This window comes from Paraburkholderia sp. C35 (assembly GCF_003121405.1).
Lineage (GTDB): Bacteria > Pseudomonadota > Gammaproteobacteria > Burkholderiales > Burkholderiaceae > Paraburkholderia.
In genome coordinates this window covers 1-57,671 of sequence record NZ_QBUY01000046.1, presented here as the reverse complement: position 1 = coordinate 57,671, position 57,671 = coordinate 1, and the positions used below count along the sequence as shown (strand labels likewise).

General features: G+C 57.8%; 51 protein-coding genes and 5 riboswitches (1 of these 56 running past the window's edge). Of the genes, 32 read left to right on the top strand and 19 right to left on the bottom strand.

The window, feature by feature from the left end; translation table 11 throughout:
* From DK391_RS24690 to DK391_RS24660, 7 genes are all read left to right on the top strand, one after another.
* Positions 1-205, top strand: the 3' end of a protein-coding gene (locus DK391_RS24690) for a nickel-dependent hydrogenase large subunit (RefSeq protein ID WP_204117432.1). Its footprint begins 1,295 nt before the window's first position; the window shows 205 of its 1,500 coding nt (coding positions 1,296-1,500); its start codon lies beyond the left edge, outside the window; its stop codon occupies positions 203-205.
* A 14-nt stretch (positions 206-219) separates the two neighbouring features.
* Positions 220-1,083 carry an NADH-quinone oxidoreductase subunit NuoB gene (nuoB, locus tag DK391_RS24685; protein WP_109480624.1) on the top strand — a complete coding sequence of 288 codons (864 nt, stop codon included), beginning with the start codon at positions 220-222 and terminating at the stop codon, positions 1,081-1,083.
* The gene (locus DK391_RS24680) at positions 1,073-3,064 is read left to right on the top strand and encodes a proton-conducting transporter membrane subunit (RefSeq protein WP_109480623.1); all 1,992 of its coding nucleotides are present in this window, start codon (positions 1,073-1,075) and stop codon (positions 3,062-3,064) included. The genes nuoB and DK391_RS24680 overlap by 11 nt, the downstream gene beginning before the upstream one ends.
* A 145-nt stretch (positions 3,065-3,209) precedes the next feature.
* Positions 3,210-3,277: riboswitch (Fluoride riboswitch) on the top strand.
* 77 nt (positions 3,278-3,354) lie between these two features.
* Positions 3,355-4,665, top strand: coding sequence for a voltage-gated chloride channel family protein (locus DK391_RS24675; protein ID WP_109480622.1), 1,311 nt, complete (start codon positions 3,355-3,357; stop codon positions 4,663-4,665).
* A gap of 29 nt (positions 4,666-4,694) precedes the next feature.
* A complete protein-coding gene (locus DK391_RS24670) occupies positions 4,695-5,039 on the top strand; it encodes a DUF190 domain-containing protein (protein WP_109480621.1) in 345 nt (114 codons plus the stop codon).
* 78 nt (positions 5,040-5,117) lie between these two features.
* Entirely contained in the window at positions 5,118-5,501 is a 384-nt protein-coding gene (locus tag DK391_RS24665; RefSeq protein WP_109480620.1) for a hypothetical protein, read from the top strand.
* A gap of 49 nt (positions 5,502-5,550) precedes the next feature.
* The gene (locus DK391_RS24660) at positions 5,551-6,744 is read left to right on the top strand and encodes an MFS transporter (protein WP_204117431.1); all 1,194 of its coding nucleotides are present in this window, start codon (positions 5,551-5,553) and stop codon (positions 6,742-6,744) included.
* Between the two features lie 79 nt (positions 6,745-6,823).
* Here DK391_RS24660 and DK391_RS24655 read toward each other — a convergent pair whose 3' ends face one another.
* Positions 6,824-8,179: a hemolysin family protein gene (locus DK391_RS24655; protein ID WP_109480618.1), complete on the bottom strand. Its 1,356-nt coding sequence runs from the start codon at positions 8,177-8,179 to the stop codon at positions 6,824-6,826.
* A gap of 76 nt (positions 8,180-8,255) precedes the next feature.
* Positions 8,256-9,242 carry a hypothetical protein gene (locus DK391_RS24650; RefSeq protein WP_162600904.1) on the bottom strand — a complete coding sequence of 329 codons (987 nt, stop codon included), beginning with the start codon at positions 9,240-9,242 and terminating at the stop codon, positions 8,256-8,258.
* Between the two features lie 165 nt (positions 9,243-9,407).
* A riboswitch (Fluoride riboswitch) is annotated at positions 9,408-9,471 on the bottom strand.
* A gap of 711 nt (positions 9,472-10,182) precedes the next feature.
* Positions 10,183-10,244: riboswitch (Fluoride riboswitch) on the top strand.
* Between the two features lie 318 nt (positions 10,245-10,562).
* On the opposite strand from DK391_RS24650, the gene DK391_RS24640 reads away from it, so the two are divergent.
* The 5 genes from DK391_RS24640 (at position 10,563) to DK391_RS24620 (ending at position 15,679) form a co-directional block, all read left to right on the top strand.
* A complete protein-coding gene (locus tag DK391_RS24640) occupies positions 10,563-10,889 on the top strand; it encodes a hypothetical protein (protein WP_109480615.1) in 327 nt (108 codons plus the stop codon).
* Between the two features lie 9 nt (positions 10,890-10,898).
* Entirely contained in the window at positions 10,899-12,437 is a 1,539-nt protein-coding gene (locus DK391_RS24635) for a DNA mismatch repair protein MutS (RefSeq protein WP_204117430.1), read from the top strand.
* A complete protein-coding gene (locus DK391_RS24630; protein ID WP_109480613.1) occupies positions 12,434-13,993 on the top strand; it encodes a DNA mismatch repair protein MutS in 1,560 nt (519 codons plus the stop codon). Before DK391_RS24635 ends, DK391_RS24630 begins: the two co-directional genes overlap by 4 nt.
* Before the next feature lie 96 nt (positions 13,994-14,089).
* The gene (gene cfa, locus DK391_RS24625) at positions 14,090-15,286 is read left to right on the top strand and encodes a cyclopropane fatty acyl phospholipid synthase (RefSeq protein WP_109480633.1); all 1,197 of its coding nucleotides are present in this window, start codon (positions 14,090-14,092) and stop codon (positions 15,284-15,286) included.
* A 51-nt stretch (positions 15,287-15,337) separates the two neighbouring features.
* Positions 15,338-15,679, top strand: coding sequence for a hypothetical protein (locus DK391_RS24620; protein ID WP_109480612.1), 342 nt, complete (start codon positions 15,338-15,340; stop codon positions 15,677-15,679).
* A gap of 64 nt (positions 15,680-15,743) precedes the next feature.
* On the opposite strand, the gene crcB is transcribed toward DK391_RS24620, so the two are convergent.
* Positions 15,744-16,136: a fluoride efflux transporter CrcB gene (gene crcB / locus DK391_RS24615; RefSeq protein ID WP_109480611.1), complete on the bottom strand. Its 393-nt coding sequence runs from the start codon at positions 16,134-16,136 to the stop codon at positions 15,744-15,746.
* A gap of 71 nt (positions 16,137-16,207) precedes the next feature.
* Positions 16,208-16,272, bottom strand: a riboswitch (Fluoride riboswitch).
* A gap of 167 nt (positions 16,273-16,439) precedes the next feature.
* Positions 16,440-16,504, top strand: a riboswitch (Fluoride riboswitch).
* A 274-nt stretch (positions 16,505-16,778) separates the two neighbouring features.
* On the opposite strand from crcB, the gene DK391_RS24610 reads away from it, so the two are divergent.
* The 3 genes from DK391_RS24610 to DK391_RS24600 are packed head-to-tail and all read left to right on the top strand — an operon-like array spanning position 16,779 to position 19,202.
* A complete protein-coding gene (locus DK391_RS24610) occupies positions 16,779-17,123 on the top strand; it encodes a hypothetical protein (RefSeq protein WP_109480610.1) in 345 nt (114 codons plus the stop codon).
* The gene (locus DK391_RS24605) at positions 17,107-18,432 is read left to right on the top strand and encodes a hypothetical protein (RefSeq protein WP_109480609.1); all 1,326 of its coding nucleotides are present in this window, start codon (positions 17,107-17,109) and stop codon (positions 18,430-18,432) included. Before DK391_RS24610 ends, DK391_RS24605 begins: the two co-directional genes overlap by 17 nt.
* Positions 18,432-19,202, top strand: coding sequence for an EAL domain-containing protein (locus DK391_RS24600; protein WP_109480608.1), 771 nt, complete (start codon positions 18,432-18,434; stop codon positions 19,200-19,202). The genes DK391_RS24605 and DK391_RS24600 overlap by 1 nt, the downstream gene beginning before the upstream one ends.
* Before the next feature lie 1,181 nt (positions 19,203-20,383).
* Here DK391_RS24600 and DK391_RS24595 read toward each other — a convergent pair.
* Both DK391_RS24595 and DK391_RS24590 read right to left on the bottom strand, forming a co-directional pair.
* Positions 20,384-20,656, bottom strand: a complete 273-nt coding sequence (locus tag DK391_RS24595; RefSeq protein WP_109480607.1) for a hypothetical protein — start codon at positions 20,654-20,656, stop codon at positions 20,384-20,386.
* A gap of 14 nt (positions 20,657-20,670) precedes the next feature.
* Complete coding sequence (locus tag DK391_RS24590) at positions 20,671-21,348, bottom strand: MgtC/SapB family protein (protein ID WP_109480606.1); 678 nt, start codon at positions 21,346-21,348, stop codon at positions 20,671-20,673.
* Between the two features lie 121 nt (positions 21,349-21,469).
* Here DK391_RS24590 and DK391_RS24585 point away from each other — a divergent pair, with 121 nt between their 5' ends.
* Positions 21,470-21,850 (top strand): NUDIX hydrolase, encoded by a 381-nt coding sequence (locus DK391_RS24585; RefSeq protein ID WP_109480605.1) that lies wholly within the window; start codon positions 21,470-21,472, stop codon positions 21,848-21,850.
* Between the two features lie 39 nt (positions 21,851-21,889).
* Here the strand turns inward: DK391_RS24585 and phoU are convergent, their stop codons facing one another.
* The gene (phoU, locus tag DK391_RS24580; RefSeq protein ID WP_109480604.1) at positions 21,890-22,597 is read right to left on the bottom strand and encodes a phosphate signaling complex protein PhoU; all 708 of its coding nucleotides are present in this window, start codon (positions 22,595-22,597) and stop codon (positions 21,890-21,892) included.
* Between the two features lie 288 nt (positions 22,598-22,885).
* Between phoU and DK391_RS24575 the strand changes: the two genes are divergently transcribed.
* On the top strand, positions 22,886-23,098 hold the full coding sequence (locus tag DK391_RS24575) for a hypothetical protein (RefSeq protein ID WP_109480603.1): 213 nt from the start codon (positions 22,886-22,888) through the stop codon (positions 23,096-23,098).
* Between the two features lie 76 nt (positions 23,099-23,174).
* On the opposite strand, the gene DK391_RS24570 is transcribed toward DK391_RS24575, so the two are convergent.
* The gene (locus DK391_RS24570; protein ID WP_162600902.1) at positions 23,175-23,558 is read right to left on the bottom strand and encodes a hypothetical protein; all 384 of its coding nucleotides are present in this window, start codon (positions 23,556-23,558) and stop codon (positions 23,175-23,177) included.
* A gap of 865 nt (positions 23,559-24,423) precedes the next feature.
* On the opposite strand from DK391_RS24570, the gene DK391_RS24565 reads away from it, so the two are divergent.
* Positions 24,424-25,818, top strand: a complete 1,395-nt coding sequence (locus tag DK391_RS24565; protein WP_109480601.1) for a sigma-54 dependent transcriptional regulator — start codon at positions 24,424-24,426, stop codon at positions 25,816-25,818.
* A 124-nt stretch (positions 25,819-25,942) separates the two neighbouring features.
* A complete protein-coding gene (locus DK391_RS24560) occupies positions 25,943-27,433 on the top strand; it encodes a diguanylate cyclase (RefSeq protein ID WP_239482937.1) in 1,491 nt (496 codons plus the stop codon).
* 409 nt (positions 27,434-27,842) lie between these two features.
* Here DK391_RS24560 and DK391_RS24555 read toward each other — a convergent pair whose 3' ends face one another.
* From DK391_RS24555 to DK391_RS24530, 6 genes are all read right to left on the bottom strand, one after another.
* The gene (locus DK391_RS24555) at positions 27,843-28,343 is read right to left on the bottom strand and encodes a lipocalin-like domain-containing protein (RefSeq protein ID WP_162600901.1); all 501 of its coding nucleotides are present in this window, start codon (positions 28,341-28,343) and stop codon (positions 27,843-27,845) included.
* A 1,165-nt stretch (positions 28,344-29,508) separates the two neighbouring features.
* Positions 29,509-30,030 (bottom strand): hypothetical protein, encoded by a 522-nt coding sequence (locus tag DK391_RS24550; RefSeq protein WP_109480598.1) that lies wholly within the window; start codon positions 30,028-30,030, stop codon positions 29,509-29,511.
* Between the two features lie 98 nt (positions 30,031-30,128).
* Positions 30,129-30,626 (bottom strand): hypothetical protein, encoded by a 498-nt coding sequence (locus DK391_RS24545; RefSeq protein ID WP_109480597.1) that lies wholly within the window; start codon positions 30,624-30,626, stop codon positions 30,129-30,131.
* Positions 30,619-32,943 (bottom strand): hypothetical protein, encoded by a 2,325-nt coding sequence (locus tag DK391_RS24540; protein WP_109480596.1) that lies wholly within the window; start codon positions 32,941-32,943, stop codon positions 30,619-30,621. Before DK391_RS24540 ends, DK391_RS24545 begins: the two co-directional genes overlap by 8 nt.
* Positions 32,940-34,478, bottom strand: a complete 1,539-nt coding sequence (locus tag DK391_RS24535) for a site-specific integrase (RefSeq protein ID WP_239482936.1) — start codon at positions 34,476-34,478, stop codon at positions 32,940-32,942. The genes DK391_RS24540 and DK391_RS24535 overlap by 4 nt, the downstream gene beginning before the upstream one ends.
* 1 nt (position 34,479) lies before the next feature.
* Positions 34,480-35,703 carry a site-specific integrase gene (locus DK391_RS24530; protein WP_109480594.1) on the bottom strand — a complete coding sequence of 408 codons (1,224 nt, stop codon included), beginning with the start codon at positions 35,701-35,703 and terminating at the stop codon, positions 34,480-34,482.
* A gap of 357 nt (positions 35,704-36,060) precedes the next feature.
* Here DK391_RS24530 and DK391_RS24525 point away from each other — a divergent pair, with 357 nt between their 5' ends.
* The 12 genes from DK391_RS24525 (at position 36,061) to DK391_RS24470 (ending at position 48,605) form a co-directional block, all read left to right on the top strand.
* Complete coding sequence (locus DK391_RS24525; protein ID WP_162600900.1) at positions 36,061-37,098, top strand: type IV toxin-antitoxin system AbiEi family antitoxin; 1,038 nt, start codon at positions 36,061-36,063, stop codon at positions 37,096-37,098.
* Positions 37,076-37,966 (top strand): nucleotidyl transferase AbiEii/AbiGii toxin family protein, encoded by an 891-nt coding sequence (locus DK391_RS24520; protein ID WP_109480592.1) that lies wholly within the window; start codon positions 37,076-37,078, stop codon positions 37,964-37,966. The genes DK391_RS24525 and DK391_RS24520 overlap by 23 nt, the downstream gene beginning before the upstream one ends.
* 364 nt (positions 37,967-38,330) lie before the next feature.
* Positions 38,331-38,765, top strand: coding sequence for a hypothetical protein (locus tag DK391_RS24515; protein ID WP_109480591.1), 435 nt, complete (start codon positions 38,331-38,333; stop codon positions 38,763-38,765).
* Between the two features lie 653 nt (positions 38,766-39,418).
* A complete protein-coding gene (locus DK391_RS24510) occupies positions 39,419-39,730 on the top strand; it encodes an ArsR family transcriptional regulator (protein WP_109480590.1) in 312 nt (103 codons plus the stop codon).
* Positions 39,727-40,734, top strand: coding sequence for a 3-oxoacyl-[acyl-carrier-protein] synthase III C-terminal domain-containing protein (locus DK391_RS24505; protein ID WP_109480589.1), 1,008 nt, complete (start codon positions 39,727-39,729; stop codon positions 40,732-40,734). Before DK391_RS24510 ends, DK391_RS24505 begins: the two co-directional genes overlap by 4 nt.
* Position 40,735: 1 nt before the next feature.
* On the top strand, positions 40,736-41,746 hold the full coding sequence (locus tag DK391_RS24500) for an NAD-dependent epimerase/dehydratase family protein (RefSeq protein ID WP_109480588.1): 1,011 nt from the start codon (positions 40,736-40,738) through the stop codon (positions 41,744-41,746).
* Entirely contained in the window at positions 41,743-42,591 is an 849-nt protein-coding gene (locus DK391_RS24495) for an MBL fold metallo-hydrolase (protein WP_109480587.1), read from the top strand. Before DK391_RS24500 ends, DK391_RS24495 begins: the two co-directional genes overlap by 4 nt.
* Positions 42,578-43,945: a F390 synthetase-related protein gene (locus DK391_RS24490; protein WP_109480586.1), complete on the top strand. Its 1,368-nt coding sequence runs from the start codon at positions 42,578-42,580 to the stop codon at positions 43,943-43,945. Before DK391_RS24495 ends, DK391_RS24490 begins: the two co-directional genes overlap by 14 nt.
* Positions 43,935-45,095 (top strand): ATP-grasp domain-containing protein, encoded by a 1,161-nt coding sequence (locus DK391_RS24485; protein WP_109480585.1) that lies wholly within the window; start codon positions 43,935-43,937, stop codon positions 45,093-45,095. The genes DK391_RS24490 and DK391_RS24485 overlap by 11 nt, the downstream gene beginning before the upstream one ends.
* Entirely contained in the window at positions 45,092-46,207 is a 1,116-nt protein-coding gene (locus DK391_RS24480) for a hypothetical protein (RefSeq protein ID WP_109480584.1), read from the top strand. The genes DK391_RS24485 and DK391_RS24480 overlap by 4 nt, the downstream gene beginning before the upstream one ends.
* On the top strand, positions 46,204-47,229 hold the full coding sequence (locus DK391_RS24475) for an aromatic ring-hydroxylating dioxygenase subunit alpha (RefSeq protein ID WP_109480583.1): 1,026 nt from the start codon (positions 46,204-46,206) through the stop codon (positions 47,227-47,229). Before DK391_RS24480 ends, DK391_RS24475 begins: the two co-directional genes overlap by 4 nt.
* A gap of 218 nt (positions 47,230-47,447) precedes the next feature.
* Positions 47,448-48,605, top strand: coding sequence for a lysozyme inhibitor LprI family protein (locus DK391_RS24470; protein WP_162600899.1), 1,158 nt, complete (start codon positions 47,448-47,450; stop codon positions 48,603-48,605).
* Between the two features lie 254 nt (positions 48,606-48,859).
* Here DK391_RS24470 and DK391_RS24465 read toward each other — a convergent pair whose 3' ends face one another.
* The 6 genes from DK391_RS24465 to DK391_RS24435 all read right to left on the bottom strand — a co-directional run bounded on the left by DK391_RS24465 (position 48,860) and on the right by DK391_RS24435 (position 56,214).
* Positions 48,860-49,453, bottom strand: a complete 594-nt coding sequence (locus tag DK391_RS24465) for a hypothetical protein (protein ID WP_109480581.1) — start codon at positions 49,451-49,453, stop codon at positions 48,860-48,862.
* Positions 49,454-50,637: 1,184 nt separating this feature from the next.
* Entirely contained in the window at positions 50,638-51,252 is a 615-nt protein-coding gene (locus tag DK391_RS44420) for a hypothetical protein (RefSeq protein WP_162600898.1), read from the bottom strand.
* Positions 51,253-54,031: 2,779 nt separating this feature from the next.
* Positions 54,032-54,478 (bottom strand): hypothetical protein, encoded by a 447-nt coding sequence (locus tag DK391_RS24445; protein WP_162600897.1) that lies wholly within the window; start codon positions 54,476-54,478, stop codon positions 54,032-54,034.
* A gap of 167 nt (positions 54,479-54,645) precedes the next feature.
* Positions 54,646-54,816, bottom strand: coding sequence for a hypothetical protein (locus DK391_RS44415; RefSeq protein ID WP_162600896.1), 171 nt, complete (start codon positions 54,814-54,816; stop codon positions 54,646-54,648).
* A gap of 320 nt (positions 54,817-55,136) precedes the next feature.
* A complete protein-coding gene (locus DK391_RS24440; RefSeq protein WP_109480576.1) occupies positions 55,137-55,412 on the bottom strand; it encodes a hypothetical protein in 276 nt (91 codons plus the stop codon).
* A gap of 574 nt (positions 55,413-55,986) precedes the next feature.
* Entirely contained in the window at positions 55,987-56,214 is a 228-nt protein-coding gene (locus DK391_RS24435) for a hemagglutinin repeat-containing protein (protein ID WP_162600895.1), read from the bottom strand.
* 1,264 nt (positions 56,215-57,478) lie between these two features.
* Here DK391_RS24435 and DK391_RS44960 point away from each other — a divergent pair.
* Positions 57,479-57,671: hypothetical protein (locus DK391_RS44960; RefSeq protein ID WP_204117429.1), on the top strand; the 193-nt coding region annotated here is incomplete at its 3' end.

The following is a 57,671-nucleotide window of genomic DNA, read 5'->3' as shown; positions in this document are numbered from 1 at the left end:
CCTCGGCTGGTCCGAGTCGCCTCGCGGGACCGTGCTCTACGCGTTGCACTTCGATGTCAATGGCCGTATAGCGAGAGCAAAGATCAAGTCAGCGTCTTTCTCGAACTGGAACGCTTTCCAGTTCACGGTCAACGACAGCAACATGATGGACTATGCGATCAACGAGGCAAGTTTCGGTCTGACGATCGCCGGTTGCGCCCGCTAGATGAGGACACGCATATGTCGCTCTGGACGTGGTTTGGACTGCATGCCGGGAACGCCAGCACCAGCTGGCCGCTCAAGGGTGACGAGCACGGTCAGGAAGGTGTGCTCGGCATGCCGCGGTACGATCCGGCGCGGTGCGAACCGGGCTGTGACGCGTGTGCGGCTGCATGCATGACGCACGCAATATCATTCACGAACGTCGCAATCCGGGACAGGCAACAGGCGACGGTTGACGAGGGGCGTTCTGTCGAATCGACAGGTCATACCGTTCCCGACGTTGACTGGGGGCGTTGCATCGTCTGCCAACGTTGCACGGAGGTCTGTCCGTCGGGCGCGTTCATTCCCTCCCATGACTGGGCAGTAGGTGTCTCGCACCGCGAGGATCTTCACTGGGCCGCGTCAAAGCCCCTGAGCGCTACGCCGCGCACGGGAAGCGACAGTGATCGTCGCGCGTTTCACCGCAGTCTGCATGTCCGCCACGTGGATGCAGGGTCATGCAATGGCTGCGAATCGGAACTTCAGGCGCTGAACAATCCGTTTTACAACCTGCACCGTCTGGGCATTTGCTTCACGGCATCGCCCCGTTTTGCCGATGTCCTGCTTGTCACCGGATCCGTCACGCACGCAATGAAGGGGCCTCTACTGGAGGCATGGCAGGCGATGCCCCAGCCCAAGTGGGTGATCGCGACGGGCACGTGTGCCGTATCGGGAGGCATTTCGGGTGGCAACTACGCATGTGAAAACGGGCTCGCGGACGTGATCCCCGTTGACATCTATCTGCCGGGATGCCCCCCCAACCCGGCTGCCATCATGCATGCATTGCTGATGGTGCTGAACCGTGCACAACAGCAGATGAGAGGAGGGCACCTTGAGCGCTGATCTCATCGGGGTCATGGCTGGACTTTGGCTCATCGCCGCGCTGGTCTCGCTGTTCACACGGCAGCATCGCTTCTCGCGCGTGGTTATCGCGCTGGGGTGCCTCTCGGGCGTACTCGCGTGTCTGCTTGCGCTACCCGAAGCCATGGAGGGCCAAAGTCTCGATATCGCGCTGGCATCTCAGGACGTGAACTTCGTGCTGGCACCAGCCGCACTGTGGCTGCTTGGCTTCGGTCTCGTCCCCGCCGGAATCGCATGCTGGCTCGGCACGCCGATTGGCCGTCGCAGCGGTGTGTGGAGTGCAGGCGCTGCCTTCAGCCTGCTTGGCGCACTCGGTGTGTTCGGATTGCAGGACTGCATGTCGATGCTGGTCGCGTGGGAGGTCATGAGCCTGGGCGGCGCATTGCTGCTGGCTGGCGAGCATATCGATGATAACGACGGCAAACCGGTGCTCTTCATGCTGGCGCTGCTCGAAGTCGGAGCAGTCGCTGTGCTGTTTGCGCTTTTGCTTCTGGCGCATGTGGCAGGTTCAACGGCGTTTGAAAACCTGGAGAGGGCTTCCGTCAGGGTGACAGGCCCTTTGGCATGGACGGCCGGTCTCGCATTGCTGATTGGTTTCGGCGCCAAGCTCGGACTGATGCCGTTTTACGAGTGGTTTCCCCGGGCGTATGGCGCGGGCAGCGGCGCGACGGGCGCGATCTTTTCGGGTGTGGTGCTCAACGCTGCATACTTTGCGTTGAGCCGCAGTTGGAACAGCTGGCTGGGAATGGGCACCGACGGCGGCATCGCTTTCGGCCTTGGGGTCGTGGCGATCGCACTAGGCGTAGTCAGCGCAATCCTCGCGATCCTGTTTGCGTTTCAACAGGACGACTGGCGCGCCTTGCTTAGCTACTCATCCGCAGAGAATGCGTCGGTCGCAGTCGCGATGCTCGGCGTCACCACACTCTTTAGAAGTGACCAGCTCAACCAGCTGGCGGGTCTCGCCTGGACGGTCGCGTTACTCCATCTGGCAGGGCATTCACTCTCCAAAGGGGCGCTCTTTCTGACAGCCGACGGGATTCACGCGTCGGCGGAGACCTACGACATCGTGCCGCGCGGCTGGATCAAACGCGCGGGGTTCCTGTTTGGGCTCGGTGCCGTGTTTGCCGGGATGAGCCTTGCGTCGATACCTCCCCAAGCCGGATTCGTCAGCGAATGGTATGTCTTCCAGACGGTATTTCAGGGTTTCCACCTTTCCGCCTTCATTGGTCGTCTCGCCCTGGTCCTGGCGGGCGCAGGGCTGGCGTTGGCGGCAGCCGTATCGCTTGCAACATTCGTGAAACTCATCGGGTTGGGATTGCTTGGCACGGGCGACATCGACTACGAACGGCCCGTGCCGCGGCGCTATAGCGTCGCTGTCGGTGTGCTTGGATTGTGCGTTCTGGCCGTGGCCGTCGGGGCGCCACTATGGCTGAACGCATTGGCGACTGGCGCACAGGCTATCTTCAATGCGAACAGCCCCCAGGCGATGGTCGCCGGCTGGCTGCTCGTTCCGCTGACGGACAAGTTCGCGTTCATCTCGCCGTCGAAGCTCATCATCGTGATGCCGCTCCTGTCGCTGCTGCCGCTCGCACTGTTGTGGGCGGTTGCGCGCCGCTTCCCGGTGCGGCGTACTTCGGTCTGGTACGGCGGGATGAAGGGGGGCCGCGACGCAGTCACCACCCCCCTCACGTTTTCCAACGCGATGCGCACGTTCTACAGTTTCATCTATCAACCCACGATGAGCACAGAGCGAGAACATGAGTTGCGCGAATACTTCATCAGGCGACTCATCTTTTCTCACGACGTCACGGACTTGTTCGACCGACATCTGTTTGAACCTGTTGCGCATGGGGTCGGGTGGTGTGCCGGGAAGCTGCGTGCGTTGCAATCCGGCAACCTGAACTTCTACCTCGCACTGATAGGCGGGTTACTCATCGCGATTCTTGCGTTGACCTTGTACTAGCACTCGGATGGGTGACGGCCACTCTTCAAAAGCCTCAAACGGTGGATCGCCTTGATGCGTCACGTCGTTCAGCGTAGGTGCGGTTTGCCGTTCGGACGCTGTGGATGGCAGACTTGTTGCGCTGCAGAAAGTTTCTCCGGTACAATTCCCCGCCGGAGATGGCATTCCTCCGAACAACCGCCGGGTCAACCGGCTGATGATGCCTACGAGTTCCTGGGTGCGGGAGGTCGTAGGCCGTCTGTAGTGGTGTCCTGCCACCCAGGTTTGATGTTCTATCAAATCTGGAAATCATGAAGCGTCTTCAATCTATTGAGCAGGTTGCCATGGTGCCCTATCTGGGGCGCTGGCTGCTGCTTTCCTGTGTGCTCGGTGCACTCGCAGGGTCCGCGTCGGCCATCTTTCTCTTTTCTCTTGATCTCGCAACCGATACCCGAACGGGCCACCCCTGGTTGCTTTGGCTCCTGCCTGTAGCCGGACTTCTGACCGGTTGGTTGTACAACCGCGTCGGCAAGCCGGTTGAAGGTGGCAATAATCTGCTGATCGATGAAATCCACGATCCGCAGAAGATCGTGCCAAAGCGCATGGCACCGCTTGTTCTCGTTGCGACGGTGGTCACCCATCTTTTCGGGGGATCGGCGGGGCGGGAGGGCACAGCCGTGCAGATGGGCGGTGCGCTTGCCGACCGCGTCACCCATGTCTTCGGACTCGATAAGGATGAACGTCGGATCCTCCTGATGGGCGGAATCGCGGCGGGCTTCTCTTCCGTGTTCGGTACGCCATTGGCGGGGGCAATCTTTGGTCTGGAAGTGCTCGCAATTGGTCGACTGCGGTATGACGCGCTGCTTGCGTGTCTTGCATCGTCTGTCGTTGCGGACGAAGTGTGCAGGTTCTGGGGTATCCACCATACCGTCTATGCAATTCCCGTCTTTCCGCCAGTAACCGCGCTGGGTCTCGGGTCGGCAGTGCTCGCGGGTATTGCGTTTGGCATTGTCGGAATGCTGTTTGCCGATTCCACGCACGCGTTGTCGGCATTGGTCAAACGCAAGATAGCCTGGGCTCCGTTGCGGCCGTTTGTCGGCGGTGCAGTCGTGGCGGTTGCGGCGACGCTGTTCGATACGCCGCAGTTTCTGGGCCTCGGCATTCCGACCATTGAAGCTGCGTTCCGCGGCGATCTGCCCGTCTATGACTTTGCCGGCAAATTCGCCTTTACCGTCGTTACCCTGGCGTCGGGCTTCAAGGGCGGCGAGGTGACGCCGCTCTTCTATATCGGCGCTACGCTGGGCAATGCGTTGGGACACGTGCTCGCACTGCCTGTCCCGGTTCTGGCGGGTCTCGGATTCGTGGCCGTTTTCGCGGGTGCCGCCAACACGCCGATTGCTTCGACGATCATGGCGATGGAGCTCTTCGGCACGCATATCGGGGTGTATGCAGCCGTGGCCTGTGTTGTGGCTTATCTGTTTTCAGGTCACACAGGCATCTACCGCGCGCAGCGCGTGGGTCACTCAAAGCATCTCATTCTGCCTGAAGGGATACGGCTCGCCGATATTCCGGCGTTTCGTCGCGCTCGACGCAAGAGCGATATCGGCGTTGCGCAGTCGTAACCCATCATTCCATTCCTCAAATTCTTATCATGAGCAATCTGATCTCCTTGCGCCTTTACTTTCACCATTCGGCTAAAGGCAGTCCTACACGGTTCTGGCATCGTGTTTCGCGGCCCAGTATGGCGCGGCATCTGCTGACGCACGCGAAGCTGGCGGGCATTGAGCAGGCCTTGTTGCATCGCGTGCAGGCGGGCTTCATTCGCGGCGACCGCATTCATCACGAACACGTTGAGCACGTGCACCATCGATTTCCCCACTGTATCGAGCTGATCGACCTTGAGTCGAAGGTGCGTGACTTCTGGCATCGACACAGTGCGGAACTGAAGGACGTTCACGCGGTATTCATGCCTTGCGAAAAGGCAATGCACGCCTGAACGAAAGCCCATAAAAAAAGCATAAAGACACGGCCGTCGGCACCCGTAGTTGTGGTGTCGACGAGCGAGGAGACAACGATGACGAAGCATGAGTCGACCGGGTCACGCCGGGAAGCGACAATCAAGCACCGGTCGCTCAGGCTGCGTGGACAGACGAAGCTGATGTCGATATCCGTTCTTGTTGCCAGCGCGCTCGCATGGATCCTCTCGTGCACAGGGATCCTGAATCAGTCTCCCAGGTCCTCCGTCGCCTTTGCAACGTTTGGCGCCTTCACGACGCTGCTGATTGCTCGCTGGATCAGGCGTGACGCAGCCGTTGCAATTGAGTTTGCCCGCACCCACAGCTATCTCGGATACGACGACGGTGAGCTTCCCAAGATCATATCGATAGCGCGTGATTGCCCGAGAGCATGGCAGGTGTTGCTGCACGTTGAACTGCACGCCGATCTGCTGTGCGCCTGACCGCCGACTATCGTGGCGGGTTCAGGCGGCACCATCACCGGAGACCACTATGATTCAGGAACGGAATGCTCCACGTGCCCGGCCGGCGATGCGATTCGTGCTACTGGTCGGAATCCTGAGTTTTTTCGCGGACTGTACCTACGAAGGTGCGCGTGGCGTGCTCGGCCCCTATCTGTCGACCGGGGGCGCTTCTGCGACCATCATCGGTGTGGTCATGGGGCTGGGAGAGTTGCTCGGATACGGACTGCGTGCGGTGTCGGGCGCTGTCGCTGACTTTTCACGCCGTTTCTGGCCGATTACTATCGTTGGCTACATCGTGCAGATGGCTTCCGTACCTGCCCTTGCGTTGACTCATGACTGGCGCAGCGCGGCCTTGCTGGTAATTGCGGAGCGCGTAGGCAAGGCCATTCGAAATCCGCCCCGGGACGTCATGCTGGCTAACGCCGCTCAGCATATCGGGGGATATGGCTGGGTTTTTGGCATTCACGAGGCGTTTGACCAGTTCGGCGCAATGGTCGGGCCACTTGTAGTTGCGGCCGTGCTCGCCCAGAGAGGAAGTTATCACGTCGCGTTTGCGGTGCTCGCCGTACCTGCCGCGCTCAATCTGCTGTTCGTTTTCCTTGCCCGTCTGCTGTATCCAACGCCAGAAGAGATGAAGACTGCGGACAAGCGTAGCTCGCACGCGACTCAGCGCTTTCCATCGGTGTTTTGGCTTTATGTTGTCGGCGCTGGACTTGTAGCCGCCGGATTTGCGGACTATCCGATCATCGCATTTCATTGGGCGCGCGAAGGTGTGCTGGGTTCCGAATGGATTCCCATCTTCTACGCGGTTGCGATGGCGGTGAGTGGTGGTGGCTCGCTGCTGATGGGTCGTCTGTTCGACCGATACGGTTTCGTGGTTTTGATTGGCTTGACATGCATGAGCGCGCTATTTGCGCCCCTTGTATTTCTTGTCAACCATTTCGTCGCGGCACTCCTGGGTGTCGCGCTATGGGGACTGGGAATGGGCGTTCACGAGTCCATCATTCCTGCGGCCGTCGCGCCAATGATAGCTGCAGGGCGCCGGGCTTCTGCGTTTGGGGCATTCACGGCGCTCTATGGCGTCTGCTGGTTTGCCGGAAGCGCAGCTATCGGATGGCTGTACGACAGATCGATCGTAGCAACGGTCGTGTTTTGCCTGCTTGTGCAGGCTGCGGCGATCCTGGTCTTTATGATTGTGCGTCGAAAACTTGAAACGGAATAAAGATAAGCTCCTGACAGAGATCACTCCCGTGCGCTCAGGAATCTGGTGCGATGAACGCTGCGTCAGTGTCCTGGTTGGCCTAGATGTGTCTATCTGAGACGCGCGCGTGATGTCCACCCTTCACTTCCGACGGCTTCGGCGCAACTTCTGGCGGAGCGAGGCGGACCTGCAGAATGCTCCTTGCGTCGACCTCGACAACTTCGATTGTCCATCCGTCGAGCATGAGCTTATCTCCCGTCACAGGCAGGCGCCTGAGATGACTCAGTACCAGCCCTGCAACTGTCTTGTAGGTCGGCGTGGCGGGATATTGGATGCCAAGGTACTCAGAGAGATCGTCGGCGGGCAACTGTCCTTGCACGAGGAAAGTTCCATCGGGTTGCTTCGTGAATTGCAAGCCTCCGCCGCGGTGCCGCGCGGGCTCGGGGACATCGCCGGCGACAGCCTCAAGCACGTCCGTCAGCGTGACGATACCCACGACCGTCCCAAACTCATCAACAACGACGAGCATCTGGGCTCTGGCCCGCTTGAGCGATGCGAGCAGACCCAGAATTGGCGAGTTCTCGGCAACAAAGACCGGGGGCTGACATAAAGCCTCCAGGTCGAGCCGGCCGGTCGACATCAACGCTTTCAGAATCTCTTTTTTCGCGGCAACCCCGACTGGACGATCAACGTCGTGTTCGCGAGTAACAATGAGCTTCGAGCAGGGGGAATCGGCAATCCTCTGACGGACTTCACTTTCGGGCATCGCACCATCAACCCATTCGAGCAGGCGCCTTGGTGTCATGATTGTGCGTGCGGTTCGTACACGTAGCTGCAGGATGCTTTCGAGCATGCTGCGCTCTGAGTCCAGTATCGTTCCAGAACGCAGAGCGCTCAGTATCACGCTGCGGATTTCATCTCCGCTAGTGCTGTCGTCTGAGCGGACCTGGACATGCAGGATGCGCAGCAGCATATCGTTGGACAGACCGAGGAGCAGAATGAAAGGACGAACCAGATTCATCGTCCATCGAAGTGGCGTCGCGATAAGCGACGCCCAGGTTTCCGGCGCGGAAAGGGCTATGCGCTTGGGGGCAAGTTCGCCAAAAACGAGTGTCAGATAGGTCGCAAGGACAATTGCAATCACCGCTCCCACGCCCGACGCATAGGGTGCGACAAAGGGCATGGATTGCAGTATTGACGTGACTGAAGCAATAAATCCATTCACGCAGTAAGTGCCTGCCAGAATGCTGGTCGCCGTGATGCCACACTGAACCGCGGAAAGGAACGAACCCGGGTCCTCTCTGAGCTCGATGGCAAGCCTGGCATTCGTGCGACGTTTCGAGGACATTGCATCAAGTTTCGTAGGACGGGCGGCGACGAGCGCCATCTCTGCCAGATTGAAAAATGCGGTCAGGCCAACGAAAAAAGCGAACAGCAGTATTTGAAGCGCAAGCATTTCGTTGTTCCTCTGTCTTTATCCCTGAAACCTGCACGCGATACGACTCTCGCGACGCGCGACCGGACGCTGCAACCTAGCCGTCAGCCGGAAGGCGAATATCGAGAAGTACGCTATGGACGAGCGTTCCGGCATATCCCGCGAAGAGCAGCACGCCGGCCCGCCATTCGTTCGTGTCGGCTGATCGCATCCCGACAACATGCAGCCAGGTAGCGACGATGACTGTCCAGATCACAGTTTCGACGGCTATTGTCAATATCCGGGCGTTCACTGTGGGTCGGGAATATGGCAGCACGACGGTTGCTTGCCGCGGGGCGATTGAACTTGCGTTCAGCGGCCACTTCGACTCACCGCCACGTGCTGTTGCGATGAGCCAGCCGCTGAGCAGGATCCACGCGGCCAGCAGGACCAGAACCGCGGCGGGTTGTGGACACCACACGACACCAAGGGCATTGCCGACACGGAAAGTGCCAAACGTGGTGAGCAGCAGTCCGGCGACAAGGCGAAGCGTCCGCTCGATTCCGCGTCTTCGCGGGCGTCTGCGCAGACACGAGCAGGCAAGCGCAATGGCCTGTGTGACGAGAAGCAGAAAAAACGAAGCCCGCGTCATCCCGACAGGCACCGACGACATATACAGAAACGCTGTTGTGAGCAGCCCGGCAAAACAACCCGTCACGAGCCATGTTCCGAGCGCATATATCCGGCCCGTCCTGGTTGACATCGCCGTTGAGTGACCGGGCAGCGACCAACTCGCCAGCAACGATGGCGGGACCAGGATCCGCGTAGACGTCAGAATGGACGGTCTGAGCCACGCCGCGCCGACGATCTGGATGAACAATGCCGCGCTGAAGGAGGTCCAGGGTGCGCACCGTTCGCGAGACGCATGCATCAGCAGGTATTCGAGTGCGGCTGAGGTGACAAACGCTCCGGAAAGGACCGCGCTGGTAAGAGCGAGAGGGTTGCGGGTCGATGCCTCTGTGTGTAGGTCAGCACGAAAAACGCAGACAAGCATCGTCACAGCTGTGAGCGCCTCGGTCGCCCATTCAACGACGGCGGGCGTCACGGGCGACTCCGTGTGGGTGCTGCCTTCCATATGGTCGCACGCGCACTCGCCTGAGTGGACGGTGGTGAGGGGGCTGCAATAGAAAGTGCATGACGCGGTCCGGATCAAACATGCAAAGAGATACCGGATGCGAGAGACAACTGCGCATGACGCTACATCCCATCCGGGGACGTAGGCATCATCAGCCGATAGGGCGGTTGTGAGGAGGAATGCCATCTCCTTCCTTTTATTCTATCGGGCGCAGGGATTGAACGCAAACAGACTGGCTCAAGTAGCACTGCCCGCGTCGATCGCTTGGCGAATGGGCGCCATGCTTGCGATCAACCCGACCGTTGCAAAGCCAAGGACCGTCACGACAATCGACGCTCAAAGATGGATGACTCTCTCCCCGAGCGTTCACGCTAATTTACCGTGATGGATGTCTCCGACACCTTCGGCAGAAAAAGTCGAGGAGGTCGAAAATCCGCCCATGAGTCCCGTTACGACAACGAGTCGCCATTCGCCCGACAGTGGGTGCGATCGCCCGAAAAATGCGACCGCGACACCCACAAGGCATTGAGCGACCACATTGGCCGCAAGCGCCCCAGCGGAAGAGCAGGGTAGAGATCGATGGGCGCTCGAGTTTAGGCAAGTTCGCCAATCCATACCGGCTTTTCCGAAAAGCCCGCGACGAATGATGGCGACGGCATGATTTTCCGTCTTCGGGACGACTACCAACGCACGGATGTCGTTCGTTGGCTGGTCGTGCGTGACGTCATAGCCACAGTGTCCACTGCTCAGGCTAATCGCGGGACCGCGTAACCCACCACCTGCTTCGCCCCTCGGCAACTCCGTCGTTTCGAGCTCAACACGCGCATGACCAGGCAGCGGGTCTGAAACTTGCGCACTCCATAGTTGCATCTGGCGGTTGTGAAGCCGGCGAAGCGAAGATAGAATAAAAACGACTGATGGAGATGGCATTCTCCCTAACCGCCCATTCGGGCTAATGATGCCTACAGGCCTGGAAGCAGGCGCTGTGGGCTCGTCCATCAGCCACATCTGTGCACGTCGCACGAACTGCGACGGCGCTGCCTTCCAGTGTTTTCCAACCGCGGTAACAAATCGCTTAAAAGCTGAACCTTATGGTGGCGGCTTGTCCGGTTTGTATACCGCGGCAACATGGAACTGCGCGGGAATGGAAACCTCTGAACCGCATGCTCTCCGCGCTATGGCGACGTCGTCGCATAGCCATGGCTCCCGCGTTCGCTCCGCATTTGCGCCGTCAGAAGCAGCACGCACCAGTTGCGTTCGCTTATGCCGCACGATCCTGGGAGGTCGCAAATGACGGGCGCCGAACTGTTGTCCGTTATCAGGCAGCGTCGGGAAACCCGTCACGACGCTGCTGCGCAACGGGCACGTATCGAGACCATGAACCGGTTTGTCGACCGGCCGCTCGCACTTCTGTTCCGCTACATCGCAATGCGTGACACCTCGCACCTGATGATACTCATCTGTGTTGTCGCGGCGGTGGCATGCGCCTTGGCGTCGCGGTACGTAATCAGGAACCTGATCGATTCACCTAGCCCCGGCCGCCAGCACGAGGCGCTCGTCGCTGCCAGTGATCAGACTGGTGTGCAAGCCGTTGTCTGTATGACATGCGATGGCTAAGGGAGAACAATGATGATCTTTGAGAGCATCCTGTTTGACGATGGTCGACTCGCCTCCGATGTTGATCGCGCGACGCAACCTGACTTCTTCGGCGATCTCAACCTCGATCAGGTCATTGACGCCGTGGTTCGCGGAAGGGACGACTACAACCTGAAACCCTATTTTTATGTACCGCTCGAGAGTGTGCAGACGATTGCCTATCGGCATGACGTGAGCCGCGACCTCGAGAGAAGTGAGATTCTTCATGCGGTCTCGCGTTTTGCGGAACAGATGCGCGCGATGCGCGTGGAACTCGCAGCCTCCGAAAAGATGTACTACAAGTGGCAAAAGCAGCGTTACTTTCTCGATGCGGTACAGCGGTATTGCGCAACGCTTCCTGAGTTCGCGAGTGAGCTTGAAAAGGCTGTCCCGCAATCACAGGGCATGACCTCGTTTCTGGACTATCTGAAAGCTTATGTTCTCGACCCCGCATTTGAGCGGTTGCGATCGGACGAAACGCGCCTCAGAGCGGAACTTGGTGAGGTGCGTTACAGCGTTCTGATCAAGGGCAGCGCCGTCACCGTACGCAGGTATGCAGGTGAGACCGACTATGGCGACGAAGTACAGCAAACCTTCGAGAAGTTCAAACAGGGAACGGCGAAGAGCCGCAGTGTGGATATACGCGAGTATCCGGAAATGAATCACGTCGAGGCTCATGTACTCGAGTTCGTTGCGCAACTCTACCCCGAGGTGTTCAATCCACTGGATGCCTATTGCTCCGCACATGCCGGATTTCTGCATCCTGTCATCGCCCGATTTGACCGCGAGATCCAGTTTCTGATCGCTTACCTCGAACATGTCACCCGGCTGCGTTCAGCCGGCCTCTATTTTTGCTACCCCGTTGTCTGCGAAACGTCCAAAGCAATACACAGCACCGACGGCTTCGATCTCGCACTCGCTGAAAAGCTCAGGCTCGAAAACGAGACAGTCGTGTGCAACGACTTCTTCCTGGAAGGGGACGAGCGGATCATCGTCGTAACCGGGCCAAACCAGGGAGGTAAAACAACCTTTGCGCGGACGTTCGGCCAGTTGCATTACCTGGCGTCCCTGGGATGGGCTGTGCCTGGACGCGAGGCGAAGCTGTATCTCTGCGATCGGGTATTTACCCACTTTGAACGTCAGGAGGATATGAAGAACATGCGCGGCAAGCTTCATGACGATCTGTTCCGGATTCACGGGATTCTTGCACACGCAAGCCCCAGGAGCATCGTCATCATGAACGAGATTTTCAGTTCGACCTCCCTGAAAGACGCGCTGTTCCTAAGCCGGAAAGTGATGACGCGCATCATGAACCTCGATGCGCTCTGTGTATACGTGACATTTATTGAAGAGCTGTCGACGCTTGGTGAGACGACGATCAGCATGCTGAGCGAGGTGATGCCGGATGCCCTCGCGTCACGTACGTTCAAGATCATCAGACGGCCTGCGGATGGTCGTTCTTACGCACTGACGCTGGCCAGGCAATACGGACTCACCTATGAACCACTAAAAGAAAGGATTCGAGCATGAAAGCCTATCTGATGTATCCCGATCAGGACTTCCATCTCGCCGATGAGCTTCCATGGGGATCCGACACGCTGGTCGCCGACCTCGAGCTTAAAACACTGTTCTCAACAATGGCTCAGGGTGATGCGTTCCTGTTTGACGTCGTGCGAAAAGGCGTCATGGGCAGTCTTCACGATCCCGCACAGATTCTCTTCAGACAGAATGTCCTGCGCGATTGCGTCGCCAATGCAACGACGGTACGGTCACTGTATGGCATCGCCGTAGAGGCAATCGAGATCGAGAAGAAGAGTTACTTCAGTACCTTTACCAGGTACCCCGCCGCGATATTGAGCGGTGCCCGCTCACTGATGGAAACATTTATCGCCGTACTCGTGAAACTGCGAGCGGTGGCGGATCAGACGTCGGGACGCTTTCATTCGGAAGGCTTTACACGTTTATTTACGATGATCCATCAGGAACTGTCGGACGAATATTTCAAGACGCTAGACGAGCATCTGCGGGAGTTGAGGTTTCGCAATGGTACGTTGATTAGCGCACAACTGGGCAACGGTAACAAGGGCATCCAGTATGTGCTACGCAAACCCAGCGAGCAGGACCGCAATCTCCTGAAGCGCCTTTTCGGAAGACGGCCGCCGTCTCTCACGTTCCATATTGCCGATCGCGACGAGGCCGGTGCGAACGCGCTCTCCGAACTTGAAGGCCGAGGGATCAACCTTGCGGCTGATGCCGTGTCCCAGTCTGCCGAGCATGTGCTGAGCTTTTTCAGGATGTTGCGTACCGAACTGGCTTTTTATATCGGATGCCTGAACCTGCTTGCCGTGTTCGATGCGAACGGCCAGATATATTGCTATCCCGAACCCGCGCCGCTCGGTGAGCGACAGCATACATTCAAAGATCTATATGATGTATGTCTTGCCTTACGACTCGACGGCCGTGTGGTGCCAAACGATCTTGAGGCAAATGACGCAGATCTGGTGATCATCACCGGCGCGAACGAGGGCGGAAAATCCACGTTCCTGCGCAGCGTGGGACTCGCACAGATGATGATGCAGGCCGGCATGGTGGTCGGCGCAACCACGTTTCGCGCCAATGTATGTGTGGGCCAGTTCACCCATTACAACCGCGAGGAAGATACGACGATGACCAGCGGCAAGTTCGACGAAGAGCTGGTGCGGATGAACGAGATTGCAGATCACATCACACCCGACTCGATTTTCTTCTTCAACGAATCTTTTGCGGCGACCAACGAGCGCGAAGGTTCTGAAGTCGCCCGTCAGATCTTGAGTGCGTTGCTGGACGGAGGCGTGAAAATTTTGTTTGTAACCCATATGTACCAGTTTGCACACGGCCTTTACGACGCAGTCAAGTCGGGCGCCGTGTTCCTGCGGGCCGAACGGCGCGAAGGAGGAGAGCGCACGTTCAGGGTATCACCCGGGGAGCCACTCGAAACGAGTTACGGCGAGGATCTGTATGCGCGAATTTTTGGTGAAGATACGACGGATCCAACTGTCGGTGAATGTGTTTTCGAAGAGGCAGGGAACCCGTCCGGGGATAGTTAGCTGGCGCCACGAGCAGCACTGAGTATCTGACCGATCGAAGAGAACGGAGACGCTATGAGTGACAACATCGAGGAAGCATGTGGAGCTAAGGGACATATGCCGTCGTCCGTTCGGCGGAGCTCGGACACCCGGCCGTGGGGTTATCGTTTTATTGCTGAGCTGCTCGGGCAGGCGGGTGTCGAAATCGGTGGCGATCGTCCGTGGGATATCAGGCTTTCAGACTATCGAGTCATCGAGCGCGTTCTGGCATTCGGTAACCTTGGATTGGGCGAGGCATACATGGACGGCCTATGGGAGTGTGACGCCGTCGACCAGTTCTTCGCGCGTGTCATGGGAGCGCATCTCGATGAGAAACTGCATCCCTCACGACTTCTGCTTTATACCTTGCGTGCCCGACTCCTGAACCGGCAGACCGCGAGGCGCGCATGGCAAGTCGGGCAGGTGCACTATGACATCGGTAACGCGTTTTATGAGGCAATGCTCGACGAGCGCATGACCTACAGTTGTGGATACTGGTCGGCCGGGGCCAGCACATTGAAAGCGGCGCAGGAAGACAAGCTCGATCTGATCTGTCGCAAGCTTGACCTCAAGCGAGGCATGCGCCTGCTTGATATTGGATGCGGGTGGGGCAGCCTGATGGGGTTTGCTGCCGAGTTTTACGGCGTCGAATGCGTAGGTGTCACGGTCTCTCGCGAACAGGCCGGATGGGCTGCAGGAAGATACGCGGGACTGCCAGTTGATATCCGCGTTCAGGATTACCGCAAGCTGGACGAGCCTTTCGATCGCATCGCAAGCGTTGGCATGTTCGAGCATGTCGGTTCGAAAAATTATCGGGCGTATATGGAGGTGGCTCATCGGTGTCTGAAGGAGGACGGGCTGTTCCTGCTGCATACCATCGGAAAAAATCTGCGGACATCGACACCCGATCCGTGGCTCGACCGATACATTTTTCCGAATGGCGAGATCCCTTCTGTCGGAAATGTCGGCGACGCGGTATCTGGACTGTTTGTCGTGGAGGACCTCCACAACTTCGGCGCCGATTACGACAGCACATTGATGGCCTGGCACCAGAACTTCGAGCAGTCGTGGCCGCGTTTTGCTGACACCATGGGCGAGCGATTCCATCGGATGTGGCGCTACTATCTGCTGTCGTGTGCAGGCATTTTCCGGGCGCGCGATCTTCAGCTCTGGCAGTGGGTGCTTTCGAAAGGGGGCCTGCCTGGTGGCTACCGTCGGCCCCCGGGCAGGTACGCAGTGAATCCGGGATCGCCCCCGGCGCGAACGCACGACTGATGCCACGCAGCAGTCAATGAACGCCAGGCTTTTGTACTTGATGTACGCCATATGAAGCGTGACAAGCAGACGCGGTTGCTTGCGAGATTGACGGTATTTGCCGTTGCGTTGATGGTGACTGAAGGTCTCGCTTTCATCCTTTCCTCGGTGCTGCATATCTTTTCATTCGACGCGTCACCTGTCGAGTTTGGAATCTTTGGTGCAGTCACGACCGTCCTTGCGTCCGAGTGGCTACTGATCGACGCCCAGCGCGCATTTGCGGTTGCGGAAAAGGGAGGGTTTCTCACACGCGATGAATCGCAAAACCGGATTAGATCCGTGAAGAAGAACTGTCCCAAGCTTTGGCTCGTGACGTTGCACCTGCGCCTGCATCCGGAACTGACCGGGCCTTAGCATGTTGCGTTTGGCAGACCTGCATCCGGGGATCACAAGCCGCTGACGACGACTGTATGACTCATCAAACCAGAGCGAATCGCGTCAACACCGTGACTGTTGCAATGCCAAGTATTGTCATCAGGATCGACGACGAGACATGGATGACAATTTCCCCCGCAGCCCATGCGAGTTTGCCCTGCTGAAGGTCTGCAACGACTTCGGCAGAAAAGGTCGAGAATGTCGAAAGTCCACCCATCAGGCCGGTAATCACGAATAGCCGCCATTCCGCTGGAATCTCGGGCTGACGCGCAAAGAATGCAATTGCCACGCCGATGATGTACCCGGCGATGACGTTTGCTGCGAAAGTGCCAAGCGGGAGATCAGGAAACAGTGCGTTCAGGCGCAGGCCAAGGAACCACCGGAAAAGTGAACCAAGAGCGCCGCCGATTGCAACTGCAAGGATAGAAGGGTACATGCGGAGAGCCTCATGATGGAGCGTAACGAATGCGACAGTTCCGGCTCATCTAATGCGGGCCCGTCGCACAGGCGTTTGCAGGCATCATCGGCTCATTGAAGAGCGGTTAACGGAGAATGCCATCTCCAGTTCAAAGTCTACCATCTGCGTTTGCGACGTCAAACCGGCTGAGACTACTGGAAGGACGTATTCGCCAGGGATTCGTTGCAGGAAGGATCGCATTAGCCACCGTCTCGGTAGCGCTCGTTCGCGGCGAGTCTGCCTGCGACTCTCCACTTGCGTCCGATTGCTAGCGGCAGTATCCTGTTCACAGGAGATGGCATTCTCCTTAATCGCCGGGTCCTTCGGCTGATGATGCCTACTGTTTCTCGCGCCATGCTGCGCGTGTAACCTTTAAACAGTAGGCAGAAATCATGATCTCCTTCGCACACATCGCTCGACGTTTGACTGGTCGGCAGAAAGCGATAACGCTCCGTTCTGGCGACCTCCCTCCTTTCATCTGTCCTCCGTTTTGCACCTTGTATCTGTTTGCGCCTATCGCCTCGCGTCATTTTCTGACGCGACAAACCACGCGTGTGAAATAGGCGTCATGGCCACGCATGCCCCTTGAAGACAGTAGTCAATCACTCTTACGGAGAAGCTATGTCAAGGCAGATCATAGGATTGAGGACGATCTCGGAGTTACAACAAGAGGGAGAGCGGGATTGTCCTGAGGCAATAGAGGCATCTCGATCATCAGCGACGTATAACAAACATCTTATGCCGGCGTGCCATGACGACAGCATCTGCGAGCGAGCGTTTTCTGCGCTGGGGCATGTCACCGTGTTTGGATTTGGTGACGGCAGTTTCATGTTGCTGGCCTCAAATGGGCGACGGGTTCACGGTACCACTCTCGTGAGCGTCTTGCTCACAATGCTTCAACTGGAAGGGCTGCAGGTACCACTGCTGGAATATCCGATGATCTCCGGGAATGAACAGGCAGCGTGAATACTTCGCGGACGCCCGCCTTGATACGAGGCCTGACAGCGTCCAGGGCCAGCAACTGGCTCCTTGGACCGTAAGTGCTCAACTGGCAGAGGCGGGAAGCCGCTATGTGGGGCGTCTCGGATCAGACCGCAGGATGCAGGCCGGTCTGACCGATGCGCTGTTGAAGAACATGGGATGTTGCGCGGCGCATGACCAGTTGCTAAGCGAACTTCACAGTCCGGTTCAGGAATTGGTCCAGGCGTGCAAGAGTGCGGCAGACGCGCAGCTTGAAGATCTTCTGACGCGTGCGCGACTTCATGACGAACTGGTCCAGGACATCCTGTTCGGCGCGTCGACGCGCTGTCCGGTGTGCGCGTTTGTGCATCGCCTACAGGGGCGAATCTTTTCGCGGCTGCTGTGCGACCTGCAAAATCGAAGGATTCGGGCTCAAGACTTGTACGGCTCAGAGTTGAGCTTCTGCCACGCGGAGTTATTGACAGAAAAAGCGGATCCTTTTCTGCGACCCGTTCTCGCTAAAGCACTGAAACGCCAGGCGGTTGATCTTATTGCACTCGCAGACGTGGCAGACGGGTCGCGACATATGGCACGGAACCTCCGCAATACCGTGGTCAACGCGGTTTTGCCTGTCGGCGACCATCAGCACGCGATATGGTGCAATCGGGTCGAACGCGGGTGTATGTGTCCGGTCTGTCTGGCTGCAGGTCGTGCACAACGGGATTGGTTGCTCGTGGTCAGGGATAACGTTCGTCTTGAGCAACCGCTCTGGATGGCGTTGCCGGCCTGCGCACATCATGTCATCTCGTGCCTGATCGAACTCGAGGATGTGCCGGCGGGCACCTTGATCCGCCAATATGTGCACGACGCACTAGTTTCGCCAAGGGCGCTCCTCGCAGGTTCAATGTCCTGTCCAGTTCCACGCCGTCGTCGATCAATCCAATGGTTTGATCAAAGCAAGGCGCCGGTGAGCGCTAACGCAAAGCGGGTTAGTCATCCGCTACCAGGCGCGGCCTCAGCAGCCGGGAGACGTCCGTGTCCAGGATGCAGGGCACAGGAGATTGCTGTGTGCCGCGAAGTCGCAAGCATTGTGAAGATGTTGGTGAAGAATAATGGATGCATCACGGAACCCAGTCTGGCATCCCTCTGTGCGAAACACATCGCCGAAATAGTTGTGTTGCTCACGGGCGATGCTGCGGTCCGTTTCTTCCAATCGATGTTCCGGGGTAGGGGCGTTCTCTACAAACATGACGAGATGAGAGGCAACATGTCGACGAATCGTGCGAGAACGAATGCTGGCAAGAGGTTGGCTTAATGAGAAATCGAGTCGACCAATCCGGAAGCCACGATCGCAAGCAGGGAATCTGTCACGATCTTAAAACTGCGGTTAGGACAGGTTCAGTCGCGGTTTACGCTCAATCGCAAATTGATCTTGCATCGGGCGCTATCATGAGCGTAGAGATTCAACCTACATGGCCAACCCGCGAAGGCAGTCTTCGACATGACGAGGTCTTTGCTATTACTGACGACGCGAATCTGCTTCAATCGCTGGACATGTTGGCGTTCCGCTGGGCGTGCACGCTCGCATCGAACTGGCATGGGTGTGGGAAAGTGGCGATTCCACGTGTCTCATTTCAATTTCTATCGCCTCATCTGACCGACGAGCAACTTGTCGAAACCGTCATAGGTTGCCTCGACGCAGCTGGAGTGCGGGAAGACACGCTCGATCTGCAGCTTAGCGGTTCGATGCTTGATCGACGTCGGCGAGCTGCTCGCGTGATGCAGGCGCGGGGCCTGTCGATTACCCTGGCGGACTTCGGTCTCGAACGATTTTCCCTTTCGGATCTTTACGCGCTGAAACCAGATCGAATCAAGATTCACCCGAGTTTAGTTAAGGGCGTGGCGTGTCATCGCGGACGTGCTGCAATTGTTCGGGCGATCGTAGCACTCGCGCACACTCTAGAGGCAAACGCAATCGCAAGCGGCATATCAAGCAGCGAAGACCTCCAGTTCCTTCAGTGGGAAAGTTGCGACATTGGGCAAGGTAAAGCACTGTCGAAGGCAGTGCTTTTGTGGCCGGCCTGATAAAGCCAACCTCGTATGCTGGTACTTGCAGTGTAGTTAAATAGGCGGCTGCCGTAAATATGAAGAAGTCGGATGATCTGATCGAGTACAGATGATGTCGCTACGCCGACTGATGGGAGGCGCAGGATCACGAACCCGCTTCGACGAATTAGTCGACACGGTTCAGGCAGGGAGAAGGTAGGCTACGTAAGTCCCTCCGTTATGCGCCGTATCGTCTACTTCGTGTAACGCATACTTTGCGTTTTTAGCATCGCCTTGAAGTGCAGCTTTGAAACCATTAGCGTTTGATCTTGCGATCTTGTCGGGGCAACGAGCGGATTAGCGCGGCTCGTGAATTCCGTGTGGAAAACATCGAACTAGCGGCGATGCCCCGGACCTTATCTCCAACGCAATACGTTGACCCGTATGATTCGACATAAATCAATTTATAATATTTGTAATATGGATATCTAATTAATGTTTCGGCGGACAAGCCTCACAAAATCGAGACTCCGCATCACGTATTCGCGAAGTGAAATAAATCGCTTCGAAATAAAAATCACGAATGGAAGCGATCCCACTATTTAAAATTTCATCGCCTTCGTGTATCTTCGTAGATGCCATCCGAGGGCGCGCTGGCGGCGGGTTTTGCCAGCTACGAACGCGCTAAACGCGCGATATCACTGTTGGGAAGTCATGCGCGATATCGGCGCATGACTTTTTCCCATCCGATCCCGTAGCGATAGCGGCTTGGGAACCAGGGCGAGCTCTGATTCGCTGCGGACCAATTGCTGCTTAATCGGGCGCGCCGTCAGATTAAATGGAGGTTAGGGGAGACCTTCATTTTCGTGCAATTGTCCGTTGCTGTTTACCATCTGCTTGCCGGTTCATGTTTAGGCAATTCGCCCATCGCTGGCGGATTCAGGGCATGCATTTGCCCGGAATTGTCGAAGTGGGATGAGCTGACCCTGAGAGCGCAAAATTTGTGCAGTTCGAAGACAATCGGCGCGCATCTGCTCAGTGTGTTGATAGCCTCAATGAGTAACTACTTGACTGGCACGGTGTTCAATAGATGCCCCGCGCTCCATGCTTGAGTCCACGGCCGCGTTCAGCACGTGGAGTAAAACGTGGATCACGTCGGTGCAATCACCATGCTGCGCGAGATCGACACCTGCGCCCAGATGATCCGGTGCATTGTCCGGTTAATGAATATCTCGTTGTGACAGATCATCGACGAGCGTGCGCGCTGCGTGGTAACCACCGTTGAGCGCATCGGATTCACTGACGAAAGGGTGTCCGGCCTTTTCGACAAATCGGAGCGGCGAAATGCGCGAGAGCCGCGTGCCGGGTTCGCAGATTCTCACGACGGCCACATAACCTGGCGTTCTTGCGACATGTGCGTCCTTGCGGGTCTGGAAATCAGACTCGATGGCGATCTGCAGGGTATATCCGTTGTACTCGTACGTCTGGTTCATGACTCGTCTTCCTGTTACTGACCACGCCGGCAGTTACGCACGCCCGACATGGATTCGAGCCTCCCGCAGATCGCGGCAAACTCGGTCTCCGTCACGCGCGATAGCGCGATCTGGATATCATCAAATTCCGGATCGTCTTCAGACTGCTGGACGATAAACTGCTTGACCCGCACGGTGCCTGAACCGAGGGTATTGACCAGCGTGTCCAGCGACACCGCGCCACGCTCTACCAGCAACTGGACGTTTCGTTGCTGCTTCACAGAGATGAAGCGCCGTTCAAGGGGTTTTACTCCCGCCAGGATGATCAGCATGATGGCCGTCGCGCCGATCGCTGCCGTGTACATGCCGCCACCTACCGCGAGACCAACGCCAGCAACTGACCAGAGACTCGCTGCCGTCGTCAGCCCCCGCACGATCTCACCACGCAGCAGGATAGAACCGGCGCCGAGAAAACCGATCCCTGAGACGACCTGTGCCGCAATCCGCGATGGGTCGAGCACGACGTTCTTCTGCCCCAGCACGTCCGCAAAGCCAAACGCAGACACCAGCATGATCAGCGCGGAGCCCATGCAGACCAGCATGTGCGTGCGTAGCCCGGCCGCCCAGTTTAGCCGTTCGCGCTCAAACCCGATGACGCTGCCGAGGAGGGCTGCGATCAGCAGACGCGAGAGAATTTCCCAGTTTCCAATCACGATGGGTCAGATGCGAAAGTCGACAAAAGCGAATTGTGACATTTATGTGACATATCCGCCGGGAACGTGGACAATCCCTGTTGTGACACGCCTACAGATCGAAAAAACGTCCAAATAGCGCATGAAAAACCGGGCAACCGTTTTGTGTATTCGTGACGGCCGCATCCTGCTGGTCGCCAGAGCCCGTGCAAGATGGGCATTACCGGGCGGCAGGATCAGGCGCGACGAAGCGCCGGTGGACGCTGCGCGGCGTGAGCTCGAAGAGGAAACGGGTCTTGCCGCGAGGGAAGTGGTCTACCTGTTCCAGTTCGGGGGATTGAGCACCCATCATCACGTGTTCCTCGCAGAAGTACCGGCCGATGCTGAAGCAGAACCCATAAACGAGATTGCGCGATGCCGCTGGTTCGCGCCGACCAAGGTGGCGACGCTGTCGTCGAGCGTGCCAACGCGCGGCATCGTCGATCTGGTCACGAAAGCATTGGCAGCCGCTGACGGCGATTGATTGAGTCTTCCGCGATAACGCGGGAGACTTCACGCGAGATCAGTTGCGCAGAACCTCGGCTTCAAGCCTGTCGAACGCAAGATGCCGGACGTCCCGGCCTTTAACGATGTAGATCACAAATTCAGCAATGTTCACTGCGTGGTCACCGATACGTTCGAAGGCTTTCGCGACGAAGAGGTAGTCAAGGCCCGTCGAGATGGTCCTGGGTGCTTCGTTCATGTCCCCGATGAGGCGTTGGACAAAGGCGCCGAATTCGGTATCGATTGCGCGGTCGTCCTGCATGATCTGGACAGCGGCAGCCGTGTCCATCCTTGCAAATGCATCGAGCGCACGATGCAGGATCGTCAGGGCCATTTCCCCTGCGTTTTTCAGTTCGACAACCTGTACGGTGGCGGCGGTGCCGCTTTCATCAATTCTGGCCAGCCGCTTCGCGATCTTTCGGGCTTCGTCGCCCGCGCGCTCGAGGTTGGTGACGCATTTGGAGGCGGCCATCAACAACCGCAGATCGCGGGCAGTGGGCTGACGGCGGGCAATAACGTTATTGAGCTCGTCGTCGATCTCGATTTCCATCCGGTTGAGTCGTCGCTCGTTGTCTCGTATGTTCCCCGCGACGGTCTCATCGAACGCGTTCAGCAACTCGAGCGTCGCCGCGATCTGTGACTCAACCAGACCGCCCATCTCAAGCAGTCTGGAAGAAAGCAGGTTCAGTGCAGCATCGAACTGGCTGGAGAGGTGTTTGTCTGACATTCAGCCTCCGCGATCCGTACCCAGGGCACCATTCCAGATGTCCTGATGGTGATTATTATTGAAACGGTATATACCGTATTATTGAAATCAGTATTCTATGGTGCAATAGGGCTGTCAATCCGGGGATGCAGACAATTGGTCTGCCCCCATTGCACATGTAGCACTGTTTATGTGACGCCTTTGTGGCAGACGGGTGAGTGAATTGGATGCAAGGACGCGTCACGCAGTCATGTTGACGGACCGGCTGCGTTGGCCGCGGCTGAAAGCAGCACAGGGTAGGAGAAAAACATGAAGCTCTCACACCAAACGAGTGCCAGTACGGCGGGGCCAATCTGGGGAATCGCGCTGGGCTTGCTGCTCTCAGCGGTCGGGGTCGCGCTCTGGTGCGACGCAAGGTTGTCCGCTTCCGCCAGTCAACTGGACGAGCCGCTGGCGGTGGCGTCGCTGCTCATTGGCGTCTTCGTGGCCATCTATGCGGGTCATGAACTCCGCCGGCAATAGGTGTCCCTGAGCCGCAGCGCAACTCACGGCGACGGTCCGATCGCAGCCTCTCTGGCTATGGCACCGGCACGCGCGGCTAGTAGCCGTCCGGCTCGTGATCGCTCGCGGAGTGACGCCGATTCGTGGGCCGGCGGCGAGAGGCGACCGAGCCTTTGTCGGCAGGTCGCGACGATCCCGCAAATCGTCGGCGCATCTGCAGGTAGCGGCGTGCGAGGCTGAAACGCTTGTACCATGGCCACCAGGCAATATGGTAGAAGTGAACGACGGCTACACGATAGCCTGTGCGCCAGCGGGCATCGGGGGCTACTTCGGGGAAACTGTCGAACGCACGATGGCCAATGGCGATCATGCCAACGGTCATCCACGCCAGTGCAACCGCCATGCCGGGCACGCCAAGGCTACACAGCACAACGAAGACAGCCAGCGGCAGACAGATGTACAGTCTGGAACGTGTTCTCACGACGCGTCCTCCCGATAAGTCCATTTGGCCAACACACGTATGCATCCCTGAGTGTGACTCAATCCTGCGCGTTCGTAGCATCTCAACGATCCGGACATGCAGCTTGAATGCAGATGATGCGCAATGGATTCGCCAATTATTCGGATTGCTTATCGCAGTTCGTTCATCTCGTCTCGAAGCAGGACAGCGCAATCGGGTCCACCAATTCTGTTCGCGCAACAAATGGGCGCATCACAATTGCGCCTCGAAAAGCGCACACGTTTGAAAAGCTCGAACACCATCATCTCGTCGAGTGTCAGCGCGACCAGGCACGTGGAAGCGATTCCATTCACTCCGGTTCCAAGGGAATCTGCGCAATCCGGGTAAACGCTGCGCCGAAATCGTTTCCTTTCCCATTTGCAGAGATATTAGAATTCGCGCTCTATTGGTGCATCGCACAATTGTCTGCAGGTACGCGGGTTTATATGGCTCATACCTTTGCATGCGTGTGCCGTAAACAGAACAGTCGTTAGCAGGTCAAAAAATCCACGACGCTAGCTGTGCAAGCCTGAGAGAGTGTGAAGTGAAGACGGAGCAACAACTATTTCGATGCCGGCGCGTGAACCGGGTCGTTGTCGTACATCGGGCCTTTGGCGCGAAGACAACGGCGGACCGTGAAGCGGGCCGCTTCCAGGAACTGGTGTATGAACGATGTACCGAAGCGGCTCAATGTCGATGTGCGGCCAGCTGTCCCCTCTGACGTCCCTGGTGAGGTTGTAATTCTTTCTACCTCTTCTGATAGCGGCCGTGACAACAGGGGCTTTCAGCCGGTTCGCAGTTCAGATCTTCATGTTGAAAGACGTACTGCAGGTGAGGGAGTTCGGGAATGGATGCGCGATCACTCGTCTATCTGACGGCCAGGCCCGTGGACGGGTGGATTCACGAGCTCGGCGAGCAGGGCTGGGACGTGAATGTGGTATCGACGTCGAAGCAGGTTTCGACGCTTGAGTCCGGTGGCGCCGTGGCGGGTGGGGTGGTCGATCTCAGGCCAGCGTTCGCGATCCGCGATAGCGCATTGCTCGAGCGGTCATTGTCGATCGCATCAATTGGCTGGATCGCGGTCGTCGGACAGGGACAGCTCCATGACGATCCCGAACTGCGTCGGCTCATACACGGGTACTGTTCTGATTACGTAACGCAACCGCCCACGGCATCGCGCGTCGCCCGGGCGGTCGGCCACGCGTACGGCATGCTCGGGTTGGCGGAGCCGCGTGTGATGCCTGCCGTCGCCGCGGTCGCCGAGGGAGAGATGGTCGGTGCATGCGAAGCCATGCACGGTCTGTTTCGGGCCATTCGCAAGGTGGCGATGACGGACGCTCCCGTGTTTATCGCGGGTGAATCCGGCACGGGCAAGGAACTGACGGCGGCGGCCATTCATCGCCGCTCCGGCCGTCATGCCCGGCCATTTGTCGCGATCAATTGCGGTGCGATCCCTCGTGAACTCATCCAGTCGGAACTGTTTGGTCATGAGCGGGGCGCGTTCACGGGCGCCAACCAGCGCCGCGTGGGCCGCATCGAGTCGGCTAATGGCGGCACGCTTTTTCTGGACGAGATCGGCGATCTGCCGCTGGAGAGCCAGGCGAGCCTGTTGAGATTTCTGCAAGAGCGAACGGTTGACCGGTTGGGCGGTCACGAGTCGATCGAAGTCAATGTTCGTGTCATTTCGGCAACACATGTAGATCTTCAGGCCGCCGTCAGGGACGCACGCTTCCGCGAGGATCTCTTTCACCGGTTGTGCGTCCTTCATCTTGAAGTGCCGCCGCTTCGCGAACGCAGTGACGACATCGAACTGCTGGCTCACCACATGCTCGACCGGTTTCGTCCGGATGCGAAACGCAAGATACACGGCTTTGCACCCGACGCCCTGCAGGCGATCGCGCGTTATCCCTGGCCGGGCAATGTGCGTGAGCTTGGCAACCGTGTGCAACGCGCGGTCGTCATGACAGAAGGGCGCCATATATCGGCGGCGGATCTCGAACTCGATCACCTGATCAGCAGGGGTGTTATGACACTCGACCGGGTACGCGAGATCGCGGAGCGACAGGCAATCGAGCAGGCGCTGCTTCGTCACCGTGGCCGCTACGTCGACGCAGCCCGCGAGCTTGGGATATCGCGGGTAACCCTCTATCGGCTGCTCGGGTTGCATGGACTGCGCGAGCAGACGGACTCTGTAGCGGAAACGGCGAACGCTTCCACCGGGTGCCGAAAACGTTGGCCATGATCTTTGGGCGCACCGCACGGTTCGCAAGCATGCACAGAGTCGAACAGGCGAGGACGATAAAGCAGTGACTGGAACACAGGAAACACGGACCGGCAGGCGTCTGCTGCGCCCGTCGCGATTTGACCTGGGCGGTCCTCGCGTATTGTTCTGCGTGGGATTGCTGGTCGTTCTCTGTATGACCGGGGTGTGCGCGGCGATCCTGTATCAGGCGCGCGCCGACGCGTTAAACCGTGCGCGAGAGACTTCGAGCAATCTCGCACTGCTGGCCGAACGGGACATTGAGCGCAACTTCGAACTGTACGATCTGTCCTTGCAGGCGGCCATCGACGGACTGCGCGACCCGGAAATACGGGGCTCATCCGTCCATCTCCAGCGCATGGCACTGTTCGACCGGGCAGCCACGGCGCGATACCTGACCGGGATGCTGGTACTCGATGCGGCCGGCAGGATCATTCTGGACGCGGCCGGGGATACGCCTCACCCCGGCAATTTTTCCGATATGCCGTACTTCACGGTCCATCGGGACAGGCCTGATCTTGGCCTCTACGTGAGCGACCCGTTTCGGTCGAGGTTGCGTGACGGCAAGCCGACCATCGCATTGAGCCGGCGTATCTCGAACCCGGATGGGTCATTCGCAGGCGTGGTGGTGATCGCTGTTGACCTGAGTTATTTCCGGTCGCTTTTCGGCGACCTGTCGCTTGGCGCACACGGCGCCGTGTCGCTGATCGGTCGGGACGGCATCATGATCATGCGTCAGCCGTACGACCCCAGGATCACCGGACGTGACATCAGCAAGGCCAGCACCTTTCATCAGTTCCAGACCGCGCCGGTTGGCAGCTTCACCGAGACCTCATCGATCGATGGGGTGCGTCGACTCTATGCGTTCAGGAATTTTCCCAACCTGCCGCTGATCGTGATGGTGGCCGAGGCAGAAAGCGATATCTATGCGGCGTGGCGAGCGAGAGCAATCAGGATTGGCGCGGTGATGACCGTCTTTGGCGCGGCATTTATTGTCCTGTGCGTCCTGCTGGGCCGGCAGCATCGCGAACGCATGCGCGTCCAGGCCGAGCTGCAGAAACTTGCGCGCACCGACGGACTGACGGGACTGTATAACCGCCGCACATTCGATGAAATTCTTGCGCGCGAATGGCGTCGCGCGGCGCGCACTGACGGCGTTATGTCGCTGCTGTTCATCGATCTCGATTTCTTCAAGGCCTATAACGACAGCCAGGGGCATCAGGCAGGCGATGACGCGCTCGCAGCGGTCGCACGTTGCATTAGAGATACTATCCGCCGACCGGGTGATAGTGCAGCGCGCTACGGCGGCGAGGAATTCGTTGTCGTACTGCCAGACACAGATGAGGCGGGAGCGCTCATGATCGCCGAGGCTATCCGCGGCAGGATCAGTGACCTTGCAATCCGTCACGCGACCAGTCCGTATGGATGCGTGACCGCGAGCGTCGGTGTCGCCTGTAGCCGTGCGCGTCGCAGCGACGGGACCCAGAGCATTGTGGGTGCAGCTGACGGGGCGCTGTATCAGGCCAAACATTCCGGCAGAAATCGGGTGAGGGCATTGAGTGGGCCGATATGTTCAAACGGTTTTCAGGCGGTATGAACGGGCAACAGGGTGTCCTTCGGCGCTCGCTTGCCTGGTGAGTTAGCTTGCCCACCAGGCCGAAAGGCAGGACTCTAGCGGCAGTCGCTGCCAGACCTTGAACCAGCCGCAGCGTGTTCTGTGCGGTGGCGGGACTCGCGGAGACGGTCGCGCTCTGGCGGCATAAGATCGCAGTCGGACTGAAACAGCACAGCCTCTTCGCCATCCCGTTTCTGTCTTGGTTGATCGACGTAACAGGGCCGCTGGGTGCTGCCTTCATTTGCTTCACTACCCACAGATATAGGCGTCGATCGGCATTGAGCTGTTGTGCTCGAGCATGCTCTAAAGTCCCCAGATGATGTCCGCATTGCGTGAGGCAGCATCGCGCGGATCGACAATTACTGCGACCAGCCGCATTGATGTTAACCACTCACTGCGGCTGCGCGCTCTTCACTCGCTCGAAGATCAGGATGCCGACTCCCTCGCGACCATCGACCGGACTTTTGTTGGGCTCGGTCCTGATGGAGAGCGTATCGCCATTGACGGTGTAAAAGCGCACCTGGTCGGTTCCGATCCGCCTGCCGTCCCATTCGATGTCGATATGATGCACGACCTTGCCTGGCGCCACGCTATACGTTCCACCGTATGCAAGCATCGATTTGTGGAGCTTGACTCGCTCTTCGTCGGAGGGTTCACCCTGCGGCTGCGGCCGGTCGCCAGACACGAACAGCGCGACCATGCGACCGTCTGGCGAGTAGGTGAGATAGCCGTCAGGCTGTTCGCCCAGCTGGTTGTATCGCTCGTTTGTCCCGACAACTTCGCGCACGAATGATTTCAGACGCCATGTCCCCAGCAATGTATCGGGATCGGCCCACGCGAGCGTGGACAGGCACAACGCGATGAGGGGAACAACGGAAAGGGTTTTTGGCACGAGACGCTCCTTTGAATGAGCGCATCTAACTGCGGCAAACCTGCGCATCGATGCCGGTATCAAGGACTGCGTCCAACGAGCGCACCAAACGCAACAACGGCGTGTTTTCTTTTTCAGCTACCGATATCTTGGATGACTGTCTGCAAATATTCGTCGAGCTGCGAATAGTGCGGTCTATCTGAGCCGTTGATGATGGAAAGATAGTCGACAGAAAGGCAACTTGCCACTGGACGCCAGCACCCGAACGTACACGCATGTCGACGCCTTGCTCCCAGCGTCGGTCGGGCAGGCATAAGCGCGGGATCCGACGCAAATAAAGGCAATAATCAACCAGCCGGGGTGCAGCGCCGACCGTTGGCTTTTCATCCTCGGCTTTCTCTCAGGTTCTGGCTGACCGAACACGGTGAAACCGGCGCTGCGGTGGCAGAATATCGGTGGAAACGGTTCCACGTCACATCACTTTTTGCAATACTTTTATGACGCTCAGTAATTTGGGGGTGGCGTGCTCGCATTCGTTGAACACGAAAAAAAGCCGGCTCAACTTGAGCCGGCTGAAAGGTTCTGGCCATTCCGAGGGCCTGCCAGAACCTGAGAGTCGGCAATTTGATAGAACGCCCGTTCGATGGGCGGATTATAAACGGTGATATTGGCGGACGCCGCTGCCGCGGTTTTCGTTCGTTCCCGACGCAAATACCGCGATTCGTTGGCGGCGCTGCGCGCGACGAATGGGCCCGTCCCGGACCCAGCGGATGACCAGGTGGGACTGGATGACCGGGATGGGTCCTCGAGGGGACATCCGGCAACGCTGACCCCCGGCACCCGCATCGGCGACCGGTCAACCATCCTGGCGCGGCGAACGACATGAATCGCCGGGACCCGGATGAACTGGAATGGCATACCGACCGTCGCGCTGGCCAAGACGGATCTGAAAGCACTAAATGATCTGACCCCAAAAAGTTGATTCTTGGCACCTATGGCGTGGTGTTGCGTCGGTTTGGTTTTTAAGGTTTGGCTATATTTCAACGGGTAAGGCGGCCGACTTATCCACAGGATATCCACTTTTTCAAGTGTTTCCTGTTGCGTGACCGTCCTCCGAGCATTTGTTGCGTTGATACTCATCCGAGGACGCAACGGGATTGATCTTAGCAACGGGATATTGCCAACCTCAGTGTTGCGCTCCCGCCGGCGCAGGATACATCTTTGACTTCACCCCCAATTCCCACAGCATGTCGATGTTCTTGAGATACGTAGCGACGTTCTCGGCCGAACTGTGGATGATCGAATGTTCGTGGCCGTCAGTGCTATCGACTGTCGCCGACCATGGGTCTTCCAGGCACTGGCAGATGTCGTTGATGTCGTCGCGATACTGCTGCAAGGTTTCGGGAGCCCAATTGCCCACAACATCGGGGGCCAGGAGCACCGAGAGCGTGCCTTTCCGCTCGCCGATATACCGTACCGGCGCGAGCAGGCCACTGATGTAGAGAACCATAATCGCGTCAATCACGCGATCGTCGTGATCCTCATCCCAGATGATGGCGAAGTCGAGGAACGCGCAACGTTCGAGCCTGTTCATGGACTCGTCGTGCCAGACCGGTGCCCGTAGGACAGAGTAGTGAGTTCCCCTGCCGAGATTGCCCACCGGGCGCGTTTCATCGTGCAGTGTTTGGAAGAAGGGGCAATAGGACATGTGATACTCCTTTCGGGAGAGAGGCGGCTTCCACCGCAGAACCGCAGCCATTTCGTGGCTGAGAGGATCATGCGTACATTGTCACGCCAACCAGACAGTCATCGACATTTTGTTTCGCTGCGATGCTTCGGGCTGTCCGCCGGCATTGGAGATACTGTCGCTTCAGGTATTGAGCCAAGCTCCGCAAGTTTGTCCCGTGCCTCGCGATATTGTTCATAGAACCTGGCCCATTTGCTGAAGCCACCGAGTTCGCCGACGGCGCGCAACATTGCAAGGTGGGAAGCGGTTAGTAGTTGCACCGTGGCTTCGAGTTCAGCGATCCGGATGTCCTTGTCGGCGAGCGAGGCCGCAGTGTCGGTACCGGACCGTTTCGCAACGCGGCCTCGCCAACGCCGGTATTCGGTCTGCCGTTGTTGATATTCAGCGAGCAGTTTGCTTCGGGACCCGTTACGTGTGATCGACGACGCCGCGTTGATGGACGGGTGCAGCCGCGCGACCGCGCGAGCCGTAATGTCTTCGTCATTGGCCAGCAGCGTTTCAAGGATCTCACGCATCGGCTCGTCGCCAGCCGATGTCGTCTCACTGGGCTCAGTCATCAAGTACTCCGCGTTGCGGCGCCACCGAGAGGTCGACGCCGTCAGGATAAGGGTGTTCGCCAGGAGGTGTAGCAAGCAGCTTCTGTACGCCCGCCAGCCGCTTTTCGGCATGCTCAAGCTGGTTTTGCGATCCAATGCTCGTCGACGGCCGTGCCCTGATTGTCTCCACAGCCTGTTTGAATTTGCCCTCGAGTCTGATCAGGTTCTGCCGGTGCTCAGGCAGGTCGGTTGCCGAGAGATGGCGGCAGTCAGCGAAGCACTCCAGATGCTTTGGGCAAGGATCAACGGTGAACGAGTTCAGGCAGTGTCCGTACGGCGTGGCGTGGAATCCGTCGGCCTCAGCGCGCAGATAGTCGTATGCTGCTGTATCGCCCTCAGTGGACTGGATATACCGGAAGGCATCAACAATCGGGCCACTGGCCTTGCCGCCCTTGATGAGCCGTGCAACCGTGCTGGCTTTCTCGCCCAGCATGATCTCGATGTCCTGCGGAATCTCGACGTAGTCAAGATCTTCCGCGAGGCTCCGATGATCGTACTCATAGCTCTGCGCGACGCTGCGGCGGTTGAAGCGCTTGGAGATGATCGTATCCGCAACGCCGAGCCGGAACAGTTCAGTGTTTTGCAGATGACGAAGCATGTGCGATTCAAGCTTTAATGTCCGGTCTTCGTCGGTCTGACCATATTTCTCGAAGAGCGAGGGGATGTTCTTGTCATCTCCGAGGGCAAGACGGATAAACCTGGAAGTGGGCCGACTGACCGCCATGAATCGCGTCAGATCGCACAGGCCATCATTGCGCTCCTCCGCGAGTGAGCGCTTGGGCTGCACGAAGAGAAGCTCGTACGGCTGAACGGAGCTAACTGCCAGCGGCAAAGGCGTGATGTCGGACACCTTCGTTGGGGTCGCGATCCGGATGTGCTCCTCGAGCTCGCCGACGTGCAAATACGTCGTATGCCATTCCATCCGTTCCGCGGGTATCCGCGGCGAGCCGTCGCCATGACGGAATCGCAGGCTGGCCTTGCCTGCGCGCATCGCTGTCTTCAGGCGATTGCCGAACTGGTAGACGGCCATGTCAAGCGTAAGGTCACCCCTACGTCGGCGCTCATGCTGGTACTCGTGCAGATCAGCAACAACTGCTGGGTCGAAGCCATCCCGATAGCGTTCGATGAAGCGGTCACGCTCAACGTTCGACCAGAATGGGTTGCCCATGAGACGAGTGTAGATTTCGATGAATGGCACGACGCTGTCGGCCGGGTACCATGGCAGAAGGCGGCCCGTTTCGCATTGCAGTTTCAGTGTCGCGCGCAGCGGTTCCGTTATCTTGGCGACGTGGTCAAGCGTCTCTGTCCGCAGCGTCCGGAACATCTCTGGCACAGGCTGCGTCTCTTCACGTAGGATCCGGCTGTCGCTCTGATCCTCCTGTTGCTTTTCTGCGAAGTGGCGCACCATCAGGGATGTTGAGATGCCACCGGCTTCGCCTGCTGGTCGTCCGTTCGCGTCCAGATAGGCACGCTCCCGCTTCCAGTCAACCGGCAGCAGCGCAACTTCACCAGCACGCATGCCCGTCACGATCAGCGTGCGCACCGCCGCAAACCGCAGATCATCCATGAATGTGCGCGGCTTTTCGGTCATCACGATTCGCGTCAGTTCCCAGAACGCCCGGCGTTCTGGAAGACGCTCGCCACGCTTGCGAGCATCGAGATCATTGCGAAGCTCGTCCGGCGACCACATATGTTTTGACTTGATGGCGCTTTTCACTTTCATGCGCGGAACGGCAAGTGCCGGGTATAACGGCCCTGCGTCACAGATGTGCTGGGCGTCGAACACGACCTTGACGATGCCAACCACCGCATCCCCCAGTTTTCCCGAAGCCTGGACAGCCCTGCCGACGCGGATGGCAACGTGCAGATCATCAACGGTCAATTCCCACGGCTCCCTGTCTACGCACGTAGCGACTATGCGCAGCGGGCGGAGGATATGCTTGCACACATGTCCTGTGGTGTTTCGCCTGAACAGCAACTGCTCGGCGACGGCCGCCTTGATCACGTCCTGCCATGCGCCAGACAGCGGCTGTCTGCGCAGCGGTGCAAGTTCGAGCTCGGCACGTTCTGGGTTGATGATCGCCAGCGCTTTCTCGTCCGTACCAAGGTCACGGAGGTAGTTATTCGGTGGCGGTACTTCGCCGGCGATGATCGTAAGATTCCATCCCACGCCGTCTAGAGCAACGCCCGACTCATCAAGAGGCATCTCCCAGCGCAGCCCTTTTTGACGGACAAAGGTCTTGCCCAGTTCAATGAATGCCGAGTAGTGGGGCGTCATCGGACCTCGCTTTCCAGCTCATCAATGACCGTCTGTATTTCGGTGATCGTGCGCTGTAGCTGGAGATAGGTCGGGGACCGGGTGTCTCCACGCGCCCCCTGTTCGAAGAACACGACTACCTCGCGCATTGAGGCCAGCACACTCTCGTGCATTGCCTTGTCACGCAAGGGCATAAACTTCCTGCACCCGTAGCACGATGTCACCGGGTTATATGGGCACGCGGGCTGTCCCGATGTACAGCCGCCGATGCCCGCGATCGGAATGCCGTGAGGCACGCCGGCGATCTGCTGATCACCCTTGAGTTGGGTGAGCTCTTCCGGGGAGATGAACCGGTCGTGCGCGATCCTTGCCACCCGCCGGTACACATCCGACGCGCCAAGCGCGCGGTTGACCCGTTCCGCGTGTGAAGCCGACGTCCGGAAGTACACCAGTCCCGTCTGAACGTACGAATGCCCCATGAACTCAGCGAGTTCCTCGTGGCTGGCACCGGCGTCAACAAGCCGTTGGGCTGCTGTATGCCGTAAATCCGTAGACGTTCCGAGATCATCGGAACCAATCAGCTTGCGCACCAGCGCAGCGATGCGAGCCCCAGCTTCGTAGTTCGATTGGACATTGAAGAAGTGCGCGTTACCTGAGGCTCCGTCGAGCCGTCGCCATTTATCAAGCGCAACAAACACCGGTGCCCACTCACGTTTGACCCGGCGTGTAAGCGGTCGCCGTTTGGCTTCACTCCGCTGTTTGGCCATATGGAACGTCAGATGGACAGTTGGCAACCCGTTCGGAGCTTCGTGCCAGATGCGGACGTTTCGCATGCTCAGCATTGCGATCTGGATGGGGCGCATGGCGAACTGGTAGGCGCACAGCAACATCCCTGTGTCGCAAAGCGCCTCGTAAGGAACTGATGCGGATGACCTGAGCGCCGCAACGCTCTCGTCCAGATGACGCACAATCGCGGCTTCCTCATCCAGGCTCAGAAACACATCTCCAGAATGGACGCCCGCGTAGGCATCGCGGGCCGGCAAGGGGAGGGAATTGGTGACATAAAAACTATAGGAGTCCGACCAACCTTGAATTCGATAGCGGCACAGAAGCCGAAGCAGCGACTTTGCCAGGATGTAGGCCGAGACAGGCATCTCACGCACGCGCAACGCCGCCCAGACGGACGCTATTTGAACCGGGCCCGCACAAACAATGTCAGCGATGTCCCTCTGCGGCAGATGTGTAGCTGAGATCAGGTAGTTCGCAGCGGTAGATACGGTGAGGTCCTGACCCAGGAGATACACGAAGAGGTGCTTTAGCAGCAGGGCATGCCTTAATTCATACGGGGTGAAGTCGACCCTGATCGTTCGGCCATTGATCGCCAGTTCGAAGACCATCGTATTGGACGGATCACGAATCGAATACTGTTTGTCGTCAAAGTCGTCGTAATATCGGACGACCGGAGGCAGAGCCGGCAATGCCCTCAGGAGCCGCTCGATGATGTCGCCGGCAGATGACGGATCCGGGAACAAGCCTGAGCTGTGCGGTTCCTCCATATCAGTTCCTGCGGGGCAACGCGCGAAGCAACGCAACCCGATCATCGAAGGCGTCATTCCAGACGCCGGCCAATCTGTCCTCAAACACTGCGCGCGCATATCGGGACGGCATCGAGGAGGTCTTGGACCAGCCGAAGAGAGTTCGCATCTTCTGGATCGCCTCATCCATCGCGTCGCCGTGCTCAAGCAACTGCTGCAACCTGACGACGGCACTCGTGTGACGAAGATCATGAGGCGTTATCGCATTTTTGCCAGTACGATCCTTCAACTCGGCGAGTGCTTCGGTCGGCAGGCAGCGAGATATCAACGCGAACGCCTTGGTCAGCGTTTCGGTCGACAGAGGTGTGTCGAATTGGGAGTTCAGCAAATAGGAATGAGACGGGCGGCCGCGATAGTTATCCACGTAACGTTGCACGATGCTGGCTGTCAGCTCACTAACAGGAACCTGCCGAACCGAATGTGCGTTCTTGATGCTCGGTTTCGAATAGCGAGGGTCAGCCTCCGCATTCTCGTACTCGTTGTTCTGGACGTTGAGCCAGTATCGCGTACGCTGCTGCCGGCGGTCGTAACCACTTTTCACCGCGTCAGCCGGCAGAAGCAAGGCTTCCCCCCGTCGTAGTCCTTGATGCAACATCAACACGAAGGCAACAAAAACACGCCAGCGTGTCTGCTCGCGCGCAAACGGATTTTGTCGAGAATCCGGTGCAAGCACTAGGTACAGCGCCTCCACAGTGCTGGCCGGCAACGAGCGCACCGTCTCGACTGAGTTGTCCCTGCGAACGTGAAGCTGCCCGTAAAGCCCGGTAAGCCTGTGAAGCCGGTGCTCGATCGACCTCAGCCGGTCATTGGATGCCTCACTTTTCGATAACCACGTCACGATCGACGAGACGAATTCAAGCCCGGTCTGCCAACGCATTTCGTCCGCGCCGCTCACCGCGGACTGATTGCGGATCGAGACGAACCACGATTCGAGGATTCCAGCCAATGCCTGGTCGTTTAGCGTTCCCAGCGCGTCGTCCAAGGCATACGGTCCACCAATTCCGGCGGCATGCTGATACAGGTTTTCCAGATACCGGAGCTTTTTTGCATGCGTGGACGCGGCCAGCCGGGACGACGACATCGTCGACCAGACCGCAGCCCAGTAACGCGGCAACCCGACGTCATCAAGCAGCACAGGGCCACGGAGCGACAACGGAATATCGCGACCATCCAGATGTTGGAACACGGAAGCCGTCCGTCAGAAACGCAACGGCAAAAGCTACCATTTTTTGTATGACAATTGCATGCAAGGACGGATTGTCAGCCGTTTCCACGCAACAGCTTCATACATACCAGTCCCGGTGATAAAAAGCGTTATGTCAAATTAAAGATCGGGAACGGGGCCAACCTCCCGCCGCCGCCAGTTCATCTGGCTTGTTGGGCAAACAGGTCGCGTGCCTGCACCGGGCTGTTCAGTTTTCCCAGTCGTTCAAGCTGCATGAACGACGAGCGATCCTGGACAGCATCCCTCATCTCTTGTTGTTCAAATTTTTCATTTGTTCACGATGCGTGTACACTGGAGAAAACTGAACGAGAATATCCGATGACTTCATCAAGTGTTGAGCTCGATCCACTCGTCGAGGCGGCCGCGCACGCGTTCAGCGCAGCTTCGGGCATCGACACCTCTGTGGATGCGCCGCCGCCCGGCACTGACTATCACGGCATTATTGAATTCGATTTGAACCCTCGAATCAGCAGTCCAGTCGTGGTGGCCCGATCGATTGACCGTCAGGAGCGACTCGCGGCCGTGACCGCCACGGCCCGAATGCATCATGAGAAGCGTTTTCTGCTCGTCACGTCGTACCTCACGCCGTCCCTTATCGACGCCTGCCGCACTCTCGAAATCACCGCGATCGACCTGTCCGGCAACGCGTTCCTGCGCGAGCAGAAGAACCTCATCCTGATTTCGGGGCGGCCACGCGCTACGGAGGATCATCGTTCCCGACCCGGCCTCTGGTCCAAGCGGTCCCTGCAGGTTATCCTGGCCCTGCTCGTCAGACCTGCACTGATCAACCAGGGCAGACGCGACATCGCCGGATTCGCCCGAGTCAGCACCGGTACCGCACAGACCACCGTGCAGACCTTGCTGCAGCGCAGGGATCTGATCCACCGCTCCGACGGGTCGATGGCATTCGCCAACTATGAGCGGCTGCTGGATGAATGGGTCACACTCTATCCGTCGCTGCTCCGGCAGTCTCTGCAACTAGGCCGGTACCGCGCGGCAGAGCCAAACTGGTGGGCCGAAATGACCTCAGCCGATTCCGACTGGATGTTCGGCGGCGAGTCTGCAGCTGCACTCATCACACACTACCTGAAGCCAGAGGTGGTCACGATATATAGTCAGAAAGGCATCCCGAAGGAGATGATCACTCGCGCCCGGCTCCGACCAGACGCGACCGGCAACATTGAATTTCTCACGGCGCCTGTGATGTTGGGTCCTACCTCGGGCCTCATGGATAACATTGTCTATCCCGCGCTCGTCTATGCTGATCTCGTCGCGAGCGGTGACTCCCGCAATCTCGAAACCGCCCGGATGATTCGTGACCAGTACATCAAACATGCCAATCAAGCTGCTCGATAGCCACCCTTTTCCTGAAGTCTCAGTTGCGGTACTGCGCGAAGTTTCGCTCGCAGCGAACGCGACCGGTGCGGAATGGTTCATCGGCGGCGCAACGGCGCGCGATATCCTGACCACGCACCGTTTCGGCATTGAACAGTCACGCGCGACCGCCGACATCGACATCGGCGTAAGTATTGAGAGCTGGCAAGGCGACGGGGAACTGCGCGCCGCTCTCATCGCCACGGGAAAATTTGAGCAAAGCGAAGCAGCGCAGCGGCTTCACTACCGTGTTCCGGGCACCAATGGCTTGATGTGGCTGGACATCATTCCGTTTGGTGGGATCGAGAAAAATGGAAAGCGCGAGATTGCCTGGCCTCCGGACGAAGCCTTACGGCTGAACGTCGCAGGATTTGGAGAAGCGCTCCACGCGGCCATCGAGGTCGAGCTGGCCGCCGATCTTGTCGTCTACGTTGCTTCACTACCGGCCCTCGCGATGCTGAAGATCATCGCGTGGCGAGACAGACACACTCAACACGCCAGAGATGCGACCGACCTACGGTTTCTGCTCGCAAAGTACGCTGAGGCCGGTAACCACGATCGCCTTTACGCGGGAGATGCAGAAGATCTGCTTGAGGCTCATGAGTTTGATCCGGATGTCGCAGGTGCCGCCCTGCTCGCCCGCGACATGGCGCCGCTTGTCGCGCCAATGCTCCGGCCTCAGATACTTGCGGCGTTATCGCCTGGAGAAGCGTACCCACCCATGCTCAATCAGATGCTGGGCGGCGGGCATAGGCTGCTACTGCTCGACGGTGAAACACCGGGCGCGACCGAGCAGTTGTTCAACGCGTTCCGCACAACACTTGAGAAGGCGTTTACGCCTAACCGCTGAAACCACAAATCAGAACACAGGCGACGAACACTTTATCTCGGGGTAGTCGTCCCTTTTGTGCCAAATCTGGCGGTTTTATCGTGAAAGCCTTTCCTGTTCAATGAATTGAGCAATTGCGATTTTATCGACAGTCGCCGACACGCAAAGGCTTAGTGCTAGCGACTCTGCGCGAAGGTACCGCCAGATTTGGCACAAAAGGGACGATTACCCTACTACAGCGAAGACGAGTTGCCAGGCGTGTACGCGCGTAACCTGTCCAAGTATGGTGACAAGATGGGACCGAGCTACGACTATCTGATCGAGAGCGGCAAGACGCCTCAACAGATCATCGAAAGGACATCCTCACGGGCATCGCGAAAGTCAAATGAACGAATCTCAGATCATCGTCAGGACCCTGCCAAGCCGCCCGCGACTTGTGCTGGACAAACCGACGGGCAGTCTTACGCAGGTCACCGAGTCGGAGTCTTTACCCATACGCGGCTTTGCGTTTCCCGTGGAAGACAAGATGTTCGTGCAGTACGCCGAGGACAGAAGGATGTACCTTCAACTCGGTGCGCAGCGCTGGGAGGTCGACTCGTCGAGCAATATGAGCTATGGCCATAACTTCGACGACAAGACGACGACGTTCACCATCGATGGGTTCAGTGTTGAATACGAGGCGTGGTGGGCGCACGATCCGACATTCAACAAGTTTGCGCCGGAACGCGATCAGGACGAAGACCCGCTTGCTAATGTGTATCACCTGTACAAGAACGGCGAAGACCGAGAAGACTACATCCGTCGCATGATGCAAGGCTAGTGGTCGCAACGATTGATATAAGACGGCCGCGCTACGAAGAGCGCAGCCAACGCTTCCAGGCTCGCGGGCCGGCGCGTTTCAGGGACTGGCAGCTGGGAATTCTGTGTCCGACGAGCACCGCATTGATCCGGACGACATCTACCACGACAACGCACCGCAAGATCTGGCGAAGCTCGATGCAAACGGCGGGGGGCGTTCAGGGAAGGCGCGCGTATCACGCTTGATGCGGCGACCCAGGCAGGACAGTCGCTGTTTGTTATCACCCTGGCCGTGAGTATCGGCGCACGGGATCAGCCAGTGCGTCGCAGCGGGTATCTCCCCGGCGCTTCAATCCGCATTGAAACCGCCGCTGTGGACTCGCGGTATCCCGCTTCATCTATCGAAGAGCGAGGCGCTGAGTTGGGAGCGCGTGCTCGAAGTCCCGGCGGCTGGCTGTTTGGGAAGGCGAGCGGCGAAAGCTATCTGCCAGGTTTATCGGCTGGACAACTTGATCTTCATGTGGCCGGAACGTGCGCACGTGCCCGTCGCGAATCGCTAGGGCTGAGCGACGCTCGACCCCTATCCGATACCTCTGACTGGCGGGGTTTCCGTGTGAACAAACTGAACTTCGGAATTGCTTGACATTTAATGACTAAAAAACTAGTTTTATAGTCATGCGTACACAGTTCGCCGAATCCATCCCTGTCGAATGGGACCGTTTCGCCAACGTCTTCTCCGCGATGGGCGACAGTTATCGCCAGCGAATCATGCTGTTTTTCGAGCCGGGCGAACGCCTGACGATCAAGCAGATCGTCGACTGGCTCCCGCTGAGCCGCACAGCCACGATCCATCACATTCGTGTGCTGCAAGGCGCCGGGCTGCTGGACGCAAAGAAAGAAGGTCGCGATGTATATCTGACGGCGAATAAATCGCTGTTGATCGACGCCCTCGACACAACGGCCCGATATGCGGAGGAAGTGCTATGAGCCGCAACTCGACACGTGGTATCCGCATCTGTGGCACCGGGACGGCAGTGCCTGCGAACACGTTGACCAGCGAAGAAATAGACCAGCGTTTCGGCTTACCCACCGGCACGGTATTCCGACGCTACGGCGTGCGTACCCGCCACTACGCAACACATGAAAACGCAGCAGCGCTCGCCGTTGAAGCCTGTGAGCAGGCACTGCGGCGCGCGGGTTTCGACTGGCATGACATCGACTGTCTGGTTGCATCGTCCGCGACCATGGATCAGGCGCTGCCCTACAATGCTGCGCTGATTCTCGCGGCAGTCGGACCGGGCGTCGGTCACATCAGCGCATTCGACATCGGCGCCAGTTGTCTGTCGTTCCTCGTCGGTCTCGACACGATCAGTTATCTCGTGGAATGCGGCCGATATCGCAACGTGATGATCGTGTCCTCGGACATCGCAACCTTCTCACTCGACTGGACGACGCTCGGCGAATCCGCGATCTTCGGCGACGGCGCGGCAGCCGCCATCATCCGTAAAAGTACGCCGGACGAACGGTCCTGCATTCTCTCATCGCAAATCGAAACACATGCAAGCGGTGCGAACGACTGCCATATCAAGGCAGGCGGCTCGCGCTATCACCCACGCCGGCCGGGTGTGGACTTTGACCCGCTCACCTTCTTCCACATGGACGGACCGCGCCTCTTCCGAACGGCATCCAAAGAATTGCCCAGACTTGTTGCGCAGTTACTCGGCTGCGCCGCACTCACGCTCGATCAAATTAGTGTTGTGATCCCGCATCAGGCAAGCCGCCTTGCGCTCGACCATCTCGCGAAGCGCTTGCGAATCGAGCCAGCCCGCGTGGTCGATATCCTCGCGGAGTCGGGCAATCAGGTTGGTGCGTCGCTTCCTTCGGCATTGCATCACGCGATCGAAGTCAAGCGGATAAAACGCGGCGAGCCGCTGATGCTTCTCGGCTCGGGCGCGGGGCTGACGCTGGGTGGCATGGTGCTGGTGTACTGAGATGCGGATACTCGTAACAGGTGGCACCGGTTTTCTCGGGCGGCATCTCGTGTGGCGGCTCAATGCATCGGGCCACGATGTCGTCTTTACCGGCCGCAATGCACAGCATGCGGCGACCGTGACGGCGGGCGCGAAACGCACTGATCGCGAAACACGCTTCATCATGCTCGAACACGGCAGCGCCCACAGCCACGCGACGATGCATGAAGCCGCAGCAGGTGTCGATGCTGCAATCCATTGCGCGGCACTCTCCTCGCCGTGGGGACGACCCGAGGCCTTCCGCAGAGCGAACATCGAGTCCACGCAGGAAATCATCGATGCCTGCGGTGCTCGATGCGTGCCTCGCCTCGTCCATATCTCGACGCCAAGTCTGTATTTCGATTTCCGTGACCGCATCGGCATTCACGAAAACGAACCGCTGCCGTTGCCGGTCAACGACTATGCGCGCACCAAGGGCATTGCGGAGCAACGGGTATTGCAGTCGCCACTCGATTCGGTCATCGCGCTACGCCCACGTGCGATCATCGGCCCCTACGACGCCACCCTGTTGCCACGGCTTCTGCGGGTTGCGCGCACATCGCGCCTGCCCTTGATGCGCGGGGGCGACGCGCTGATCGACCTCACTTATGTGGACAACGTCGTCGATGCAATCGAGCTCGCGCTTTCTGCCAATCTGCGGCGCGCCGTCGTCAATATCAGCAATGGTGAGCCGATACCCGTGCGGACACTCTTCGCCATGCTCGCAGACGCTTTCGGCATCCCGCTGCGCGTACGCCGGGTGCCTTATCCCGTGGCCGACGCCGTTGCGACGTTACTCGAGTGGGCCGCGCACTGGCGACCGGGCTGGGAACCGCCCGTCACGCGATATTCAGTCGGACTGCTCGCGTATTCGCAGACCCTGGACCTGACCGGCGCACGCGACCTCCTCGGCTATTCACCTCGCGTAACGCTTGCCGACGGCATCCGGCGCACCGCTGTCTGGGCGCGGCAATTTGAACAGGCGCGCTCATGACCACGACGCTCGGCTTTCACCTGCTCCGGATTGGGCATTGCTCGCATCCCGAGTGCGTGACGCAACGTGGCGGACGCCTGGGCAACGTACCCTTCCCTGCGCTGGCTGGCCTGCTGCTGCATCCCCGCCTCGGCCCAATGCTGTTCGATACGGGCTACAGCGAAGCCTTCTTCACGGCAACACAGCCGTTCCCCGAGCGACTGTATCGGCTGGTCACGCCGGTGTCGCTGACAGCGAGCGAAACGCTTCCCGCGCAGCTTGAACGACATGGGCTCGCACTGCACGATATCGGACATGTGTTCCTGTCGCATCTGCATGCAGACCATATCGCCGGCATCGGCGAGCTGCCGAATGCGAGATTCTTCGCGATGCGCGATGAAGTTGATGCCATGCGCCGCGTCTCTCGTATTGGCGGCTTACGACGCGGCTATCTGAGGACCTTGCTGCCGGCTTCATTTGACGCACGATTAACCTGCGCCGACGACTGCGAACGCGTCGCGCTGCCGCCCGCCATGCATCCGTTCACACACGGCTTCGACCTGCTGGGCGACGCAAGCGTGCTTGGCGTCCCGCTGCCCGGTCACACACCGGGCCAACTTGGCATCCTGTTTCAGACTGCGAACGCGCAGACCGTGTTTCTCGTCGCCGATGCGTGCTGGTCCCTTGAAGCTGTCCGGCATGACAGACCGCCTTCATGGATCGCGTCGCGTCTGTTCTCGGACAAGGGCGCGTACCTCAGGACCTTCGCCGGGTTGCGCCATCTGTTGGGTCGCAACGATGCGCTGACCATCGTGCCGTCGCACTGTGAACTCACGTGGAGGCGCCTGGGCCATGAACTTCGCTGACTTCGTCCGCATGATGGGCGCGTTCGCCTCGACACGATACCGTCTCCGCTTCGATGCCCGCGCGTCGTTCGAGCGCTGGCAGACGCGCCGGATCGACGCGTTCCTGCGCACGCAGCTGAAGCGTGCGAGCTTTTATCGCGACTACCCGAGCCGCGAGCTTGCTGCGCTGCCCGTCGTCGACAAGGCATTCACGCTGCAACGCTTTGCCGCCTTCAATACGCACGGCATTGCACTGGAGACGGCGTTGGCAGCAGCACGCGCATCAGAGCAGGCTGGCCTGCTACCGCCGCAATTCGATCCGAACCTCACGGCCGGGCTGTCGAGCGGCACGAGCGGACGTCCAGGTGTGTTTCTCGCCAGCGCATCGGAGCGCGCAACGTGGGCAGGCATCATGCTCGCCCGCACACTCGACCGCGACCTGCTCACGCTACTCGCCACGCGTGCGAAACCGTTGCGTGTCGCGTTTTTCCTGCGGGCAAACAGTTCGCTCTATACGACCTTGCATAGCCGCCGCATCGACTTTCGCTTTTTCGATCTTCAGGCGGGCGCCCATACGCACATCGACACGTTGACCGGCTTCGCTCCGGAAGTGCTCGTCGCGCCTGCGAGCGTACTAGGCTGGCTTGCCGCCGAAACGCTTTCCGGACACCTTCGCATCGCGCCGCGCAAGGTCATCTCGGTAGCGGAGGTGCTCGAACCCGACGATGAAACGCTTATCCGCGACGCGTGGCGCAAACCCGCTCATCAACTGTATCAATGCACCGAGGGCTTTCTCGGCTACACCTGCTCACAGGGAACACTGCATCTGAACGAAGAGTTTGTTCACGTCGAGCCCGAATGGCTCGACGATGCGCGTACCCGGTTCGTCCCTGTCATCACGGACTTCACGCGTCGCACGCAGCTGATCGTCCGATACCGGCTCGACGACATTTTGCGTGTGCGCGCAACACCCTGCCCGTGCGGACGCGTCACGTTGGCGCTCGCTGCCATCGATGGCAGGCTTGACGACGTGCTCTGGCTTCCGTCCCGTCTGGGCGGGCGCTTGCTGCCGCTGTTTCCTGATTCCGTAAGGCGCGCCATCGCCGCATGTGGCGCGTCCATCGACGATTACTCGCTCGTCCAGCATGGCCGCGCCCTGTCACTCGGTGTGCAGGGTTCAGACACTGCATTCGCTTCGATCCGGCATGCACTCGACAATCTGGTCGCATCGCAAGGCATGTGCAGTCTTCCATGGCAGCGCGCCGCCCTCGATACCCGCGCGCCGACAGCGAAACGCAGGCGAATCGTCTGCGCCACGAAGCCATTGGCCGATGGCGAATCCTTCTCTCCGATCGCGGACATCCATGAAACGTAAAGTGCTTATCCTTGGCGGGCGGGCGCCCGTCGCACTGGATCACGCGCGGCGCTTCGCGCATCAGGGCTGGCATGTGACGGTGGCGGACAGCATTCCGTGCCTGATCAGTGGGGCGTCACGCGCCGTTGATGCATCGTTGCGAATCGCTTCGCCGCGCCATGCGCCCGCTCAATTCGCCGCCGACCTTGCGAGTGCCTGCGACCAACATCGCTTCGACCTGATCCTGCCGACCTGCGAGGAAGTGGTCTTCCTGTCGCGTTACCGGCATCGGCTGCCGGCACAGGTGCGCGTGCTTACCGACGACTTCGAGACGCTGCGCGCTGTGCATAGCAAATGGCAGTTTCTCGAACTCGCGCAAGGCTGTGGCGTGAACGTGCCGGAATCGGCCCTCGTCCGTTCGATTCAGGAGGCACGCGAGTGGGCACAAGGCGCGCCCATTGTGCTCAAGCCGGAGTTCTCGCGATTCGGCGTACACGTGCGACTGTACGGAAACGGGATGCCGGACGTTGCACCGCCCCTTCCTCCCCTCGGCAACTGGGTTGCGCAGCGTCATGTGAGCGGCACCGAATACTGCTCGTACAGCGTCGCCGATCAGGGGCGGCTGCTGGCCCACAGTCTCTACCGGCCCACATGGAGGATGCACCGAAGTTCGAGTTTCTATTTCGAGCCTGCGCGAATCGATGCGATCCACGCCTTCGTGGCGCGCTTCGTTCGCAAGCTCGACTTTACTGGACAGGTATCCTTCGACTGGATTCGGGATGCCGATGGAAACATGAGCGTGCTGGAATGCAATCCGCGTGCGACGAGCGGCTGTCATCTGTTCGCACTTGACGCGCCGCTGCCGGCCGCGCTCGGTGGCACGCTCGATCAATGCATCGAGCCCGAGGCCGCCACCCCTCGCATGATCGGCGCGGTCATGCTGAGCGCGGGGTTGATCGACGCCTGCCGGCGCGGCGACCTGCGCTGCTGGTCGCGCGACTATCGCCACGCAGCCGATGTGATCGGTGTGCCGGGCGACCGGCGTCCGGTTGCAGGCGCGCTGACCGACCTGATGGCATATGCACGGCTCGCGCTTGCGCAGCGCTGCAACATGCGGGAAGCGGCCACGCGGGATATCGAATGGGATGGCGACCCGTTGCCCGAAGTATGAGCGAAACCCTTTACGCTCCGCAGCAGCGTTTCGTCGAACTCGCCAACGCGTTTTCGACCCTTCATGCAGGCGTCGGGACGCAGGACTTCGTGCGCAACGTCGATGCGCGCGTCGAGTCCGTCACGCTCGGCGGTCTTCCGTTTCCCGCGACCATCAACGGCATCGACAGTGACAACGCGTGGGTGTGCTCGCCGCTGACGACCTACAGCAAATACGCACTGGAAGAAACGCGCCGCCTGCTTCCAGGCGCGCTCGCGTGGCCGCTCTGCGGTGTGATCGGCACGGTAGACCGATGGCTGCGTCGTGTTGGATTTGATCACGCGGTATCGGTCAACAACTGGCTGCTCAGCACAAACCTTTATCCGTCGACGCAAGGTCTCGATTTTCCGGCGATGCGTGATGCGCTGAAATCGCGTTGGCCTCATCATGCGATCTGGTTTCGGTCGTTGAACTATGTACAGCACGCCGAGTGGCTTCATGAGCTCGAACGCGCAGGATTCGAGCTAATCCCCACGCGGCAGGTGTATCTGTTTCACGATATTGACCGCTGCGTCGCGCGCCATCAGAATCTGCGACGCGATCTGAAGCTGCTGGGTTCGACGCAACTGCATCGTGTCGCGGGTAATACGTTCTGTGACGCCGATTTTGCAGAGAGCGAGCGGCTATATGGCCTGCTCTACCTCGACAAGTATTCGCGGCTGAATCCTCACTACACAGCAACCTTCCTGAAGGCGTGGCAACGCAATGGACTGCTGGATCTGACCGGCTTCAAAGACGACTCCGGAGCTTTGCACGCCGTGGTCGGTATCTTTGCGCAAGGCCCGTTGCTGAGTGCGCCGATCGTCGGATACGACACCTCAGCATCTGTTTCTGAAGGCTTGTACCGCCTGCTGATGGCGCACGTTCTGTCCGTGACGCGTGAACGCTCGGGCATGCTCAACCTCAGCGCGGGCGCGGCTCATTTCAAGCGGCTGCGCGGTGGCGAGCCGGCAATCGAGTATAGCGCGGTGCTGTCCGAGCATCTGCCAGACACATTGCGGCGTGCCCTGCGGCGCCTGCGCATCCTCACTCAACATCTCGGTGTACCGATCATGCGGCACTTCCAACTATGACCCCGTGGAATCCGGCGCTGATGCGCAGCTGGTTTGTCGTTGCGCGTTCGCGGCAGATCGGAAACAAGCCGTTCGCGGTAACGCTTCTCGACCGCCCGCTCGTGATTGCGCGTGATCGCCAGAGCGGTCTGATGGCGCTCGACGATTGCTGCCCTCACCGTCACGTTCCGCTGTCGCTTGGGCGAATGACGGACGAAGGCTTGCAGTGCGCGTATCACGGCTGGACCTTTGGGTCCGACGGGCGATGCGTGTCTGTTCCGGGTCTCATGCCCTCGGCCTGCTCGCCGTTTGCACAAGTGGGCACGGTTGGGGTGATGGAGCACGATGGCCTCGTATGGGTGAAACTAGATGACCGTCAGTCGACGCAGGACGGGACGCTGCCTGCGTTTCTTCAGCGCCTGCCTCCGTCGGGCCTGCGATTTGTCTGGCAGTCGACGTGGCGTGCGCGCGCCGTCGATGCGCTTGAAAATTTTCTGGACGCCCAGCACACGCATTTTGTGCATGCTGGACTGGTTCGAAGCGGCCAACGGCGCAATGTCGTCGAAGCGACCGTGACGACATCGCAAGGCTCGCTTCAGGTGGACTACCGCGGTCAACCGACGCAGAGCGGATGGCTATACAGGCTGTTTGAATCGCCGCGTGAAGTCGAACGAGCCCACTTTTGCTCGCGCGCTGCCGGTACTGCACAACTTGAGTACCGATACCAGGACGGAAGTGCGCTGTATTTCACGCTTCATTTCAGCCCGATTGACAAGACGCACGTGCGCGTCCATGGAACGCTTCACGTCGAAAACAGATGGGCGCCAAGCTGGGCGCTACGGCTGATCGCCTGGCTTTTCTTGCGACGGGTCCTGGTACAAGACCAGGCGATTGTCGAGGCGCAACGGGAAAACAAAGAGCGCTTCGGCAGAAACGAGGGCCTATCGACCGAACTGGATCTTGTCAAACCCGCTCTCGACGAGATATGGGTCTCGAGTGGTAGCCCGTGTAGCGAACTGTCTATCGTGCGGATGCTTGTTTGAACATCGAACCCGCTGACTGATTCCAACGAAAGACGCAATCCGCCACCCGTTGCCGACATTCGAGTCGCCTCGAAGGCTATGTCCGATCGAAAAGTTCAACGGTCATTCCCGCACGCCGACGTCTACCTAAAGTTATTTGGATTTTTGTCGATTACCCCGAGTAATAATCACCGGTTGGTGAAAATTTCAGTGCGGAATACCGTGAGCGAATACCTTTCATGAAATTTCTTCGTTTCTTTTTTTCTATTTCCTTACTACTGCTTTCAACTTCGACGATCGCAAAAGTATGTCAGCAATCTAATCTTGCAGACCGGACTATCTGCGACACCGAGTCACTTCAGAAGGCAGATGGAACGATCACGCACAAGGTTGACGTATTGCTCGCTGCTTACAGCGATTCGCAACGTCACAGCTTGGTATTGGGTCAGCTGAACTGGCTAACCTATAGAAACGAAGCCTGCATGAATGACGGCGTACCAACCAACGAGCTGGTCGATTGCCTTACTTCCGTGTATCGGGAGCGTGATCTTGAGTTGAGCGAGGAAGCTGTTGTCCAACGAAAAGTTCAGGATGACAAACACTTGACCAATGCCCCTGACATCGAAGCGATCCTAGATCGACCCGGTATATTGGAACAGCGGGACAATACGTTTTATTACGCTATGTTTTTTGCGCCGGCACAGCATGACGTCGATTACAACGTATTCCGCCACCCCTCTACTTGCCGGGAGCTGTATACGCTGGACGCGGGAGCTTGGCATTATAGCGGTGACACGATTGGCATGAACGCGCAGAGCGCCGATTTCCAACGATGTCAGTTTGAAATCTTCGAGGCGCAGGGAAATGTCAAGGCAACGTATTCGCCCCCCAAAACCCACGACTTCGGAGATATAGCCGCATATTCGACCGAATTCATCTGTCTCGCGGTTTCTTGCGACGACAATCACTACGACAAACTTCGTGCGATCGAGAGCTTTCAACACAAAGCCAAAAGCGGTGAGATTCGAATAGAGCAGGGCGTTGTTCCGGTGTGGTCCGACAATGCCTGCCTGCGAATTCTCGTGGTCGGTAATGAAAGCTTTTGCTTTGAAGGATTCAACTTCGCGTTTAGTCTTTCCCAGGTCAGCGACTACACCGGTCAAGGAAGACAAGAGGCGCTCATGGACATGTCTTATTTTCCGTCACAGGGCTCCATGCGGGGTCATGCAATGCTTGTAGTGTGGTACGACCCGAGCGCCCATGCAATCCGACCGGAGAAGATCGATTTCTCAAGCAGAATAATTCTCAAGCTGGAACCAGATACGTACGCGACTGGGCCGACGGAGGTCAAGTCACATAAAAGACATAAGCGCTCAGACCAGCACAATACTCAATAGTGAACGCCTCATGATCAACCTGTTCCTTAGGACTGGAGCAGGATTTTCAATCGAACGACCGCTTCGGCCGGCCCGAGAAGATATCGAGATGGCTACGCTACCCGCATTCACTGCCGGCCGCCACAGGATGCAGGCGATTTAGCTGTCTCGTTGCCAGCGGTCTCCAAGTCGAAGCCTCATAGGCTATGCACCTGTTAGAAACAGCCACCCGAAATGGCCAACTCCGGCTTACACCATGTCTGCTCCTGCCCGGACTACTCACAACGGCCGCTAGCGTCAGTTCGACAAAGTTGCTTCAGTTTGGATGCTTCTCCGACTAGTCTCAAGAGAAAGCTGATCTGATGTTCGGTACAGAATCTCGAAGTCGAGTTCGGAATTGCGAGTTTCAGACCTCGGTTGCGAACATATTGCACCTGGGCTGCTTCAACATGCACGTCACATCCATCACCGACCTCTGAGAGCGCCGTCAGCGAATAATACGGCCACACTTGCCTACCCTCAGGCTCGTCAGGCGGCCCAAAGATTGCAAGGAATTGATGGGAATTGTTCCCTGAAGAAAAACTTTCAATCGTGAACGTCGCGAGAGCTATTGCGCCGTAGTTTGGAACGTCAACCAATCGAACTCGACGTGCGTCCAAAAACTCTTCAGCATATTCATCGCTGATGACGCTTACCAGTCTGTTGACTTGCCTGTTAATCTGCGCGAGGCGTTCGCTCGTCGATCCGATTCGAGGTTTTTCGTTCTGTGCACTCGCAGCACTAGAAATGCCGATCAACAAAAGGGCGAGTCCCGCGAATGCAATTCTCCGCGCCCGAAAGTGCAGATTTTGCTGTTTAATAATGAGCATAGACAGATCCAGCGTCTCCGATATCCATATATACACTAGCGGCCAGCCAGAAATGTCAAGTTGCGAAGCAATATCAAATGATTGAAGCAATACAGTCACTCGAATGACTACGTGATTGCGCCAACGAGAGGCGGCTCACGGCCGATCCCGGTCTCATGTCGGACTTCACGGACGATCTGAGCGGACCGAGGAGTATCCATGAGTTGATTTTGGATCTGCGATCGCTGTCAATGTGGTTCGATACGCTCCGAATGCACCAAAGCTTTATGTCCAACGCTTTTCGTCGACTTGCGATAGTACGCCTGGACCGTTGTCGCAATCGTCACAAACGCGATGACTACTGCGCCAAACCACTGGTTCCGTCCTTCCTTCTCTGTCTGACTGACAAAGTAATCCGCCACTTGGCTATAAGGGATTGATCGTGAACCACAATCGATCTTCCAAACTCTATAAATATGTGGCCAAACAAATTTAACCGGCGCCGAATAGATGACAGCGTCGCATCCGGTTAGCGCTGTTTGCTGCTCCATCGACAGGCCGTTGAAACGCCGTTGGTTTCTCATAACAGAATACAAGGGTGTAGGAAATTGAAAGCTTCGACTTGCCCCATTCTTAAGTGTCAACACAATGTTGGGCTGAGTGTCCCGCGAGGAAAGGATTTTTCCGCGAAAGCCGATTAGTGAACTCTCTGACGGCGGTGGGTTGAGATGCACGACCAACGCCGGGTAGCCGAAAAATGCAGATCCTATGAGGATCAACCACGTTGGTAGGAGATACTGTCCTATTAAGCGCATCGCGTTACCGGATCTCAAGAGGGTAATCCACCCATCGTGTAGTCACTGTGCTTTCAGCAAAAAGAATGTTGACAGCAATATGCCACAAGGAGGAATCGAAGTCGCCGCTTTATTTTATTACACACCCCGGTTGATTCTTCGATGCCCAATATAGCAATCACTCGTCCATGGGCGGGGCGGCACGAATCGACTACGAATGTTGTCGATACATGTGGACCAGTCTAAGGGCCTCTTCTGGCCGAGCCCAGTAAGATGCTCAGTGTATATAAAACGTCACAGAGATGATCGGCGTGAGTCCCAAGTCGGACGAGATTGACCATTCAAGGTGCCTGGCAGCGGCCCTTCATTTGTCTAACGATCCTCCAAGCGGGATGCCCGATTGTCTGCTAGCTATTTATCGGCTGCTGTTCTGCTCGTTCTTCGAATAGAACAAGCTTTCTCGAACTCAAGTGACGGTGTTACTCGGTAAGCAACGATCTGCGTATTGGTTTCCCCTTCGTCCCAAACAACGGCGTAGGAGCGGCTCCGCCACGTTTCGAAGTAGACGAACGATCTACCGCAGTATCCGGCTTCTTGAGAGAAACCATCAAGGACCGAGTTGGTAATTAAGTGATAGCCATCGGTCGTACGGGTGAGATAGGTATCGCGCACGCAATTGGCTGCTCCCACACGCCGCGAGATTCTAACGATGGGCTGGGATCGACCGAGTATCGCTATATCTGTCACATTACCAGTCGTATCCGCATATTGAACCAAGGTCGCTCGGATGGAATCGACGGCTTCCGGTACCGCGGCCTCCCAAAACTGGTCAGCCCGAACCTGCTCTGCAGTGCAGCTATCAAAACACAGTTCCCTCGAACCTAAAGTCTCAATATCGACATGCGGATGCTGCCATTTCAACTGCGACAACGACCTTTCAAGGTGTTCGCACGTTGTCTGTGCACTAACAACCGCAGCGTACGGTTCGATGCATGCGAGCGACGCCAAAGCAATTGCAGTGTTCATGAATGTGCGCATACGCAGTGTATTCCTTCTAATGTTCGGTTCAGTGATCCATGCCGAGTCCTGAGGCGAATTGGTACAGGTCGTCAACGATTCTGGCAGCGATGTCAGAAGGCCGATCGCTCACTCACGTCTGGACATTGTATCCCCGATACCGATCGCGACTAGCCGCTCATTGTCGGGATTCCCGCCAATATATCTAGGCCATGCCCGATAACATCGAGTGAATTTGTACAACGAGGCGTCCCAGCTCATATGGGATACTCTGGAGAGGCTATCGGTCCACGGGCGGACGTGGTAACTGTCGACTATTCGCACCCTCGTGTCGAACAGCCGTTTCCGGCTGATCCCGGCGGTTCGAAGCTCACCGACGACAGAGCGGCGCCGAGTCGCTCTCCAACTTCTGCAGCCGACCCACAAGGGATAGTCGCGACTCTCCGAAGTGGTCGTTCAATGGCAGTGCACGACAATGGCGGCGCACAAACGAAGTCAACCATTTTTCTGACGTCTCGGATAATGATCCTATTTCGGGCAGAGTTGATCGTAAACCGTCGCGACGGGGGTATCTGGACGGATGTCCGACGGGACTGCCTGCCAATATTCAACGTCACTTCATTGCGGTTTGCTAATCTCGCGTGGACCAGCGTCACCTTTCTCGCATCGCAATCGATCTCATAGTGATCCAACTGTTCGGTGATCGGGATTCATGCGATTGTTAATTTAAACGGCTGATCTCACATTAATTTCATCAACACAGAACTCTTGCCATCGGACACTCGAATAGAAGCCGGATCGAGTTCAGACCGAGACCCCTTGTAAGCCGCAATAGTCTCCCACTCGGCCGAATCCGCATGGGCCAAGCAGCAATTTGTCGCCGAGACAATAGTGACCGCACCTGCGAAATGCAACCGCCATTGTGCTAATGGTAAAAGCGGGAGAGTCATTGAGCGAAGGCGGACCGCACCGAGCACGTTTGTATTTGCCAAGTCCGATTTAGATGGGGCGGTCCTGTTGACTATCGGAGATTAAGTTGGCCGAGACGCGTAACACCGGTCCGCAAGATATAAGACCGACTCGCGCGTCCTTCGCACAAGCCCGTGGATGACGTCGTAACCGTTGGCAAGGTCAAAGTCAATGAACCGTCCCTACGAATTCGCGACACGCGAACACTTCGGACATCAACGGCACACCCGTCGCCGATCTCTGTGAGAGCCGACAGCGCATAATATGGCGCCGATTGCTCGAGGTCCGGAATATTTGATGGCCCGAAGACTGCGAGGAATTGATGAGCATTGTTGCCATCGCCGAACCCTTCTACGACGAAAGATGCGATGGCGATCGTCCCGTATCTCGGCACTTTGACAACTGAACGTGCCTGTCATGTGGCACCTCCGCAGCGTACTCGTCTTTGATCGCGGTGACCAGGCGGTCGATTTGCGAATTAAGCTGGTGCGCGCGGTCCGCGTGGACATGCGTGTCGGTGAGCTGTCCTGCTAGGGATGGGAATGCGACAAAAGCGACCGCCAAAATCAAGGCTATCATCCGGACACAGTTCGAGATCACGCGCGTTGCCCCCTCGGCTCTCATAACGAACTCGCGATATGAATAGTTCCGCGAATTCTCGCCAATCCAGCGGGCTATGTCGAATGTCGCTTGCGGGCCGCAGCGGCCCGCTCGTTCGGGCCAGCAAATTATCGCCTACGTGCAAAAGACACAAGCGCGGACACGGCGAAAACAGCAGCAGCTATCGAAAAGATCACAGCGATGCCGTAGTGGTTGTAGTACACATTTTGAAAGCGAGCGGGATTGATCACTCGCGTAACGTAGGGGCCATATTTGCCGTCGTGAATTTCCCCCGAGGCGGCTGCGCGCGTGACGTCCCACCACATCAAGCCGCTAAGGAATGCACATACCGCTCCCAGTATCGAAAAGCAGGTTGCATTTTTCACGGGCATTGCTCGATCTCCCAACGAATCGCAACGGTTTCAGATTCTCGACTCTACTGCATCCATTTCTTAAAAGTTGCTCCGCGCCCTCTTCCATCAACCAATCGCAACGGTCACCATCCGCAGGTTGTTCCTTCAGTGGATCAACGGGACAGGTTCTCGGTCCCATTGAGGGGGGGGTGAAAATCTGCGCGCTCTCGGTTTAACCGACGATCATTGGTCCCTCGCCGACGTCCAATAACAGACCGATCCGCAGGGGATTGAAGAGGACCCTTCGGTCGAATATGCTGGGCTCGCCGGAATTGCTGACGATCTAGCCGGCAATGTCGAATGCCTCAATCTGGCCGAGATGGAATGGACACCGTCCTCACTTCGGGGACGCCGGATTATGTCGAAAACGGTCACTCAAGATGTCGAAGGGTTATCGGACAGTCGTAGTGATCGAGGATTACCTCGTCCGCCATCTCCTCGCCCTGACAAGTACGCCCGCCGGCATCACCGGACAGCTGAACCCGCTGATATCTCCGTCGCCGTCGTGACCGCGTGCGCAGGTGACCGGGACGCTTTTCTTCGCGACTCGAACCTCCTCTTTCACGCCCGTGCGCGAGCACTATCATCAACCCAACGACGACGACCCGGACGTGGACCGCGCCGCCCGCGCAGCGATGAACGAGAAGTTCAAGAATTGTAGACCAGGCGATCCAGTCACAGACGCTGGCTCGTGTACTAGAACTGCGCGCGACGACCAAGTGACAGCTCGAACGTCGCGTGATGCATGCCGTCAACGCAGCGCCGCTCTCGCTTTTTGGTGCGCCTCAAACGCCCGCGGGTGAAGATTAGATAGCGGGCTGTCGGGTTAACAGGTAGTAGTGCGTCTCGCCCCGTGTGTCGACGTATTGCATCAGATATTTTTCGACGGGAACGTTCCCGTGGGAGTCTTTGACCGTGCCGAAGTTCAGGGCCTGCTGAAGGATGAAGTGATCGATTCCGACGGCAGGCGCATCGCACTTGACGGAGACCTCAGTCCGATCGTCCGTTAGCCACGCGATGCACGTCTTGCCATTCAGGACCAGCGTTCTCGAGGAAGGGCCTGTCAACGTGACGTCAAGGCCGTCCGAGGAAAGAGACCTTGCTGCGACGATCGTCGTGAATTGGCGATCATTCAGAGGGCTGTCAACCAACTCATAGGTGCCCAACAGCTCGGTAGACGCTGCCCGCAGATCAGCCTGCTGCTTTACGATGGAACTGTGAAAGCTCGAACAACCGGCCAGGAAAATTGCCACGCATATCGCAGTGAAGTATCGGCTCATATCTCGATTATATTTTTGCTTCAATGTTTTTTATCAGAATGTAGGCGATAAAGCCAAAAGCAACTAGAAATCCAATTGCCGCGATGATGCGGCTCTGGCGAGATCTAGCCGATGAAGAGAATGGGAAACTTGGCATGTGATCACCAGCTGATTCCAGTTTTTCCTTGATCCACCGAGTAACCACCTCCGATGGCACCGACATTGTTAGTCTTACCAGCATTTACACCTGCACCGACACCAATCACCGTTGCAGTTCCGCTACCGGGCGAGTACATCAATCCACCACCGAACAATTCATAGGCTCCGCTCATGCCACCGGTGTACCCACCAGCAAAGTTATCTGCTTGCCCTGGCGCTACCGCACTGGAATTGAGACAGCCAACAGATCATACGTCGTTCCCGAAGCGCCGCTGCTCGTGCCACCAAACGAAAACCAACTCGGCCCAAAGCCTTGCGAGTTTTGCGGGCCCGCCGCGCTGTTGGCCGCCTGCTTCACCGGCGTGTTCAGATTCACACCGTCAGCCGTACTTTGCCCAAAGCTGCCGCTAACCCCGAAGCCCATCGATGTGCCCGAGTAGCTCGCACTGTTCTGCAGATTTGTGTAGTCGAATGTCTGCGTCGATAGACTGTTCTAGTCAGGCGTCGCGGTACTTGAGATTACGCCACCGTCCAACTGCGTGTGTTTGCCGACGTTGATGTTGTAACCGCCATTGCCTGCGTAAATGCCGCTGTGCTGGTTGACCGACTGGAAATTGTCCTTGATAGTCTGGTCACTTACGCTCGCCGACCCGCTGGCCGTTGTGCCGTAACAGATGGGCGGCACGCAAATGCTCACTTGGAATCCGCCGCTTGTCTGCTTGCTGTCGTAGATGTTTGTATGGTGAGACGGCGCTACGCCTGCCACCATCTAACTTCCGCAATCCTGGGATATGGCAACCGATGCCGTCTTCAAGTGGCTACAAACAATGTTTTGCGACCACACGCCCATTACTCAACTGGAGGATCGCTTACCGCCCACCCGATCCGAGAGTGCGTTGGCAACTCGCTCGAGACTCTCAGCGTTACCAGAAAGTGCAAGACGTGTGCCATTTAGATCGACCATCAACTGGCCTCGTTGCGCAGACTTGTCGCAGATCACCCGAACATCCGCATAAGAGTACGACCGCGCCGACATGAAGCACACGACAAAGCGCTTCTCATAGACACTGACTCGATAGAGAGCCCCACCGGAACGGAAAGCCGAATTCCCGAACGACGCGGCTGCTCGCGCTTGCGCGATTAACCGGCCAGAATTTTTATCCACCGTTCGCGGAATTGCAGGCAGCCCGACGAATACCACAAGCGCTACCACAAAAAGCGATCCGACTGTTACCACCCCCTCTAAGAGGCTAAGAGTCGTATGAAAGAATGGCTTCATTATTTCGAAGGACTTTGATATGTCGGATCAATAGAAGCATTGACGAGTGTACATACGCCCGCCTTCAAACCAACTGAAACGCCGTTAATGTACCCGGATCGAGATTCGGGTTCTTGCCGATGAGCGTCAGATCTTTACCCGCATACACATTCGAGCCCTGTACCGTCACATCCTGCCGTTCGTCCAGCGCCACGTTACCGTTGCCGCTCACGATCTGGCTGCGGATTGTATTCTGGTTCCGCGCGGCCGTATCCTGTACGGTGTGGCTGTTCGACATGGTGATCGTCGACATCAGGAGACCGATGAAAAACACCGCATCGACCGGTGAGCGACTGTTGGCCGGTTGACACCGGACCTGAGAGCTTTCCCACCGGTCTACGTCCTCGCTCTTTTGCGTGGTGTGCGTGCTAACTTACCCTACCGTACAAAAGTTTCAGTTCATCTATAAAACCTTGATTCGCCGCGAATCTCAGCGCTCGCCAATCTCTCGGTTTGAATTTGTCAAGCATTTCGTCCAATTTTCCAGTGGAATTGAAGTACAGGGTATTCCAAATAATCTCAGGATCCAAGCCATTTATTGAGTCACCGTTGATGAGGATGCCCGTTAGGAAACTGGTATTTCTTTTAGAGGCCGCATTTCACATTGATCCACAGAAAATTCACCACTGAATATTTCCATAGCTCAACGTTCGGACCATGCTGTCCGCCGTGAACGTGAGACAAAGCAGCGTTCGGCGTAAAGTCGTCGAGACTAGCGACAATCAACTGCCTTTGGTAGGCGATCTCAGGGAAATCGAACATATATAACTCACAATTTCGGGAATTTAAATTTTGCCACTTCATCAGCATTGTCACCCTTCACCGCAGGGTTGTTGATTTCGACTGTTGCCGTCGAGTCTGCGGCTTTTTGACGATGCTTGCCCCGCCGGTCTGTAAGTTACTGCCGTGCCATCAGGCAAGACGGCAACCCAGCTCCCCTCTCCAGTTATGTTGTTGACGACCTTCACCGGAGTTTGACCGTTAAACGCATCTTTTGCATATTGCTCCGCAGTCGCATTTGGAGCGCCCGAGGCGGCATCGGTATTCCGGGACCGCCAATACCCGCCGGAAGTCCTCCATCGGGATCTAAGATAGAGGGGGCACGTTTGTCTTTGATCCGCCCACCGCCGTAATAACCTGATCCAGCAATTTGCGAACCAGATCCACGCCGGAGTCGGTGATGCGAACTATCAGACTCGGATCGTCTGCCAGTGTGATGAGTTGACCCGCCTCAATTGTCGGATCAAGCTCAGGTGCCGGGTCAGTAATGACACCGTCGCTTTGGTCGCCGTTTCCCCCTTATACCCCGGTAGCTCGATGAGGTCGGCCATCCATGACGGCGGAGGTGATGCTTGAAATAGCTGCGCCAGCTGATTATCTTCTGCCTCGATCTCTGCCGCGCCAGTCGCAGTCATCGCATTGAGGCCGCCTGCTGCGGCGATACCTGCGACGGGACCGTCCACCATATTTCGGCGCTCTGCGGTCGTGCGTCGACTTATCCATAGTCCGCACAAGCAATGAGTGAACCGAACATCGAACTCGCCGCCGTTCGCAGCGCGCGGGTAATCAGCACGAAGTTTTTCACGCTTTCCCAAATATGCGTTTCAGCAAGCTTCGTCGGACAGGGCGCGTTACTGCTTTATCGGCCTCGGACACCCCTTCGACATCGCACGCAGTCGGTCCACCAGGGCGAAGCAAGTCACCAGGATA

What these genes read in the sequence shown, in the direction of transcription:
- nuoB (WP_109480624.1), top strand. Translation starts at nt 220, where the DNA reads ATGTCGCTCTGGACGTGGTTTGGACTGCATGCCGGGAACGCCAGCACC.
- DK391_RS24675 (WP_109480622.1), top strand. Translation starts at nt 3,355, where the DNA reads ATGAAGCGTCTTCAATCTATTGAGCAGGTTGCCATGGTGCCCTATCTG.
- DK391_RS24670 (WP_109480621.1), top strand. Translation starts at nt 4,695, where the DNA reads ATGAGCAATCTGATCTCCTTGCGCCTTTACTTTCACCATTCGGCTAAA.
- DK391_RS24665 (WP_109480620.1), top strand. Translation starts at nt 5,118, where the DNA reads ATGACGAAGCATGAGTCGACCGGGTCACGCCGGGAAGCGACAATCAAG.
- DK391_RS24660 (WP_204117431.1), top strand. Translation starts at nt 5,551, where the DNA reads ATGATTCAGGAACGGAATGCTCCACGTGCCCGGCCGGCGATGCGATTC.
- DK391_RS24655 (WP_109480618.1), bottom strand. Translation starts at nt 8,179, where the DNA reads ATGCTTGCGCTTCAAATACTGCTGTTCGCTTTTTTCGTTGGCCTGACC.
- DK391_RS24640 (WP_109480615.1), top strand. Translation starts at nt 10,563, where the DNA reads ATGACGGGCGCCGAACTGTTGTCCGTTATCAGGCAGCGTCGGGAAACC.
- DK391_RS24635 (WP_204117430.1), top strand. Translation starts at nt 10,899, where the DNA reads ATGATGATCTTTGAGAGCATCCTGTTTGACGATGGTCGACTCGCCTCC.
- DK391_RS24630 (WP_109480613.1), top strand. Translation starts at nt 12,434, where the DNA reads ATGAAAGCCTATCTGATGTATCCCGATCAGGACTTCCATCTCGCCGAT.
- cfa (WP_109480633.1), top strand. Translation starts at nt 14,090, where the DNA reads ATGCCGTCGTCCGTTCGGCGGAGCTCGGACACCCGGCCGTGGGGTTAT.
- DK391_RS24620 (WP_109480612.1), top strand. Translation starts at nt 15,338, where the DNA reads ATGAAGCGTGACAAGCAGACGCGGTTGCTTGCGAGATTGACGGTATTT.
- crcB (WP_109480611.1), bottom strand. Translation starts at nt 16,136, where the DNA reads ATGTACCCTTCTATCCTTGCAGTTGCAATCGGCGGCGCTCTTGGTTCA.
- DK391_RS24610 (WP_109480610.1), top strand. Translation starts at nt 16,779, where the DNA reads ATGTCAAGGCAGATCATAGGATTGAGGACGATCTCGGAGTTACAACAA.
- DK391_RS24605 (WP_109480609.1), top strand. Translation starts at nt 17,107, where the DNA reads ATGAACAGGCAGCGTGAATACTTCGCGGACGCCCGCCTTGATACGAGG.
- DK391_RS24600 (WP_109480608.1), top strand. Translation starts at nt 18,432, where the DNA reads ATGAGAAATCGAGTCGACCAATCCGGAAGCCACGATCGCAAGCAGGGA.
- DK391_RS24595 (WP_109480607.1), bottom strand. Translation starts at nt 20,656, where the DNA reads ATGAACCAGACGTACGAGTACAACGGATATACCCTGCAGATCGCCATC.
- DK391_RS24585 (WP_109480605.1), top strand. Translation starts at nt 21,470, where the DNA reads ATGAAAAACCGGGCAACCGTTTTGTGTATTCGTGACGGCCGCATCCTG.
- phoU (WP_109480604.1), bottom strand. Translation starts at nt 22,597, where the DNA reads ATGTCAGACAAACACCTCTCCAGCCAGTTCGATGCTGCACTGAACCTG.
- DK391_RS24575 (WP_109480603.1), top strand. Translation starts at nt 22,886, where the DNA reads ATGAAGCTCTCACACCAAACGAGTGCCAGTACGGCGGGGCCAATCTGG.
- DK391_RS24565 (WP_109480601.1), top strand. Translation starts at nt 24,424, where the DNA reads ATGGATGCGCGATCACTCGTCTATCTGACGGCCAGGCCCGTGGACGGG.
- DK391_RS24550 (WP_109480598.1), bottom strand. Translation starts at nt 30,030, where the DNA reads ATGTCCTATTGCCCCTTCTTCCAAACACTGCACGATGAAACGCGCCCG.
- DK391_RS24545 (WP_109480597.1), bottom strand. Translation starts at nt 30,626, where the DNA reads ATGACTGAGCCCAGTGAGACGACATCGGCTGGCGACGAGCCGATGCGT.
- DK391_RS24540 (WP_109480596.1), bottom strand. Translation starts at nt 32,943, where the DNA reads ATGACGCCCCACTACTCGGCATTCATTGAACTGGGCAAGACCTTTGTC.
- DK391_RS24535 (WP_239482936.1), bottom strand. Translation starts at nt 34,478, where the DNA reads ATGGAGGAACCGCACAGCTCAGGCTTGTTCCCGGATCCGTCATCTGCC.
- DK391_RS24525 (WP_162600900.1), top strand. Translation starts at nt 36,061, where the DNA reads ATGACTTCATCAAGTGTTGAGCTCGATCCACTCGTCGAGGCGGCCGCG.
- DK391_RS24520 (WP_109480592.1), top strand. Translation starts at nt 37,076, where the DNA reads ATGCCAATCAAGCTGCTCGATAGCCACCCTTTTCCTGAAGTCTCAGTT.
- DK391_RS24515 (WP_109480591.1), top strand. Translation starts at nt 38,331, where the DNA reads ATGAACGAATCTCAGATCATCGTCAGGACCCTGCCAAGCCGCCCGCGA.
- DK391_RS24510 (WP_109480590.1), top strand. Translation starts at nt 39,419, where the DNA reads ATGCGTACACAGTTCGCCGAATCCATCCCTGTCGAATGGGACCGTTTC.
- DK391_RS24505 (WP_109480589.1), top strand. Translation starts at nt 39,727, where the DNA reads ATGAGCCGCAACTCGACACGTGGTATCCGCATCTGTGGCACCGGGACG.
- DK391_RS24500 (WP_109480588.1), top strand. Translation starts at nt 40,736, where the DNA reads ATGCGGATACTCGTAACAGGTGGCACCGGTTTTCTCGGGCGGCATCTC.
- DK391_RS24495 (WP_109480587.1), top strand. Translation starts at nt 41,743, where the DNA reads ATGACCACGACGCTCGGCTTTCACCTGCTCCGGATTGGGCATTGCTCG.
- DK391_RS24490 (WP_109480586.1), top strand. Translation starts at nt 42,578, where the DNA reads ATGAACTTCGCTGACTTCGTCCGCATGATGGGCGCGTTCGCCTCGACA.
- DK391_RS24485 (WP_109480585.1), top strand. Translation starts at nt 43,935, where the DNA reads ATGAAACGTAAAGTGCTTATCCTTGGCGGGCGGGCGCCCGTCGCACTG.
- DK391_RS24480 (WP_109480584.1), top strand. Translation starts at nt 45,092, where the DNA reads ATGAGCGAAACCCTTTACGCTCCGCAGCAGCGTTTCGTCGAACTCGCC.
- DK391_RS24475 (WP_109480583.1), top strand. Translation starts at nt 46,204, where the DNA reads ATGACCCCGTGGAATCCGGCGCTGATGCGCAGCTGGTTTGTCGTTGCG.
- DK391_RS24470 (WP_162600899.1), top strand. Translation starts at nt 47,448, where the DNA reads ATGAAATTTCTTCGTTTCTTTTTTTCTATTTCCTTACTACTGCTTTCA.
- DK391_RS24465 (WP_109480581.1), bottom strand. Translation starts at nt 49,453, where the DNA reads ATGCTCATTATTAAACAGCAAAATCTGCACTTTCGGGCGCGGAGAATT.
- DK391_RS44420 (WP_162600898.1), bottom strand. Translation starts at nt 51,252, where the DNA reads ATGAACACTGCAATTGCTTTGGCGTCGCTCGCATGCATCGAACCGTAC.
- DK391_RS44415 (WP_162600896.1), bottom strand. Translation starts at nt 54,816, where the DNA reads ATGAGCGGAGCCTATGAATTGTTCGGTGGTGGATTGATGTACTCGCCC.
- DK391_RS24440 (WP_109480576.1), bottom strand. Translation starts at nt 55,412, where the DNA reads ATGGTGGCAGGCGTAGCGCCGTCTCACCATACAAACATCTACGACAGC.
- DK391_RS24435 (WP_162600895.1), bottom strand. Translation starts at nt 56,214, where the DNA reads ATGTCGACGATCACCATGTCGAACAGCCACACCGTACAGGATACGGCC.